The organism is Microbispora siamensis (genome assembly GCF_016863095.1).
GTDB classification, from domain to species: domain Bacteria; phylum Actinomycetota; class Actinomycetes; order Streptosporangiales; family Streptosporangiaceae; genus Microbispora; species Microbispora siamensis.
This window is the reverse complement of record NZ_BOOF01000018.1, coordinates 114527-172197: the sequence shown is the minus strand read 5'-3', so window position 1 is coordinate 172197 and position 57671 is coordinate 114527. Positions and strand designations below refer to the sequence as shown.

Genomic DNA, 57671 nt, shown 5'->3' with positions numbered 1-57671 from the left:
CGCCCTGCCCCAGGTCGCCGACGCCGTGGTGCTGCCGGTCGGGGAAGGGAAGGCGAGGCAGCTCGCCGCCTGGGTGACGCCGTCCACCGTGGAGGTCGCGGCGGTCAGGTCCGCGCTGCGCGAGCGGCTGCCCGACTACATGGTCCCGGCGCAGTTCGTGACGCTCGACCGGCTTCCGCTGAACCCGAACGGCAAGATCGACCGGGCGGCCCTGCCTGCGCCGCGGGCGGAGGCCGCCGGGTTCGTGCCGCCCGCCACGCCCGGCGAGGAGCTCGTCGCCCGGGCATGGGCGAAGGTGCTCGACGTGGAGCGCGTCGGGGCGGACGACGACTTCTTCGCCCTCGGCGGGGACTCCTTCGCGGCGGTGCGCGCGGTCAAGGAGATCGGCCGCGGCCTGCGGGTCATCGACCTGTTCACCCGGCCCACGGTCGCCGAGCTGGCCGCGTTCCTGGACCACCCGTCCCCGGGCCAAGAGGACTGCGGCGGGCTGCTGCACCGCCTGGGCGGCAGCCGCACCAGCGAGTTCACCCTGGTCTGCGTGCCGTACGGCGGCGGGTCGGCGGCGGTGTACCAGCCGCTCGCCCGGGCCCTCGGCGAGCGCGTGGAGGTGCTCGCCGTGGAACTGCCCGGCCACGACCCGGCGCGGCCGGAGGAGCCGCCGGCGCCGCTGGACGAGCTGGTGGAGGCCCTGGCCGCGGAGGTGAAGGCGACCGCGTCGGGACCGGTGGCGATCTACGGTCACTGCGTGGGCTCCGCGCCCGCGGTGGCCCTGGCCCGCAGGCTGGAGGCGGACGAGGTCCCCGTCCTCGGCGTGATCGCGGCCGCGAGCTTCCCGAGCGCGCGGCTGCCCGGCCTGGTCCGGCGGCTGTTCGGCGGCGACCGCCTGGTCTCCGACCGGCTGTTCCGCGACGCGCTGCGGGCCACCGGCGGGCTGCTCGACGACATGGACGAGGCCGCCAAACAGGCGGCGGTGCGGGCGATGCGCCACGACGCCGACCAGGCGCGGGAGTGGTTCGGCCGCGAACTCGCCGGCGGGGGACCGCTGCTGCGCGCCCCCGTCCTGTGCGTCGTCGGAGAGCGGGACCGGGCCACCGAGCTGTACGAGGAGCGGTACGCCGAGTGGGCGGCCTTCGCCCCCAGGGCCGAGTTCGCCGTGCTGCCCCGCGCCGGCCACTACTTCCTGCGGCACCAGGCCGAGCCGCTGGCCGCCCTGATCACCGAGCGCGTCGGGCGCTGGGCGTCCGGGCGGTTGCCCGACCCCGTGAGCACGCCCGTACGGACCGGCCTGCGCCCGTTCTACACCGTCGCGAGCGGGCAGCTGGTGTCGGCCGTGGGCACGGCGCTGAGCTCCTTCGCCCTCGGCGTCTGGGCCTACCAGAACAGCGGCCGGATCATCGACCTGGCGCTGATCGTGATGCTGTCCCAGATCCCGACCGTGCTGCTCACCCCGCTGGGCGGCGCGCTGGCCGACAGGGTGGACCGGCGCCGGATCATGCTGGCCTGCGACGCCGTCTCCGGGATCGCCATGGCGGCGCTGGTCCTGCTGCTGATCACCGGCAATCTGGCGATGTGGAACGTGTGCTTCATCGTCGGCGTCACCTCGGTGGTCATGGCCTTCCAGCAACCCGCCTACCTCGCCGCGGTCGCGCAACTGGTGCCCAAGCCGTACCTCACCCAGGCCAACGCCCTGGCCAACCTGGGCTTCGGGGTGGGCAACGTGGTCGCGCCGCTCGCCGGCGGCGCGCTGATCGGCGTGTTCGGGCTGTCCGCGGTGGTGGCACTCGACGTCGCCACGTTCGCCGTGGGGGTGGTCACCCTGCTGGTGGTCCGGTTCCCCGACCGGCTGTTCCACCGTCAGGAGGAGACGTTCCGCGCGGCGCTGACCGGCGGCTGGCGGTTCCTCCTGCGGCGCCGGCCGCTGCTCGTGATGGCGGTCTACTTCGCAGTGGTCAACTTCTGCACCGCGCTGATGTGGGTGCTGGTCACTCCGGTCGTGCTGGCCATCGGCTCCCCGGCCGAGCTGGGGACGGTGACCGCGCTCGGCGGCCTCGGCGCGGCCGTGGGCACCGGTGTGGTGCTGGTATGGGGAGGGACCCGGCGCCGGGCCACCGGAATGATCGCCTTCGTGGTCGGGTCCGGCATCGGCGTGGTGCTGATGGGCGTGTGGCCGGCGGTATGGCTGATCGCGGCCGGGCTGTTCCTGCGGCTGGCCTGCATGAGCATCGGCAACGCGCACTGGCTGTCCATCATCCAGGTGAAGGTGGGCCCGGAGCTGCAGGGCCGCGTCCTGGCCGTCAACGTCATGCTGGCCACGGCCATGCAGCCGCTGGGCTTCCTGTCCGCGGGCCCGCTGGCCGACTGGGCCCAGCCGTACGCGTCCGGCCCGGGCCGGGGCGCCGCGCTGGTGCTGCTGGCCAGCGGCGTGTTCCTGGCCGTCTGGGGCCTGCTGGGGCTGCGTTACCGGCCGCTGCGTCACCTGGAGGACCGTGTCCCCGACGCCGCGCCGCCGCCCGAGGCCGCGGCCGACCTGGACGCCGTCCAGGCGGAGCTGCTGAACGCGGTAAGCGAGCGTGCCGAGGGGCGAGTGCCGCTGCGGGCCGAGGGTGAGGAGGTGGCATGATCCTGGTGACGGCAGCCGACGTGACCGCGGCCGCGGCCAGGATCGCGCCGTTCGTCCGGCGCACCCCGCTGCTGCGCCTGCCCGGCGAACGACTCTGGGTCAAGCCGGAGAACCGGCAGCCCACCCGCTCCTTCAAGGTGCGCGGCGCGGCCAACGCCGTCGGCCGGCTGGCCGAGCGCGGCGTGCGGCACGTCATCGCCCAGTCCTCCGGCAACCACGCCCAGGCCATCGCGTACGCCGCCGCCGAGCACGGCCTGCGGGCGACGGTGGTGCTGCCGGACACCGCGCCGGCTCTGAAGGTGAACGCGGCGCGCGGGCTGGGCGCGGAGGTGGTGATCGCACCGCCCGCTCTGCGGGAGGTCACCTGCCTGGCCCTGGCCGACCGGCTCGGGGCTACCGTGGTCCGCTCCGACGACTTCGACGTCATCGCCGGGCACGGCAGCGTCGGCGCCGAGATCGCCGCCGACGTGCCCAGCGCCGGCACGATCCTGGTGCCGGTCTGCAACGGCGGCCTGCTGGCCGGGGTCGCCGTCGCGGCCAAGGCCGCCTATCCGGCGATCCGCGTGATCGGCGTCGAGCCCGAGCTGGCCGCCGACGGCGCGGCCAGCTTCCGCTCGGGCCGGCGTACGGCGTGGCCGGTGCGGCAGACCTACCGCACCTGCGCGGACGGCCTGCGTGCTCCGGTCCTGGGCGCCCTGGCATGGGAGCACATCCACCGCTACGTGGACGACATGGTGACGGTGAGCGAGGACGCCATCATGGCGGCCGCCCGCCTCCTGCGGCAGGAGCTGGGTGAGCACGTCGAGCCCAGCGGCGCCGCCGCCACCGCCGCCTACCTCACCCATCGGGCGGCGCTGCCGCCCGGGCCCGTGGTGGCCGTCCTCTCCGGCGGAAACGTGGCCGTCCACCCCGACGTAGGCGAGGTGGAGGAGCGCGTGCTCGTCGGAGGCCCGTGAGGGGGCGTCCGCCGGCGGCCGGTGAACCCGAGAGGGACACCGTCCGCCGGCGGACGATCGCGGAGGCGCGTGGGCAGGCCTCGGGTGGAAACGGCCGGCGGACCGGTCTGACGCGAACGCCGGCCGTCAGGTGCCCGCGGCCACCTGGGCGGGCGTCCACGGAGGCAGGCCGAGTTGCACCGAGATGCCGCGGAGCAGCGAGTCGTGCATCCGGGCTCTGGTCATGCCGGAAACCTGTGTGGCCACGGCGATTTCGAAGCCGTCGATCTGGGTGAGGATCAGATCGACGGTCTCCTCCACCGTCGAGTGGACCCGGAAGACCCCGTTGGCCAGGCCCTCCTCGATCGCGGCGTGCATGGGGGCCCGCCAGCCGTCGTACTGGAGCCCGAAGAGGCGTCTGAGCTCCTTGTCCCGCGCGGACGCGGCGGCGTATTCCATGAACGCGAGGCAGCGGTTCCGGAAGCCGCGCGGGTGGGTGATGTACTCCACCAGGCTGCGGATGCGGTCCCAGGGGTCGCGATGGCGGGCCGCGATCTCCTCCAGTCCCTGAATGATCTTCCCGGTGTGGTGCGCGAAGGCGGCCAGCATCAGTCCGTCGCGGGTCTCGTAGTAGTGCTGCAGCGTGCCGATCGACACCCCGGCGTGCTTGGCGACGTCCCGCAGCCGGACCCGCTCGTAGCCCATCTCGGCGACCAGCTCGATGACCGAGGCGAGGATGCGCCCTCGCTGACCGTCGGTCCGTACCTCCAGTGCGGCGTCCACCCGTTGCCCTTTCTCGGCCCGTCCTGTGCCTGTCGCCTCCGGAGCGCACTATAGCGATCGTCGACGCGTAAAAGGAACCCGAAAAGCCCTATTGACAAGGGCATGAAGCCACTCCTCTAATAATGCGGTACTAACGGAGCCGGAGCGCTGACGCAGGTCGGAGCGCTCCGCGGAGCCATGGACTGGAGGGGGCGGTGGGCAAGACGATCATCTGTCCGTGCCATGACGTGACCGTCGAGGACATCCGGGCGATGTACGCGGCGGGCTACACCCACCCCGAGACGCTGAAGCGGGCGACGGCCGTCTTCATGGGCCCCTGCCAGGGCAAGCACTGCGCGGGCCCGGTCATGGAACTGCTGCGGGAGCTGGCGGGCGGCGACGAGGGACGGGTCGACCGGCGCCCCACGGCCCGGCCACCGCTGCGTCCCGTCCCTCTCGGCGTGCTCGCCGGCGCCGCCGGGCCGTCCGCCGAGACGAGCTCTGAGACGAGCCCCGTGAACGGTACGACGGGGGGTGCCTGACCATGGCGATCCCCGGAGCCTGCCGCTCCCCGCTCCGCCGCGCGTACGACGTCGTGATCGTCGGCGCGGGCGTGCAGGGCCTCGCGCTGGCGTACGAGCTGGCCAAGCTCGGCGTCCGGGACGTGGCGGTGCTGGACCGGAGCTATCCCGGAGGCGGCGGCAGCGGCCGCAACGGCGAGATGATCCGCTCCGCGTTCGGCTCCCGCGAGTGGACGGGCCTGTTCGACGAGTCGCTGCGCCGCTGGCGCACGCTCTCCGCCGAACTGGACTTCAACGTGCTGTTCTCCGGCAGCGGCTACCTGGTGCTGGCCTCCACGCCCGAGCAGGTCGAGCGGTGCCGGGCCGACGCCGTACGTCAGGCCGCGCTGGGCGTGCGCTCCCAGTTCGTCACGGCCGAGGAGGCGCGCCGGATCGTGCCCGAGGTCAACCCCGATCTCGCGCTCGGCGGCGTCTACCAGGACCACGCCGGGTTCGCCCACCATGACGCCGTCGTATGGGGGTACGCCCGGGCCGCCGCGCGTCTCGGCGTGGAGATCCACACGGGTGTCACCGTGACCGGCGTCGAGGTCGCCGGCGGGGCCGTACGCGGCGTCCGCACCGACCGCGGGGACGTCTCGACGCCGGTCGTGGTGAACGCGGCGGGCGGCGCGGCCAGGGCGATCGCCGAGATGGCCGGGGTGCGGCTGCCGACCCGCACCTGCCGCCTGGAGATGATCGTCACCGAGTCGGTCGCGCCGTTCCTGCGTCCCGCGCTCGCCAGCCTGGAACTGCTCGGCTACTGCCACCAGACGGCCAGAGGCGAGTTCGTGGGCGGAACCGAGTTGCCGTACCCCGACGTCAGCGACAGCCTCAACGGCACCTACACGCTGCTCGCCGACATGGCCGCGAAGTTCGTCCGGCTGCTGCCCCGGCTGGCCGGGGTGCGGTTGCTCCGCCACTGGGCGGGCTTGGTCGACCAGGCGGACGACCTGTCCCCGGTGATCGGCCCGGCGCCCGAGGTCGGCGGGTTCTACCTGACCTGCGGCTGGGTCTACGGCTTCATGGGCGCCCCCGCGACCGGCGCGCTGCTCGCCCGGGGGATCCACGAGGGCGTCATGCCGGAGCTGCTCCGGCCCTTCTCGGTCACCCGCCTGCACGAAGGACGGCTCATCCAGGAGGGCGCCCTCGTGGTGGCCGCGGAGGAGGGGAACGCGGCGTGAACCTGCGCATCACCACCCATCCGTCGGCGTCGCCTGCCAGGTCCAGGCGGGTCGCGTTCACGTTCGAGGGCCGCACCCTGCACGGGTACGAGGGCGAGCCGGTCGCCACGGCGCTGCACGCCGCCGGAGTGCGGGTGCTCTCCCGCAGCTTCAAGTACCACCGCCCCCGCGGCATCGGGCTGACCTGCGGCACCCCCTCGTGCCCCGGTTGCCAGCTCACCATCGACGGTCACTACGGCGTGCCGGGATGCGCCACTCCGCTGCGCGGGGGCGAGTCGGTGCGCCGGGAGCGTGCCTGGCCCGGCGCCGACTGGGATCTGCTCGGGGCGATCGACCGGTTCTCCGCGCTCGTCCCCGCGGGTTTCCAGTTCCGGCTGCTGCGCGGCTCACCCCGGCTGGCCCATCTGGCGGAACGCCTCATGGGCGTGATCGCGGGCGGCGGGCGCACGGTGGCGGCCGAGGTCGCCGCGCGAGCGCTGCGGCCCGGCCTGGGGGAGCGGCGGACCCCGCTCGCCGTCGTCGGCGCGGGCGTGGCCGGGCTGGCCGCCGCCCTGGCCGCCGCCGGGAGCGGGCTGGAGGTGGTCCTGGTGGACCAGGGCGAGGAGCCGGGCGGCGCGCTCCGGGCGGAGACGCGTGACGTGCGCGGCCCCGACGGCGTGGAGGTCCCCGGATTCCGGCTGGTGGCCGACCTCGCGGCCCGGGCGCGTCAGCACGCCTCGATCACGGTGCTCACCGCGTCGACCGCGCTCGGCTGGTACGAGGGCGGGGCGCTGCCAGTGGACACCCCGGACGGCCTGCTGGTGCTGCGCCCCGACCGGTTGCTGGTCGCGACCGGCGACTACGACGTCCCGATGCCGTTCCCCGGCAACGACATCCCCGGCGTGATGATGGCCGGTCCGGTCCAGCGTCTGATCAACGTCGATCGCGTCCGCCCCGGTGAACGCGCCGTCGTGGTGGCCGCCGAGCCGTACGGCTACGGCCTCGCCGAGCAGCTCCACGCCGTCGGCGTCACGCTCGCGGCCGTCGTCGACCCCCGGCCGGAACGGGAGATCCCGGCCGGGGCGTTTCCGGCGGCGCTCGCCGCCGCGCGGGTGCCGTACCTGCCGGGCCACGCCGTACGGGAGGCCACCGGGCATCGTGGCGTGCGCCGCCTGGTGGTCGCCCCGCTTGCGGGTCGCTCGGTCGTGCGGCTCGCCTGCGACACGGTGGTGGTGGCCGCGGGACGGCGACCGGCCGAGGAACTGCTCCTGCAGCGGCTCTACCACGGCGACGTCACGCTCGACGTGACCCGCGACGAGGCGGACGGGCCCTACTCCCTGCCGGGCGGCGTGGCGGTCGCGGGCGGCGCGGCGGGGACGACCGACCCCGCCGCCGCCCTGGCCCACGGCGCCGAGGCGGGCCGCCGCCTGTCCCGATGGAAGCCCGGAAGCGACCTTCCCCTCACCCCTCTCTCGCCCGGCGCGGCCGGGCGGCCGTCTCCTTCAGGAGGAACCAGTGACTGACACCGGCGCGCACGGGATGCTGTCCCGCCGTACGCTGCTCATCCGCGGCGGCCAAGGGCTCGGCCTCCTCGCGGCCTCCGGCGTGCTCAGCGCCTGCGGCGGCGGCTTCTCCGCCTCGTCGTCGAGCGGCGGCGGCGGTGGCGGCACGACCCTGACCGTCGTGAGCTTCGGCGGCGACTACCAGAAGGCGCAGGCCAAGACCATGTGGGCGCCGTACGCCGCCAAGAACGGGATCACCGTGAAGGAGGACGGCCCCACGGACAACGCCAAGATCAAGGCGCAGGCCGAGTCGGGCAACCCGTCCTGGGACATCGTGGTCGTCGGCAACGACTTCGGGAGCGAGTCGGACTCCCGGTGGCTGGAGCCGATCGACTACTCGGTCGTCGACAAGTCGTCCATCGTGGACGGCTACGCGCAGACGTACCGCGTCGCCGCCGACATCGAGGGCACCGTCCTCGCCTACCGCTCCGACAAGACCGGTGGCGCCGCGCCCACCCCCTGGGCGGACTTCTTCGACCTGAAGAAGTACCCGGGCAAGCGCACCGCCTGGAAGTCGGTGGGCGGCGGCATCTTCGAGATCGCGCTGCTCGCCGACGGCGTCGCCCCGGCCGACCTCTATCCGATCGACGTGGACCGGGCACTGAAGAAGCTGTCCACGATCAAGGACCAGCTCATCTGGTGGGAGACCGGCGCCCAGGCCCAGCAGTACCTCGAGAGCGGGGAGGCGGTCATGGGCATGGTATGGATCGCCCGCGCCGTGCTTTCCGCCGCGAACGCCCCCATCACGATCGCCTGGGACTCCTGGCTGTCGCAGGAGGCGTACTGGGTCGTGGTCAAGGGCAGCAGGAACAAGGCCGAGGCGATGAAGCTCATCGCCTACATGACGTCGGCCGGCCCCACCGCCGAGTTCACGAAGTACCAGCCGTACGGACCGGTGAGCAAGGCGGCGCAGGACCAGGTCGACCCCTCGGCGAAGGAGAACCTCCCGACCACCCACCTCGACACCCAGGTCAAGGTGAACGACGAGTGGTGGGGCAAGAACCGCGACTCCGTCAACGACAGGTTCCAGCAGTGGCTGCTCTCCTGAGCCCGCTGTCGCCGAGCGGCCCGGCGCCGGCCGCCGCGCCCGCAGAGAAGGGCGCGGGCTCCCGGCGCGGGACGCGGAACTGGCCGTTCCTGCTGATCGTCCCTGCCCTGCTGGTCCTGCTCGCGGTCTTCGCGTACCCGGTCGCGCAGACGTTCGTCAGCGCGTTCACCACGCCCTCGCCGGGAACCGGCAACTTCGCCTGGTTCTTCGGCTCCTCCGCCAACGTCGCCGTGCTGACCAGGACGTTCTCGACGGCCCTGTGGGCGACCGTGATCTGCCTGTGCCTCGCCTATCCCTACGCGTACCTGATGACGGTGGCCTCCCCGCGGGCCAGGGCGGCGCTGCTGCTGATCGTCATGCTCCCGTTCTGGACCAGCCTCATGGTCCGCACCTTCGCCTGGCTCGTGCTGCTCCAGGACACCGGCGTCGTCAACGGGTTCCTCGGGCTGCTCGGCCTGGGACCGGTGAGCCTGGTTCGCACGCAGGCCGGAGTCCTCATCGGGATGGTCCAGATCCTGATGCCGTTCATGGTGCTGCCGCTGTACTCGGTGATGAGCGGCATCGACCGGCGGCTGCTGACCGCCGCCCAGAGCCTCGGCGCCCGTCCGCTGGTCGCGCTGCTGCGCGTCTTCGTGCCGCTGTCCCTGCCGGGGGTCGCCGCCGGGGCGACGATGGTCTTCATCACCTCGCTGGGCTTCTACGTGACGCCGGCCCTGCTCGGCTCGCCCAGTGAGGCGCTGATCTCGCAGTTCATGTACACGCAGGTCAGCGGAATGCTGATGTGGGGCAGGGGCGGCGCCATGGCGGTCGTGCTGTTCGCCGCCACCCTGCTGCTGATCGGGCTGCTCGGCCTGGCCACGCGGGCCGGCCGCCGGAGCAGGGCGGGCGCCCGATGAGCGCCCGGCTCGCCCGTGCCGCCCTGTGGACCGCGGGCGTCCTGGTCGCCGCCTGGCTGGTGGCGCCCACCCTGGTGGTGATCCCGCTCAGCTTCACCGACAAGGTGTCGCTGACGTTCCCGCCGACCGGCTGGTCGACCAGGTGGTACGCCAACTTCTTCGGCGATTCGGCGTGGACCGCCGCACTGGCCAACTCGCTGCTGGTCGGCGTGCTCGTCGCCGTCGTCGCGACCACCCTCGGCACGGCGGCGGCGTTCGGGCTCAGCCGCTGGACGAACGGAAGGGGAGCGGCCGCCGCGAGCGTGCTGCTGCTCGCCCCGATGATCGTCCCGGGCATCATCCTGGCCATCGGGATCTACGCCGTCTTCCTGAAGCTCGGCCTCGCCGGGACGCTCGTCGGCTTCGTCGCCGCCCACACCGTCCTGGCCATGCCCTTCGTCGTCGTCTCCGTGACGGCCTCCCTGCGTACGTTCGACGAACGGCTGGAGACCGCGGCCGCGAGCCTGGGCGCCGGGCGGTGGGCGACGTTCCGGCAGGTCACCCTGCCGCTGATCATGCCGGGTGTGGTCTCGGGCGCCCTGTTCGCGTTCGTGACCTCGTTCGACGAGGTCGTGGTCTCCCTGTTCATCCAGAGCCCCACCCTCGTCACCCTGCCCGTCCAGATGTATTCGAGTGTCACCCGCGAGACCGATCCCACGCTCGCCGCCGCTGCGACCATGATCCTGGTCCTCACCACGGTCCTGGTCGGCGGTGGGCTCACGCTGGCCGCTAGGGCCTGTATCGAAGTCGGTCAGAGCCATTCGTTGATCGCGGCGATGAGGATCGTTGCTTCGTAGCGGACGGCGAGTTTGTCGTACCTGGTGGCGACAGCGCGGTGGCGTTTGAGCCGGTTGATGCCGCACTCCACCGCGTGGCGCCGCTTGTACATCTCGGGGTCGAAGGCGGGTGGCCGGCCGCCCTTGGATCCCTTGGCGCGACGGTTGGCGTCCTGGTCGGCCTTGCTGGGGATGGTGGCCTTGATCCCACGCCGCCGCAGGTAGGCGCGGTTGGCGGCAGAGGTGTAGGCCTTATCGGCCAGGACGCGGTCCGGGCGGGTGCGGGGCCGCCCCACGCCCAGCCGCGGCACCCGGATGCCGCCGATGACCGCGGTGAACTGCGGGCTGTCACCGCGCTGCCCGGCGGTCAGCACGATCGCCAGCAGCTTCTGCCCCTGCTCGCACGCCAGATGCAGCTTGCTGGTCAGGCCGCCACGAGAACGCCCCAACCCGTGATCGGCGGGCTCGGTGCCGCACCTGCCGCCGGGCGGCTCGGCTTGAAGATCCCCCTTTTCCGTGCCCCGGCGGCGTGCTGATGCGCCCGGGCGATCGTGGAATCGACGCTGACATCCCAGGTGATGCGCCCGGCCGCGTCCGCCAGCGCCTGCAAGGCGGTCAGGATCTGCTGCCAGGTGCCGTCCCGCTGATAGCGCCGGAACAGGGCGTACACCGCTGACCAGGATCCGTAGCAGTCAGGCACATCCCGCCAGGGCGCGCCACTTCGTACCCGCCAGCGGATCCCGTCGATCAACTGCCGTTTGCTGAACAGCGACGGCCGCCCCGACCGTTTGGGTGCCGGCAGCAGCGGCTCCAGTACCGCCCACTGGGCATCGGTGAGGTCGAACCGCCTCGTCACCGCTAAGGTGGCCACGAGGTCTCCGGTTTCAGGTTTGTCTTGGTCGATCAACCCTCTTACCGGAGACCTCTTGCGTTGTCGATCTACAACCTCTCGGACTCCCCGACGCCCCGCCTCAGACCAACTCACGCACCACCGCGAACTTCGATACAGGCCCTAGGAGGAACCGTGCCCGTTGACCGGCCCGAGGGGGCGGCCCTGCCCGCAGGCAAGGGCGCCCGCATCGACCTGAGCGGCATGACCAAGCGCTACGGCGGCTCCGCCGCCGTCGACGACGTCACCCTCACCGTGGAGCCGGGGGAGTTCATGACGTTCCTGGGGCCGTCCGGCTCCGGGAAGACGACGACCCTCAACATGATCGCGGGCTTCACCGACATCACGTCCGGGACCCTGCGGATCGACGACCGGCCCGTGGGTGACGTGCCCGCGCACAAACGGGACATCGGCGTGGTGTTCCAGCACTACGCGCTCTTCCCGCACATGACGGTCGCCCAGAACGTCGCCTTCCCGCTGCGCCAGCGCAAGGTGCCCAGGGCCGAGCGCGACCGCCTCGTCGCCGCCGCCCTGGAGACCGTGCAACTGCCGGGCCACGCCTCCCGCTACCCCCGGGAGCTGTCCGGCGGGCAGCAGCAGCGGGTCGCGCTCGCCCGGGCCATCGTGTTCAGCCCCCGCGTCCTGCTCATGGACGAGCCGCTCGGCGCGCTCGACCGCAAGCTCCGCGAGTTCCTGCAACTGGAGATCAAGCGCATCCACCGGGAGGTCGGGTCCACCTTCGTGTTCGTGACCCACGACCAGGAGGAGGCGCTGATCCTCTCGGACCGCATCGCGGTGTTCAACAACGCCCGCATCGAGCAGGTCGGCACCGCCCGGGACCTGTACGAGCGGCCGGCCACGCTGTTCGTGGCCCGGTTCCTCGGCGAGTCCACGATCCTGCGCGGCACCGCGACGCCGGACGGGCACCGGTCGCGGCTCGACCTGGACGGCTTCGCCGTACGGGCCTCCGGCGGGGTGCGCAGCGGACCGGCCGCGCTGGTCGTGCGGCCGGAACGGCTCCGCCTGGAGCCCGATGGGTTCGACGCCGCCGGGACCGGTGCGAACGCGGTTCCGGTCACGGTGGTGGAGGAGATCTATCTCGGGTCGGCCCGCAAGCTGGAGGTGCTGCTGCCCGGCGGCGGGCGCGGCCTCGTACGCGAGCATGCGGGCACGTCGAGCGACCTGAGAGTGGGCGACCGCGCCCGCCTGTGCTGGCATCCCGACGACTGCGTCCTGCTGCCCGACGACCCCACCACCGAAAGGATCTTCACGTGACCGTCAACGGCGGAGTGTCGTTCTGGTACCGCGAGACGGGGTTGCCCGCGCGACGCCCGCCCCTGGACCGGCCGATCGAGGCGGACGTCTGCATCGTCGGGGCCGGCTACACCGGCCTGTGGACGGCCTACTACCTGAAGAAGGCGCAGCCGGGGCTGGACATCGTCGTCCTGGAGCGCAAGTTCGCGGGCTACGGCGCCTCCGGCCGCAACGGCGGCTGGCTGACCGGCGCGCTCGCGGGGTCGCCCCGCAGGTTCGCCCGCACCCACGGCGGCGAAGGCGTGCACGCCCTCCAGCGGGCGATGAACGAGACCGTCGACGAGGTCATCGCGGTGGCGCGCGCCGAGGGCATCGACGCCGACATCGTCAAGGGCGGCATCCTCAGGGTGGCGCACGCCCCGTCCCACCTGCCGCGCCTGACCGCCCAGGTGCGCGCGGCCCGCGCCTGGGGCGACACCGACGTGGAGCAACTCGACGCCGAGCAGACCACGGCCAGGATCCGGGTGGACGGCGCCCTCGGCGCGTCGTTCAGCCCCCACTGCGCCAGGGTCCAGCCGGCCAAGCTCGTGCAGGGACTCGCGAAGGTCGTCGAGGGGCTCGGGGTGCGCATCTACGAGTCCACCCCCGTGACGGAGATCGTGCCGCACGAGGCGCGCACGCCGTACGGCGCCGTGCGGGCGGACTTCGTGCTGCGTGCCACGGAGGGGTTCACCGCCGGGCTGGCCGGCGAGCGCAGGACCTGGCTGCCGATGAACTCCTCGCTCATCGTCACCGAGCGGCTGCCCGACCGGGTGTGGGAGCAGATCGGCTGGGAGGGCCGCGAACTGCTCGGCGACATGTCCCACGCCTACATCTACGCCCAGCGGACGGCCGACGACCGCATCGCCATCGGCGGGCGCGGGGTGCCCTACCTGTTCGGTTCCCGCACTGACGACGACGGGCGCACGCACGCCACGACGGTGCGCGCCCTGCGTGACGCACTGGTGCGGCTGTTCCCCGCCGTACGGGACGCCGCGGTCGAGCACGCCTGGTGCGGCGTCCTCGGCGTGCCGAGGGACTGGTGCTCGACCGCGACGCTGGACCGCCGGACCGGGCTCGGCTGGGCCGGCGGTTACGTCGGCCACGGCGTGGCCACGACCAACCTCGCCGGGAGGACCCTGCGCGACCTCGTCCTCGGCGCCGACACCGAACTGACCCGGCTGCCCTGGGTCGGCAGGAAGGTGCGCAGGTGGGAGCCGGAACCGCTGCGCTGGATCGGCGTGCGCGGGATGTATGCCGCCTACCGCGCGGCCGACCGGGCCGAGATCGTGGGCGGCCGCACGACGACCTCGCCCATCGCCAGGATCGCCGACGCCGTGGCCCGCCGGCACTGAGCGGCCCAACTCGTACGAACACACACCAGACCAGCAGGAGATCGAATTGACCAGCATCGTCGTACCCGACGCGAGCACTGCCGTCCTCGGACCGGCCGCGCCCAAGCCGACCTCGGTCGAGGGTGACCAGCGCGAGGCGACCCTCGCCGTGTGGACCTCCGAGGACGGCAGGACCAGCGCCGGTGTGTGGGAGTGCACGCCCGGCAGGTTCACCGCCGTACGGGACGGCTACCACGAGATCTGCCAGATCCTCTCCGGGCGGGTGACCGTGGTCTCCGCCGACGGCACGGAGCAGGAGGCCGGCCCCGGCAGCACCCTGGTCATGCCGGCCGGCTGGCGGGGTGAGTGGCACGTCCACGAGACCGTACGGAAGACGTACGTGACCACGCGCCTGTGACTCTTCAGTCCGGGTTTCCCTGGTCTCCCCGGCCGTATCGGCCGAACAAAGCGCAACTTCAGGAGATTTCCACCAGTGTCTGACTTGCCGGTATTGAAGAACTTCGTCAATGGTCGTCACACCGACACGGCCGACGGCGCCACCTCCGAGCTGATCGATCCGTGCGACGGCGAGCCCTACGCCCTCGCGCCCGTGTCCTCGCCGCAGGACGTCGACGTCGCGATGCGCGCGGCGGCCTCCGCGTTCGAGACCTGGCGGGACACGACCCCGAGGGAGCGCGCCCGCGCGCTGCTGCGGCTGGCCGACGCCATCGAGGCGAACGCCGACCGGCTCGTGGACGTGGAGTGCCGCAACACCGGCAAGCCGCGTGGAGCGACCGCGTCGGGCGAGGTGCCGCCGATGGCCGACCAGGTCCGCTTCTTCGCCGGCGCCGCCCGGCACCTGTCCGGACTGTCCGCCGGAGAGTACGCGCCGGGCCACACGTCGATGGTCCGGCGGGAGCCGATCGGCGTGTGCGCCCAGGTCACGCCGTGGAACTACCCGATGATGATGGCGGTGTGGAAGTTCGCTCCGGCGATCGCGGCCGGAAACACGGTCGTGCTCAAGCCGTCGGACACCACTCCCGCCTCGACCCTGCTGCTGGCCGAGATCGCGGCGGAGTTCCTGCCTCCGGGTGTCTTCAACGTCGTGTGCGGTGACCGCGGCACCGGCCGCGCCCTGGTGGAGCACGAGATCCCGCAGTTCGTCTCCATCACCGGTTCGGTCCGGGCCGGCATGCAGGTGGCCGGCAGCGCCGCGGCCGACCTCAAGCGCGTCCATCTGGAACTCGGCGGCAAGGCGCCCGTCGTCGTCTTCGCCGACGCCGACATCGAGGCCGCCGCCCGGAAGATCGCCGGGGCCGCGTACTACAACGCGGGGCAGGACTGCACGGCCGCCACCAGGGTCCTGGTCGCGGAGAGCGTGCACGACGCGCTCACGGCCGCCCTGGTGGAACAGGCGCGCGCCCACCGCACCGGTCCCGGCGTCGCCGAGCCCGACTTCGGGCCGTTGAACAACGCCACCCAGCTCGCGCACGTCTCCGGGTTCGTCGAGCGGCTCCCGGCACACGCCTCGGTCGAGACGGGCGGCGGCCGGGTCGGCGACCGCGGCTTCTACTACGCCCCGACAGTGGTGTCCGGCCTGCGGGAGGGGGACGAGATCGTCCGCAAGGAGATCTTCGGCCCGGTGATCACCGTGCAGCCGTTCACCGACGAGGCGGACGCCCTGAGGATCGCCAACTCCACGGAGTACGGACTGGCGTCCTCCGTCTGGACCAAGGACCACGGCCGCGCGATGCGCATGGCACGCAATCTCGACTTCGGGTGCGTGTGGGTGAACACGCACATCCCCCTGGTCGCCGAGATGCCGCACGGCGGGTTCAAGCACTCCGGATACGGCAAGGACCTGTCGATGTACGGATTCGAGGACTACACCCGGATCAAGCACGTCATGAGCAACATCGACGTGTGAGAATTTCGAATTCGCGATTGATGCGGAGAGCGATTCGGCGTTGAATCGCCGGCTATTCCGTGCCCCCGCCGGGTGCTTTCGTGCCGGGCCCGGAAATGACGGATGGGGACTTCCGTGGCCGGTGGGGACGCGGCGTCCGGCCCGGCGCGGGCCCGCCAGGAACCTTTTTGTCGTCTGTTCACTGTCGAAATAAGTCTCACTACCGTGTCCTCCCGGCAGGGCGCCCGCGCCCTGCGTGAGAAAAGGAGGACGCTACCGATGACTGGTTCCGATAACGGGCTGTACGTGGGCCGGAGGTCCGTGCTGGCCGGTGTGGCGGGCTTGCTGGGAGCGGCGGCGCTGCCCGCGGCCGCCGCGCACGCGGACCCGAAGGAGTTGCCGAACGGGGGTGCGCCGAAGGGGCGGTACCCGTCGAACTGGCCCGAGCTCCAGCCGTACGGCCTCGCGGACACGCGGGTGGACCTGTGGCCGCGTGACGACAACTCCTTCATCCTCCCGCTGGAGCTGCGCCCCCGCGACGAGGAGCTCGGCCGGGTCTGGATGCGGGACACCTACGTCAACTGCTTCGACGTGGGCGGTCGTCCGGTCTACGTCGCCACGGGCACCACCCGGGTGCCCGGGCTGGAGGCGGCCGCCCCGTGGAACGACGGCATCTTCGTGTGGACGGCCACATCCCTGCACGGGCCGTGGAAGCTGGCCGACACGACCGGCATCCGGCCGGACGCCGAGAAGGGCAAGGTGTGGTCGCCCGAGTTCGCCGGCGAGAACCGGCCCGGGCGCACGGTCGTCGCCCCGTGGCAGGAGTACTGGTACGACGACCAGTTCGGCAAGCGCGGCAACGCGTGGGCGCCCGAGGTGCACTACTTCCGCGGCAAGTGGTACATCGTCGCGTGCATGGGCGACCACTCCCAGAAGGTCGGCTCGTTCATGCTCGTGAGCGAGGGCGGGGTGGAGGGCCCGTACCGGCTCGTCCAGGGCAACTACGACAAGCCCTTCGGCGACTCCTTCATCGGCGGGCCCGCCTTCATCAAGCCCGGCGCCTACCACCACATCGACGGCGGCCTCTACAGCGAAGGCGACGAGGCGTGGCTCGTGCTGCACAACAACCTGTACGCGAAGTTCCGGGATGACATGGAGGACATCATCCCGACGACGAACCTGCCGAAGTTCCAGCAGACGCCCTACACGCCCGAGCCGTATCTCGAAGGCGCGTACGTGTTCAAGTACGGCGGCAAGTACTACCTCATCCACGCCGCGTGGGACCGCTCGTCGGTCAACGCCGACGGCAGCACGCGGTACGCCTACGACACGGCCGCCGCCGGCCGCGTGCAGTACCAGTACGACGCGATCATCGCCGTCGCGGACAGCTTCGAGGGGCCGTACTCCAAGCGGTGGACCCTCGGCGTCGGCGCCGGCCACAACAACATCTTCGTGGATCGCAGCGGCCAGCTGTGGGCGACGTTCTTCCGCAACCCCAACTTCGGCTACTGGGCCGACCCGTCGCGCATCGGCGACGCCGCCGTGCCCGGTGTCGTACGGCTGGAGTGGACCGGGCCCGAGGGCAACCGCCTGTACGTGGCGCGCCGGAACCCGGGGCACAGCAAGGACTGACCACCGCGTGCCCGCGGATGGGGGTCCCGGCCGTACGCCGGCGGCCTGAACGGGCTCGCCCGGCCCGTCGGGCGCCGGCGGTGCGGCATCCGGAGTCCGGCGCTACCGTGTGGGACGTCCTGCACGATCACGCCCGCACCGATGTGGCGTCCCCGATCTCGACGGTGAGACCCTCCTCGGCGGCCAGCACGTCACCGCCGAACGCCGGCCTGGCGGCCGCCACGGAGGCGGCCGGTTCGGGGAAGGCACCACAACTGCCGAGCACGGTGACCTGTCGCATCCGCACAGGATGTCAGATCGCGTTCGCGGCCGGGATCGTCGCGCTCATGGTCCGGTCCCGCCACGAAACCGTCCAGCGACATGGTGAAGTGCCAGAGGACCTTGCGGTTCGCAATCGGTCTGGTGGTGCGGTGGAAGCATGGTGGCGCTTCCTTCTGGGAAGATGACCACTTCACGCATAGGCACTTATGCCGTGAGACGTCGCAGCAGCCCGACACAAGGACGAACCCCCCATGAGACGATGCACTGCCCTGGCAGTCGCCGTACTGATCACGTCCGCGTCCGTCGCCGCGGGCCCCGCCGCGGTCGCGCAGGGAGGTCCCCCCGATCCGGTGGACGCGCTCAAGCGGCAGTTCCGCGAGGAGCACGGCGTCCGCACGTCGGAGACGGCACGCGTGTTCTTCGGCGCGAAGTCCAGGAGCGCGTTCCGGATCAGCGGCAGGGTGCAGTTCGGCCCCTCGGGCGTGGTGGCGGTCGACCTGACCTGGCGCGACGTACCCGAGCCTGGGAACGGCCCGGGCGGGAAGCCGTCAGAGAAGGCGCCCTCCTATCGGGTGATCCGGGTCGGCAAGGACGTGTACTACGACGTCGCGCAGTATCCGGGGCCGGTCCCCGACGGCAAGAAGTGGATCCGGAGGAACCACGCCGCGGGCATGACCCGTTACCTCGCCCCGGCCGCCGGCCTGCAGCCCGTCAACGTCTACGACCCGTCCGTCCTGAAGGCGGTGCTGAAGCGGTCGAGGAGCACGCCCGTCTCCGGCGGCCGCCTCTATCAGGGCACCATGAGTCACAAGGAGATGGGCAGGGTCACGAAGGGTCGCTACGTCGACCCGTTCTCGGGACTGTCCGCCAGGAAGAGCAAGGGGAAGATCTCCTGGCGGCTCTGGACCGGCCGCGACGGCCTGGTCGCGCGCCTGGTCACCACCGACACCCTGGGGGCGGCGAAGACGTCGGTGTTCGCGCGGACGGACACGCGCTACACCGGCTGGGGATGCCGTCTCGTCATCACCGCCCCGCCCGCCGACGAGGTCGTCGAGCAGGACGACCTGGCGGGGTACGTCCCCGAGCCCGACCCGGCCCACTAGCTTCGGCCCGGGATGGAGGGGCCGCCGTCGCGGTCAGGCGAGCGCGAGCTCGGCGGGTGCGGTGACGGCGTCGGGGTCGCCCGCGTAGGAGGCGGCTTCGATCACGGCCGTGAGGGAGGCGGGGACGAACCCGGTGGGCGTCCACCTCCGCAGGGGCCGGGTCGAGCCGCGTACGGTGACCCGGGCGGATGCTCCGGCCGCCAGATCGACGGTGGCGAAGCCGAGCAGGACCCGCGTGGGGAAGTCGTCGGCGACCGCGTCGATGCCCGTGGGCCGTCCGTAGAGCTGCACGACGTGGCGGCCCGCGCGTGGGCCGGTGTTGGTCACGGTCACGACGCCGGTGAAGGAGTCGTCGTCGGGAGCGCTGAGCGTGAGGTCGCCGAGGGCGAAGCTCGTGTAGGACAGCCCGAACCCGAGCGGGAAGGCCGGCGTGCGGCCGTCCCGGTCCAGCAGCCGCTGGCCGAACCACTTGTCGTAGGTGATGGCGGTGGCGTCGCGGTCGAAGTACGGCAGGTGCTCCTCGGCGGCCGGGATCGAGTACGGCAGTCGCCCGGCGGCGTCGGCGTCGCCGAGCAGCACGTCGGCCAGGGCCCGGCCTCCCTCGCAGCCGGAGTACCAGGAGACCAGCACGGCGGGGACGGCGTCGCGCCACTCCTCGGTGATGACGGCCCCGGCGGTGACGATCACCACGACGGTGCGGGGGTTGGCCGCCGCCACGGCCCGGATGATGTCGGCGTCGACGGGCCGCAGCCGCAGACTCGCGCGGTCGCCGCCGGCGCTTCCCCCGCTGATGGAGTCCACCGCGCCGGGCTCGGCCAGGAAGGACGCGAACGACTGCCCTGCGGGGTCGTCGCCGGGAGGCGGGAACAGCGCCAGCAGGCCGGGGTCGGCCAGCACGTCCCCGCCGACCCATTCGCCCTCGTCGGCGGCGGTGTAACCCGCGACGACGACGGCGACGTCGGCCTGCGCGGCCGCGGCGGCGGCCGCCGCCGGGTCGTCGTCGGCCACATGCGTGATCCGGGCCTGGGGGAGCGCCTCGGTCAGGCCCCGCAAGGCGGTGACCACCTCAGGGGCGCGTACGTCGGAGGAGCCGTTGTCGCCGGTGTTGGCCACGTCCGCCAGGCGCCCGATGACCGCCAGGGAGGTGAGGGCGTCCCGATGCAGGGGAAGCAGGGGCGCGTCGCCGACCGGGTCGTTCTTGAGCAGCACCATGCCACGGGCGGCGACCTCGCGCGCCAGCGCGCGGTGTTCGGGGCTGAAGACCACGTCGAGCGGGGGCTCGGGCTCGGTGAGCGCGGCGTAGTGGCGCAGCTGGGTGCGCAGGACGCGGCGGGCCGCCCGGTCGACGTCGTCCCAGCTCGCCCGGCCCTCTTCCAGGTCGGCCGGCAGGTGCTGGGCACGCTGCTGGCGGAAGGGCTCCTCCACGTCCAGCCCGGCGCGCAGCGAGGCGGCGGCGTCGCGCAGGCCCCAGATGAAGTCGGAGACGGTGACGCCTTCGAAGCCCCACATCCCGCGGAGCACGCCTTCCATCAGGTGCTCGTTCTGCCCGGCCCACTCGCCGTTGACGGAGTTGTAGGCGGTCATGACACCCGACACGCCCTCGTCCACGATTCGGCGGAAGTGCGCCAGGTAGACCTCGTGCAGGGCCGCGTCGTCGGCGGTGACGTCGACTTTGAAGCGGGCGTTCTCCATGCTGTTGAGCGCGAAGTGCTTGACGACGGCCATGGCGTTGCGCTGCACTCCCCGGGTCAGCGCCGCGCCGAACTCGCCGAGCAGGATCGGGTCCTCGCCGTACGTCTCCTGGACCCGGCCCCAGGCGGGGTGGCGGGGCAGGTTGACGCACACGCCGCCGAAGAAGTTGGCGCCCTGGGCGCGCAGCTCGCGCCCGATGGCGGTGCCGACGCGCTCCTCGAGGTCCACGTCCCAGGTGGCGCCGCGGGCCATGGAGACCGGGAACGCGGTCGACTTACCCATGACCACGCCGCGCGGGCCGTCGGAGAACAACAGGCCGGGGATGCCCAGCCGTTCGACCCGGCCCATCGGGATGGGGGTGAGGTTGTACCCGTTGGTCATCATGTCGGCCATGCCCGGCCAGAACTCCAGGTCCCCGTCGAGCAGCCACAGGCGCTCTTCCCGGGTCAGCTGCGCCAGCAGGTCGTCGGCCGCCTCGTCCACGGGCCGTCCGGCACGCACTGCGGCGACGGCGGCGGAGAAGGCGGTCGGAGAGGTGGTGGGAGAAGAGGGCGTCGACATGCGCACACAGCTCTCTGAACAGGCGCGGCAGGGCTGTCCACCACGCTATCTACCAAACGGTAGATAACCTAGGCTGGTACCGTGATCGAAATCAACCCCCGCCTCCGAGGAGCCAGGACGGCATGACCGCCTCACCGGGACGGCGGCGGCTGCCGCCCGCAGAACGCCGGGAGGAGATCCTCAAGGCGGCCACCGAGCTGATCGCCGCCTCCGGATTCAAGGGCGTCACGCTGGAGGCGTTCGCGGCGGCCTGCGGCATGACCAAGGCGGGGTTGCTGCATCACTTCCGCTCCCGGGAGGAACTGCTCATCGCGGTACTCGAACGCCGGGACACCCTCGACCTCACCAGCGTGGTCGACACGCTGGAACCGGCGCCCGACGCGGCCACCGCCCGCGCGGTCATGTCGGGATTCGTCCGCCGCAACCTCGCGCAGCGCTCGCTCGTGCAGCTGTACACGGTGTTGTCGGCCGAGGCGCTGGACCCCGCGCACCCCGCGCACGCCTACTTCCGGACGCGGCTCCACGAGGGCCGCGCCATGCTGGAGCGCTACCTGCTGGCCTGGCATCCCCATCCGGGTCCGGCCGCCGTGGACCTGCTCGCCTTCCTCGACGGCCTGCAGCTCAACTGGCTGCGTGACGACGGCATCGACTTCCTCGCCCAGTGGGAGGCCTTCGCCGACCGCTTCTTCGCCGCCTGACGTTCAGGGGGCCGCCGGCGCGTACGCGAGGGTGGCGGTTGTCGGCCGTATCGGCGTGTAACCGCAGGTGGAAGGCGTTCGGCGACCTTCCGGAGTGGCGTAATCCCGCCGTTATCCAGGTTTTCCTACCTGGAAGATAGTCTTTGGCCTCATGGAGTTGGCGGACGCGAGACGGCGCCGGGCGGACAGGGCCCGCCAGGTCGCCGACCTGCTGCGGCGGGAGGTCGTGCACGGCGGTTTCGGCGGTGGTCACCTGCCGCTCGAGTCCGCCCTCGCCCGGGAGTTCGGGACCTCCCGCAACACGATCAGGGACGCCCTGGATCTGCTGCGCGACGAGGGCCTCATTGAGCGGTGCCCGGGTGTCGGCACCACGGTGGCCGCGGAGAAGTACCCGCACGGCCTGCACCGGCTGCTCGGCCTCGCCGAGACCCTCCGGGAGCACGGCGAGGTCACCAACGAGGTCCGCGCGATGGGGCTGATCCCGCCTCCGGCCGCCGTCCGGGGACGGCTCGGCCTGCCGCCGGGCGAGTCCGTCGTCTACGTGGAGCGGCTGCGCAGGCTCAACGGGCTGCCGCTCTCGCTCGACCTGACCTACCTCGTACGCGAGGTGGGGGAGCCGCTCTTCGACGCCGACCTCGTGCACAACGACGTGTTCGTGCTGCTGGAACGGGTCGCCGGCCAGCCGCTCGGCGTGGCGGAGCTGACGATCGAGGCCGTGAACGCCGACGCCCACACCGCGGCCGTCCTCGACGCGCCGCGCGGCGCGGCGCTGCTGATGGTCGAGCGTCTCACCCATCTGTCCGACGGCCGCCCGGTCGACCTGGAGTTCGTCAGGTTCCGCGGCGACCGCCTCACCATGCGCGGCCATCTCTGGAGGAACACCGATGACCCTGGTCAATAGCCGTGTCGACGTGCCCGTCACGATCGACGAGTCGCTGTGCATCGAGGGCTGCACGCTGTGCGTGGACGTGTGCCCGCTCGACTCGCTGGCCATCCACGAGGTCAGCGGCAAGGCGTACATGCACGTGGACGAGTGCTGGTACTGCGGCCCCTGCGCCGACCGGTGCCCCGCGGACGCGGTCACGGTGAACATCCCCTACCTGCTCCGATAGAAGGACACCTCCCATGCGTAAGCTCTTCGCCGCCGTGGCGCTGCTGGCCGCGGCCGGGTGCTCCGTGTCCGCCGGCGCCGACGACGGCAGGCAGACGGTCGTCGTCGGATACCAGTCGAAGACCATCAACACGGTGACGGCCGGGACGCTGCTGCGCGGCCTCGGCTACCTCGAAAAGCGCCTCGGCGACCGATACCGGGTCGAGTGGCAGGACTACGACACCGGCGCGCCGATCACCGCCAAGATGGTGGCCGGGAAGATCGACATCGGGTCGATGGGCGACTACCCGCTTCTCATCAACGCCTCCCGCACCCAGGGCGTGCCCTCCGCGCGGACCGAGCTCGTCTCGGTGACCGGCTACAACCTGCGCGGCGGGCTGAACTCGGTCGTCGTGCCTCCGTCGTCGGACGTGCGGACGCTCGCCGATCTGAAGGGGAAGAAGGTCTCGGCCAGCTCGGGGTCGGCCGGGCACGGCACGCTGGTCCAGGCGCTGGAGCGGGCCGGGCTCGACCCCGCGACGGACGTGGAGGTCGTGAACCAGCAGCCGCCGGTCGGCGCGTCCGCGCTGCAGTCGGGCAACGTGCAGGGATACGCCCAGTTCGTGGCCTGGCCGGGACTGCTCGTCTTCAAGAACCAGGCCAGGCTCGTGTACGACGGGTCGGCACTCGGCGTGCCGACCTTCCACGGCGTCGTCGTACGGCAGGCGTACGCGAAGGAGCACCCCGACGTGCTCCAGGCGTTCCTCCAGGCGCAGATCGACGCGACGAACTACCTCCACGAGCATCCCGTGGAGGCCGCCGAGGCGGTCGCGAAGGCCACCGGCCTGCCGCCCGAGGTCGTCTACCTCTACAACGGCCGTGACGGCATCGCCTCGTTCGACGTCACCGTGAAGCCGCGACTGCTGGCCGCACTGCAGCACGACGAGAAGTACCTGAAGATCATCGGCACCGACTTCAAGGACGTCGACGTGACGAAGTTCGCGAACGACTCCTACATCAGGAAGGCGTACGGCGCCTCCTACGAGGCCGGCGTCGCGAGCACCGTCAACGCGGCGAGGATCACCGGGACCGACGAGGCCTGCGGGACCGCCGTGAGCGACCCGGCGAAGGCGGGCGAGCTCTGGCTCGCGGGGGAGGAGCGGCTCCGTCCCGCGGCCACCCCCACGTGTCTGCTGCGCCAGATCGCCGCCGCCACCTCGGGCGGCCGGCCCGTACGGGCCGCCTACGTGCCCGACGCGGCCACCGGGACGCACTGGTTCGCGGACAGGTCCGTCTGGGTGCGCGATCCCTCCGCGGACGAGAAGGAGCGGTTCAAGCCCTTCACCACCGAGGACGGCGCGCAGGCGTACGTGAAGGAGCACCCCCGGGCACGGATCGTCGGCTACGACGAGGCGTTGAAGGCCGCGGCGGGAGGTGCGTCGCGATGAGCACCCCGGCGTTGGACGCGACGCTCGGCCCCGGTGCCCCCGCCGTGGAAAGCGCGGACGCCGCCACGGCGACGGGCCGCACGAGAACGGCGGCCGGCCTGCGCAGGTGGGCGGTCAGGTTCGGCTCCCTGGCGGTCGTCGTCGCGCTGTGGCAGTGGCTGACGACCGCGGACGCCCGCGTCGGGCTGCGGTTCGACCGGCTGCCCTCGCCCGCCGAGGTCGCGGCGGAGTTCGGCCGGCAGCTCGGCACCCGGATCTACTACCTCGACCTGGCCCAGAGCCTGATCCGCATTCTCACCGGGTTCGCGCTGGCGGCCGTGGCCGGCATCGCCCTGGGCGTCCTGGTCGCCCGGTCCCGGTGGGCCGCCGATGTGCTGCTGCCGCCCGTCGAGGTCGTCCGGCCGATCCCGGCGATCGCCCTCGTCCCGATCGCGATCCTGGTGTTCCCCACCGACGAGCAGGGCATCGTGTTCATCACGTTCGCCGCGGCGTTCTTCCCGATCATGGTGAGCACGCGGCACGCCGTACGGGCGCTGCCGACGCTGTGGGAGGACGCGGTCCGCACGATGGGCGGCGGGCGCGCGCACGTGCTGTGGAACGTCGTCCTCCCGGGCACGCTGCCGGGCGTCTTCGGCGGGCTGTCCGTCGGCATGGGCGTCGCCTGGATCTGCGTGATCTCCGCCGAGATGATCTCCGGGGAGTTCGGCGTCGGCTACCGCACCTGGCACGCCTACACCGTGGTCGACTACCCGGCGGTGCTCGTCGGCATGGCGTCGATCGGCGTGCTCGGCTGGGTCGCCTCGGCGTCCGTCGAACTGCTCGGCCGGCGTCTCACCCGCTGGCTTCCTCGTGCCGGCGAGAGCGCGGAAGGAGACATCCGATGAGCGCCCCGGCCGCGCCCGCCCTGGAGACAGGGCTCGCCATCCGCCTGGAGGGCGTGTCCCTCGGCTACGGGCGGCACGCCGTGCTGGAGGACCTGCGCCTCGACGTCGCCCCCGGCGAGGTCCTGGTGATCGTCGGCCCGTCCGGATCGGGCAAGTCCACCGTCCTGCGGGCGATCGCCGGACTGCTGCCGCCACGCGCGGGCCGGGTCCTGGCCCAGGGCGTCCCGGTCACCGGGCCCTCGCCCGACCGCGCGATGGTCTTCCAGGACGACGCGCTGCTGCCCTGGCGCACGGTCCTGCGCAACGTCGAGCTGCCGCTGCGCATCCGCGGCGTGCCGAGGCGCGAGCGCAGGGCGGCCGCCGAGAGCTGGATCGCCCGCGTCGGCCTCGCCGGTTGCGAGGACCGGCTGCCCCGGGAGCTGTCCGGCGGCATGCGGCAGCGGGTGCAGCTCGCCAGGTCCCTGGCGGGCGCGCCGCGCGCCGTGCTCATGGACGAGCCCTTCGGCGCCCTGGACGCGCAGACCCGGGCCGGGATGCAGCGCCTGCTGCTGGACGTGCTCCGCGACACCCTCGCCACGGTCGTCTTCGTCACCCACGACGTGGACGAGGCGCTGCTGCTCGCCGACCGGGTCGTCGTGCTCGGGCATCGCGGCGGACACGGCGGCATCGGACGCGTCCTGCGCGTGCCGGACCCGCGCACCCCCGACATCGACCGCGCCGGGCTGCGCGCCCGCATCATCGAGGAGCTGTGAATGGACATCCCTGCCCCGGCGGACCGTACGCATCTTGAATGCCAGGTCCTGGTGGTCGGCGGCGGCACCGCCGGGACCATGGCCGCGATCACCGCCGCCGAACGCGGCGCCGACGTGATCCTGCTGGAGAAGGCGCACGTACGGCACAGCGGCGCGCTGGCGATGGGCATGGACGGCGTGAACAACGCGGTCATCCCCGGCAAGGCCACCCCCGAGGACTACGTCGCCGAGATCACCAGGGCCAACGACGGGGTGGTCAACCAGCGCACGGTCTACCAGACGGCCACTCGCGGCTACGACATGGTGCGGCGGCTGGAGCGCTACGGCGTGAAGTTCGAGAAGAACGAGCACGGTGAGTACGCGGTGCGCCGGGTCCACCGCTCGGGCAGCTACGTCCTGCCCATGCCGGAGGGCAAGGACGTCAAGAAGGTGCTCTACCGCGTGCTGCGCCGCCGCGACATCCGCGAGAAGGTGCGCATCGAGAACCGGGTGATGCCGGTCCGCGTGCTGACGAGCGGGGGCCGGGCCGTCGGCGTCGCCGGGTTCGACACCCGTTCTGGCGGGTTCGTCACGGTCGCCGCCGGTGCCGTGATCCTCGCGACCGGCGCCTGCGGGAGGCTCGGCCTGCCCGCGAGCGGCTACCTCTACGGCACGTACGAGAACCCGACCAACGCCGGGGACGGATACGCGATGGCCTACCACGCGGGCGCGGAGCTCAGCGGCATCGAGTGCTTCCAGATCAACCCGCTGATCAAGGACTACAACGGCCCGGCCTGCGCGTACGTCGCCAACCCGTTCGGCGGCTACCAGGTCAACGCCGAGGGGGAGCGGTTCGTCGACTGCGACTACTGGTCGGGCCAGATGATGGCCGAGGTGGCCGGGGAGATCGCGTCGGCCCGCGGCCCGATCTACCTCAAGGTCAGCCACCTGCCGGACGAGACGCTCACCGCGCTCGAGAACATCCTGCACACCACCGAGCGCCCCACCCGGGGCACCTTCCACGCGGGACGGGGGCACGACTACCGCACCCACGACGTCGAGATGCACATCTCCGAGATCGGCCTGTGCGGCGGCCACTCGGCCTCGGGCGTCTGGGTGGACGAGAACGGCGCCACCACGGTCCCCGGCCTGTACGCCGCGGGCGACCTGGCCTGCGTGCCGCACAACTACATGATCGGGGCGTTCGTGTTCGGCGACCTCGCCGGCGCCCACGCCGCCGAGCACCACCGCACGCCGAGCGGCCTGCCGGAGGACCAGATCGCCGACGCGCACGAGCTGATCTACCGCCCGCTGCGCAACCCAGACGGCCCGCCGCAGCAGCAGGTCGAGTACAAGCTGCGCCGGTTCGTCAACGACTACGTCGCCCCGCCGAAGACCGCCAGGAAGCTGGACATCGCGCTGGAGACGTTCGACCGGATGCGCGACGAGATCGCGGGCATGGGCGCGAGGACTCCGCACGAGCTGATGCGCTGCGCCGAGGTGACGTTCATCAGGGACTGCGCCGAGATGGCCGCCAGGTCCTCGCTGATCCGCACCGAGAGCAGGTGGGGTCTCTACCACGACCGCGCCGACCTGCCCCACCGGGACGACGACGAGTGGCTCTACCACCTCAACCTGCGCAAGAACGCCGCCGGGGCGATGGAGTTCGTCAAGCGCCCGGTCGAGCCCTACCTCGTGCCCGTCGAGGGCTTCGCCCCCCGCCCGGCCGAGCCCGTCCTGCTCGGCGCGTACGGCACGACGGGCCCGGCGCGGCGCAGGGCGGGCGGGCGGCTCGCGGTGGAGGCGATCGGGCGCTCGCCCCGCATCCTCGAACTCCTGCGGCTCGCCGACGGCGAGCCCGCGCTGGACCAGATCACCCCCTACCTGGCGGAGGCCGACCCCAAGGTCCGCAGGGCGGCCGTCGCGACGCTGACCGAGACCGCGCCCCGGGGTGTGGAGACCGCGCTGACCCGGGCCCTCGCCGACCCGCACGGCACGGTGCGGCGGGCGGCGGCCACCGGCCTGCGCGAACTCGTCGAGGTGCTGCCCGCGACCGCCGAGTTCGGCGCGTCGCTCCGCGCCGTCGCGGGCTACCCGGAGGCGGACCAGGCGAGAGCGGGCCAGGACGGAGGGAGCCACGGCGGAGCGGGGGACCCGGTCGTCCGTGCGGCCGTCCTGGACGTCCTGCGGGCGCTGCGCCTCGGTGACGCCGCGTTGTTCGAGGCGGCGCTGGCCGACGCCGACACCCGGGTGCGGATCGAGGCGGTCAGGGGCCTGGTCGCGCTCGACGACGCGGAGCGGGTGGCGCTGGCCGCCGGCGACCGGGACCGCGAGGTACGCGTCTGGGCGGCCAGAGGGCTCGGCGTCATCGGCCTGCCGGACGGCGCCCCCGCCGTCGCGCGCCTCGCCGTCGACCCCGACCCGCTCGTCCGGGCGGCGGCCCTGGAGGCGTTCGCCGGGCTCGGCCCGGCTGTCCGCCAGCAGCCGGGCTTCGCGGAGACGGCCGTACGGGCCCTGGCGGATCCGGCCTGGCAGGTGCGGGTGGGGGCGGCGCGCGGACTGGCCGCCGCCGACCCGGCCCTGGCGGTGGAACCGCTGGTGACGGCGCTGGCCGACCCGCACCTCGACGTGCGCAAGGCCGCAGTGCTCTCGCTGTCCGGATGGGCGACGCGGCCGGAGGTCGCCGCGGCCCTGCACGGCGCTCTCGGCGACTCCGACGCCGACGTCAGGGCCTACGCCCGCAGGGCGCTGGACGCCGCGCGGGCCGAGGCGGCCGAAGGCTTGAGCACGGTCCCGGCTGGGGCCCGGGCATGAGCGAGCGAATCAGTAGGCACAGTGGGTTGAGCGCGCCAGGCACGTCTCCGGACCCTTTCCCCGGGGACACGCACTGGTACGACCTGCCGGACGACGACGCGGCGCCGGAGGAGGACGAGGGCGGCGTGTTCACGTGGTTGGGCCGGCGGCTCAGGCGACGGTGAAACCGCTGAACAGGACCGTGGCGAGCCCCAGGGCCAGCAGCACGTTGGCCACGGTGGCGGCGGCGAAGACGGCGACCGGACGCCAGCCCGCCTCCCGGAGCGAGGCCACCCGGAACTCCAGGCCGATGCTGACGAAGGCCAGGATGAGGAACCAGGTGCGCAGGTCGTTGGCGACGCCGACGACCGCCTTGCCCTCGGCCGCGCCGACCGTGGTGAGATACCACGTGGTCACCACCGAGGCCGCCACGAAGCCGAGCACGAACTTCGGGAACCGCCGCCACAGCTCGCCCGCGCCCGGCCGCTCGGCGCCGGGGCGGCGCTCGATCCGGAAGGCGAACCAGGCGGTCAGCGCGACCACCACGACGCCGATCAGGGCGTTCTGCGTGACCTTGACGATGGTGGCGACGGCCAGCGCGTTCTCGCCCGCGAGCGTGCCGGCCGCGGTCACCGCCGCCGTGGTGTCGATGTTGCCGCCGATCCAGGCGCCCGCGACCTCCGGGCTCAGCCCCAGGGCGGAGGCCAGCGCCGGGAGGACGAAGATGGACGGCAGGGCGAACGCGATCACCAGGCTCGCGCTGTAGGCGAGTTGCTCACGCCTGGCCTGTACGGCTCCCGCCGCCGCGATGGCGGCGCTGACGCCGCAGATGGACACCGCGGCCGACAGCAGCGCCCGCAACCTGTCGTCCAGCCCGAGCCGGCCGCCGAGCCACCAGGTGAACAGGAACACCGCGCTGATCAGCACGATGCCCTGGACGATCGCGGGACCGGCCGCCGTGACGATCACCTTCAGATTGATCGACGCGCCGAGCAGCACGAGGCCGGTCTTGATGAAGAACTCGGTGCGGAAGCCGGCGGCCAGGCGGTCGCGCAGCCCGGTCGCGGTGAGCACCGCGTTGCCCAGCAGGCCGAGTGCGATCGCGTAGACGGGGTACTCGATCGCCTTGGCCAGGTCGGAGCCCGTGAACCACTCGGGCACGCCCTTCTCCAGGGCCCTGGTGCCGGCGGCGAGGACGAGGACGGTGAGGACGCCCAGGGCGGGCCACTGCCACGCCGTGGCCTTCGTCGCGGTGGGGACGGCCGCTTCGCCGCTCATCACGGCACCAGCCCCGTCGGGATCACGCCGGTGATTACCAGCGCGAGGAGGACGAGGCCGACGATGGTGGCGGCCCAGTCCTCGTTGATCGCGGCACGGGTGTGCTCGCCGACGGTCGGGGGGTGTTCGTTGCTCACGCCGGACGCCTTTCTCGGGAGTGCGAGTGTTCGGCTCGACTGTGGGACGGAAATACCCATCAAGTCAATAGGGAATAGAGGGAAAGCCTGGGTAGATACTTGCTATTACCTACCAGGTTTGTGGGATAGTAGCTCCATGGGCCCGGACCCGATCCGCTCATCAGGTGAGCGCGCAGAGACCCCGCTGACGGCCGCCATCATGGCGGGACGGTGGATCCGTACGGCCGCCGTCGACGACGAGAGCGGCAGGCGATGGCGGGCCAACCCCGATCCGCACGGCCGGCCGGCGATGCCCGGGGGACCCGCGTCCCTCCATTCGGGGGCGGCCGGGATCGTGCTGTTCTTCCTGGAGCTCGCCGCCGGGACCGGGCACGAGGCCTACCTCGAGGACGCCCACGCGGGGGCCCGCTACCTCGCGTCGACGTGGCAGGGGCAGTCCGACGTGTCGCTCCACCACGGCCTCGCGGGTGTCGTCCTCGCGCTGACCGAGGCCGGCTGGGCGCTCGGCGAGGAGCGTTTCGAGAGCGCCGCCGTCGCGGTCGCCGACAGGATCGTCAGGAGCGCCCGCGCGTTCGACGACGGCGGCATCGGCTGGTCGGGGGATCCCACGCTGCGTGGTGACGGCGGCGTGGTGCTGGGGCTGCTGCGCGCCGCGGCGGCGCTCGGCGTGCCGGCCTATGAGGAGATGGCCGTCGAGGCGGGACGTCGGATCGCGCGCCTGTCCGCGCCCCGGGAGCGGCCCGCGGCCTGCCCGGCCCTGTCCGCGGAGGCGGCCCCGCCCACCTTCCTGGCCGGGACGGCAGGGACGGCCTTCCTCCTCGCCCGCCTGTACGGCGCGACGGGCGAGGAAGCCTTCCTCGACGCGGCACGCCGGGGCGCCGGCCTCGTCCGGGCCGCGGGCGTCCTGGCCGGCCGGAGCGCGATGGTCACCGACCACCTGGGCTACTGCTCGGGCTCCGCCGGGATCGCGCGCATGTTCTACGAGCTGTATCGGGTGACCGGCGACGGCGACGACCTGGAGTGGGTGAAGCGGCTGGCCGGGGGCGTCAGGGAGTCCGGCGCGCCGTTCCGGCAGACCGCGGGGCTGTGGAACGTCGCCTGCCAGTGCTGCGGCACCGCCGGGCTGATCGAGCTGTACGTGGGGCTGTGGGCGGCGACGGGGGAGCAGGAGCACCTGGAGTTCGCCCGCAGGCTCGCCGACCACCTGATCGGCCGGGCGACCGGCTACGACGGCAGGGGATACCGCTGGTATCAGGCGTACCGGCGGCACCGGCCCGGAGAGGTGTCGGCCGACACCGGCTACCTGACCGGGGCGGCGGGGATAGGGGCGGCCCTGCTGCACCTGGACGCGGCGGGGCAGGCGGACCGGCCGCGCCGCGTGATCCTGCTGCCCGACAACCCCTTCCCGCCCATCCCCATGCCGGCCGTCGCCCTGCGGAGGCCGGCCGGCTGACAGCGGCAGGTGAGGAGGCCCATGACTTTCACAGAGGACGGTCTCGGAGCACGGCGTACGGTCCCGGAGGCGGAAACCCCGCCCGGCATCCGCAAGCCGCTGCCGCCCCGCCTGTTCGCCGTGCACGGCACGAACGCGGAGACCCGCTGGGAGGCGCTGCGCGGCGAGGACTACCTGACGCCGGACGACCTCTTCTTCGTCCGCAACCACACGGCGACACCGCTGATCGACGCGGCCACCTGGCGGCTCACGCTGTGGGGCGGCGGGCTCGACGGCGGGCCGGTCGCGTTCACCTACCGGGACCTCCTCGGCATGCCGGCCGAGACCGTGACCGCGTTCATCGAGTGCGCGGGCAACGGACGCCGCCTGTACGGCGAGCAGCAGAACCAGGAGGTGTCCGGCACCCCCTGGCGGCTGGGCGCGGTGGGGGTGGCGCGCTGGCGGGGCGTGCGCCTCGCGACGCTCCTGGAGAGGGCGGGGATGAGCGGCAGGGCCGTCGCGCTGATGCCGCGCGGGCTCGACGCCGACTACGTCGAGGCGGGGGAGAACCTGGGGAGGGTGCGGCGCCCGCTTCCCGTGGCCAAGGCGCTGGACGACGTGCTGGTGGCCTACGAGATGAACGGGCGGCCGCTGCCGCCCGACCACGGTCATCCGGCGCGCCTGGTGGTGCCGGGCTGGGTGGGCGCCGCCTCGATCAAGTGGCTGGGGGACATCGAGGTGTCGGCGGAGCCGCTGGAGTCGCCGTGGAGCACGCGGCTGTACCGGATGCACGGCCCCGGTCACCCGCCCGGTGGCGGCCCGCCGCTGACCCGGGTGGGGGTGAAGAGCGCCTTCGAACTGCCCTGGCCGGCTCGCCTGGAGGCGGGGCGCGAGCACCTGCTGCGCGGCCGGTCGTGGTCGGGCGGCGGGCGCGTGGTCCGGGTCGAGGTCAGCGACGACGAGGGCGTGTCGTGGCGGCCGGCCCGTCTGCGCGACGACCGGCACCCGCGCGGCTGGGTCCGCTGGACCTTTCCCTGGACCCCGCGCGAGGCGGGGAACGTCCGGCTGCTCGCCCGGGCCGCCGACGAGACGGGCGCCGTGCAGCCCGACCGTGCGGCGTACAACGCCCTCGGCTACGGCTTCGACGCGGTGGTGCGCCACCCCGTCGTCGTCACCTGACCCGGTCGCGGTGATGTGGTGGATCCTCTCAACGGCCGGCAGAGGTGAGGGCGTCCGATGTCAGGGGTGATGCGTCCTGCTGCGGATGCCTGCGGCGCCGCTGATAGCAGATCGTGGCGGTGGCGAGCGCGGCGCCCCAGATCGGCCAGAAGCACTCCGGCAGCCAGGCGCCCCATTCATCCAGCGTGAACCGGCCCGCGATCGACCATCGGATGTAGGTGAGCCCGGCCACGGTGATGATGATCGAGACGAACCCGGCCGGGATGACCGCCAGCGACGGTGGCACCCGCCTGCCCCGCAGACCGGGGATCCAGCGCGGGAAGACCTCGCCCCACCGCTGGGTCAGCCCGAGGGCGAGCACGCCTCCGAGCGCCCCGAAGGTCGCCAGATAGGCCCCCAGCAGCCACAGGCCGTCCTCGCCCTCGGCCAGGAACTCCTTGCTCACGCCGAGAGGGATGCCCAGCGCCCACGCCCCCCGGGTGGCGCAGTACACCAGGGGAACCGCGACCGCCACGTACACCGCGATGCGTCCGCGCTCCGGAGTGAACCAACTCCCGCGCTGCTGGCCGCGTGTGTAGGCCAGCGCCGCGGCGGCCAGCAGCAGGCCGCCCAGCACGCACACGAGCTGGTTGAGCACCGGCCAGGGCCAGGCGTCGGCGATGGTGGCGCCGCCCAGCCCCCAGCCGAATACGGGGGCGACCAGCAACAGCGGCGTGTAGGCGACGCCCATCATCAGCCGGGAGTCGGGGATCACCAGGACCAGGAACGCGGCGATCGTCCAGGCCGGCCACAACGGCGCACGGCGGGCGCTCCTTCGGGTCAGCGCCAGCGCCGTCACCGCGGTGAACAGCGAAAAGGCGGCGATCCACCAACCGAAGCGCGGCGTCGTGCCGGCCAGGATCGACAGCGCTCCGTCGGGGTCGGGATCGGAGGCGCCCCAGGGGAAGCCGGGCATGCCCAGCGCCCACGCGGCGCCGAGGACACCGTAGGCCAGCGCCCACAGCGCCGCCGCGTGCCCCTGCCGGCCAGAGAGGAATGTTTTCATGAGATCAACCTCCCGGCGCGGCCGGGCGGTGAGCCAGATGCCGTTCGGCACTCTTCCGGGCAGAACCGGTGCCGTTCGGCACTCCTCGGCGCGGCCCAGTCTGCGCGTATCGTCACTGGGTGACCGTGATGTGGGGTGTTGCCCTGGTGCCGATGGTGATTGCCGTCGCGGGGGCCGTGACGGGGGCGTTCCTGCCGCGGTTCCGTTCGCGTCTGTCCTCGTCGGCGTCGCTCGCGGCGATCGTGTCGGTGGCCGTCACGCTGGCTCAGTCGGCCGGCATGGCACGGCCGGCGCCCGGCTCCGGCGTGCTGGGCATGGTCGAGAGCGCGGCGCTGATGGTGCTGGTCGCCCTGGTCATCCGATATGCGCCAGTTCGGCGGGCCATGGTGTCGGCGCCGATCGCGGGCCTGGCCGCGTCCGTCTGGTTGCTGCGTGTGTTCGCGCCCGTCTCGCCTCTGGAGGGGGTCGGCGCGTGCGCGTTCTGGGGTCTGGGCGCGCTGCTGGCCGCCGCCGTCGGCGGCTACCTGCGCTTGCTCGATGCACGGCAGGAGCGCGCGGTGGCCGACGCTCGTCTGGCCCTGCGGCTGCGGCTCGCCGGGGATCTGCACGATTATCTGGCGCACGACATCAGCGAGATGGTGGCGCACGCTCAGGCCGGCCGCGTCGCGGGCGATCCGCGGCAGGCGCTCGAGCGCGTCGAGGGCGCGGGCCTGCGGGCCCTGTCCATGCTGGACCGGACGCTGGACATGCTGCACCACGACCGGCCTCTTGCCCCCGGCGGCGACCTGGGCGGGATCCGCGAGGCGGCGGAACGGTTCTCCGCCGCCGGGCCGGCGCGGGTCGACCTGCGCATGGATCCGGCCGCGGCGGCTTCGCCGGACATCGCGGCACTGGCCTACCGGATCGTGATCGAAGGAATGACCAACATCAGGCGGCACGCCCCGCAGGCCAGACGGGTGGACCTGAGCGTCAGCGCCTCGTCCGGCATTCTGGAGGTCACGATGACCAACGACGGCGTGGTCCGCGCCCCGGGCCCCCGGCGTGGTGGCACCGGCCTGCCCGCCCTCGCCGCGCTCGTTCAGGCCCGGGGCGGTGAGCTGATCGCGGAACGGTCAAGCCCGACGTGGTGCTCGCCGACATCCGCATGCCGGGAACCGACGGCATCGAGGTCACCCGCGCCCTGGCCGGCACCGGCATCCACGTCGTGGTCGTCACCACCTTCGGGCTGGACGAGTACGTCGATGCCGCGCTCCGGCACGGCGCCGCCGGGTTCATACTCAAACGCTCCGGCCCCACGCTGCTCATCGAGGCGATCCGGGCCGCGATGAACGGCGACGTGCTCATCAGCCCGCAGCTCACCGTCCGGCTGCTGCGTCAGCGCGAACAGTCTCGGGAGACCTCCACCGTGGTCCTCACGGAGAGAGAGGACGAGATCGTGGCCCGGGTCGCGCAGGGCAGGACCAATGCCGAGATCGCCGCTGAGCTCTTCCTGTCTCCGGGCACCGTCAAGAACCACGTCGCCTCCATCCAGCGCAAGGTCGGCGCCGGGAACCGCGTCGCGATCGCCGCGTGGGCATGGGCGACCGGCAGGGTGGAGCCCTGATCGCGCCGCGGACAGGGATTTTCCTGCAAAGCTAGTAGGAAATATTGACATTTCGCTCAGGTGATCGTACGTTCGGTGGTATGAGCCAGGGCGTTCGTCTGACCCGGCGTTCGAGCGTGGACTACGGCCACGTCGCCAGCGCGCAGTGTCGTTGATTGTGAATCTTCCGTCGTCATCGTGCCGATGAGGGCCGGCCGGGAGCATCGGCCGTCCTCCTCGCGAGCCGTGCGTGATCGTGTCACGCACGGTCCCGCCTCCATCCGAATCCCTGATCCCGCGTGTCGTGGTGCCCGCGGCGGGCGGAATCGACCTTGAGAGCAGCCGCGACCTTCCGGAGGTTTGCCATGACGGAGACTCTGCTCGGCCCCGGCCTCGACGCCGACGACTACAAGCGCGGGCTGGACGCCGACGGCTATAAGCGCGCCCTCGCGGTGCACGCGGCGGGAGTCGTCGTGATCACTGCGGAGAGCGGGGGAGTGCCGGTGGGGTTGACCGCCACCTCGTTCTCCTCCGTCAGCCTGGACCCGCCCCTCGTCTCCTTCTACGTGGACCAGGCGTCCACCACCTGGCCGTCGCTGCGCGCGGCGGACCACTTCGCCGTCAACGTCCTGGCCAGCGACCAGGCCGATCTCGCCGCCCGGTTCGCCCGCAAGGGCGTCGACCGGTTCGCCGAGCCCACCAGGTGGCGTCCGGGCCCGCTCGGGGCGCCGCTGCTCGAGGACGTCTCCGCGCACCTGATCTGCCTGCCGTACGAGCGGGTCGGCGTGGGCGACCACGTCCTCGTCGTGGGGCTGGTCACCCAGGCCGAGGTGCGCGGGCCGGGGCGTCCGCTGCTGTACCACCAGGGCCGCTTCGGCCGGTTCATCGCCCACCCGTGATCCCGCTCCGCACGAACATCCGTCCCGATCTGGAGGACCGTCTGTTGACCACTCGTAAGCTCTTCTACGCGGAGACCGGACGCTCCGAGCGGCACGAGGCGGTGGCCTCGTGAGCTCTCTCGTGGTGCTGGTCGGCAATCCGCGCGGCGGTTCCCGGACCCACCTCGCGGCCGTGGCGGCGGCCGAGGCGGTGGGGCGCCGGATCGGGCACGAGGCGCCGCCCGAGGTCGTGGACCTGTCCGCGATCGGGCCGCACCTGTTCACCCCCGGCCCTTCGCCGACCGTGGAGGTGGCGCTGGAACTGGTCGCCGGAGCGCAGGTGCTCGTGGTGGCCAGCCCCACCTACAAGGCCACCTACACCGGGCTGCTCAAGGCGTTCCTCGACCGTCTCCCCGGCGGCGCGCTGACCGGGACGGTGGCGCTGCCGCTGCTGGTCATGGGCTCCCCCCGGCACGCGCTGGCCGTCGAGCTGCACCTGCGTCCCGTGCTGGTCGAGCTGGGCGCGCTCGTGCCCAGCCCCGGCCTGGCGCTGCTCGAGGCCGAGATCCCCGACCTCGACCGGGTCCTCACCGACTGGACGGATCGCGTCGCCGCACAGGTCGCCGCGGCGCTGGAGAGGCGGGCGACCGCGTGACGACCACCCACGCTCCCGTTTACGCGAGCCCCGCCGACGTCGCCGCCTTCGGCCCTTACGGGCCGGGCAGGACCGACCGGCCGGGACCCCTCTACCCCTTCCAGGGCCGGATCACCGCCGACGGTTCCGGCGGCCACCCCGCCGAGCCCGGCCGCTACCACCTGTACGCCGCGTACGTGTGCCCGTGGGCGCAGCGGGCGGCCATCGTGCGCGACCTGGCCGGCCTGAAGGACGTCGTCTCGCTGTCGTACGTCGACGACGAGCGTGACGCGCGCGGCTGGGCGTTCCGGGAGCGGCGCGGTCCCGACCCGGTGAACGGCTTCGCGCTCCTCGCCGAGGCGTACGACGCCACCGAGCCCGGCTATCCCGGCCACATCTCGGTGCCGGTGCTGTGGGACCGGCGGACGAACCGGATCGTGAGCAACAACTACCCCGACATCCCGGTCGACCTCGGCACCCGGTTCGCCGAGTGGGCCGACTCGGGCGTGGACCTCTATCCGGAGGACCTGCGCGAGGAGATCGAGGCCCTGGACGAGGAGATCGCCCGCGACCTCGCCCACGGCGTGCACGGGGTGGCCAGGGCCGCCACGCAGGAGGAGTACGAGCGGCGGCGCGGCGAGGTGCTCGCCGCGCTCGACCGCCTCGACGCCCGCCTGGCCGACCGGCGTTACCTGTTCGGGGACCGCCTCACCGAGTCCGACGTGCAGCTCTGGGTGGTCCTGGTCAGGTATGACCTGCTGCACAACCCGCTCGCCGGGATCGGCGAACGGCCGCTGACGGACTATCCCAACCTGTGGCCGTACGCGCGCGATCTCTACCGGCTCCCGGCGTTCCGGGAGACGACCGACTTCGCCGCCCTACGGCTCACCACCCGGCCCGCCTACCGGGGCGACGGGCCGGTGCGGATCGCGGTCGAGCCCCGGGAGGCCGACTGGGACGAGCCGCACGGGCGCGCGGCGCCCACCGGGCAGGGCAGGTGACCGTCCGCCGCGACGCGGCCGCCGGCGGGTCTTGATGAGGTGCGGCGGATAAGCGGGTTTTGCGAGTCTGGGGCGCATGCAGGCGACCCTGACCGTGACTCCCGCGCAGCTTCCGGACGTGCTGCTGCACGTCGCCGTCGTGCGCCCGGTGTTCCTGTGGGGTGCGCCGGGCATCGGCAAGAGCTCCCTCGTCCGCGCGTTCGCCGACTCCCTCGGCCTCGACTGCGTGACGCTCCTCGGCACGCAGCTCGCTCCGGAGGACCTCATCGGCGTGCCGCAGATCGTCGGGGACCGCAGCCGGTTCGCCCCGCCGGAGACGATCGCGAGGCAGGAGCCCTACTGCCTGTTCCTGGACGAGCTCAACGCCTCCTCCCCGGAGGTCCAGAAGGCGTTCTATTCGCTGATCCTCGACCGGCGCATCGGCACGTACGAGCTGCCTGCGGGGTCGGTGGTGATCAGCGCGGGAAACCGGGCGACCGACAACGCGCTCGCGAGGCCCATGCCGTCCGCGCTGGTCAACCGCATGATCCACATCCATCTGCGGGCCTCGGCCGACGACTGGCTGAGCTGGGCGGCCACGAGCGGCATCCATCCCTGGATCGTCGACTACCTCGTCCAGCGCCCCGACCACCTGCGGAGCGCGCCGCCCAAGACGGAGGAACCGTTCTCCACGCCGCGCGGCTGGCACATGCTGTCCGACGCCATGCACTCCTACGGTGAGGGGCTGGACGACGAGACGCTGGGCATGCTGGCCTACGGCACGCTGACCGCCGCGCACGCCTCGGCCTTCCGCGCGTACGTGAAGACGGTGCGGCACGCGTACGACCTCGACGCCGTGATCAAGGGGGACGCGACCTGCCGCGCCTTGCCGCGGCCCGCGACCTGCTGTACTTCCTGTCCGAGACCTTCCGGGCCCGGCTGGTCAAGGAGCTGCCGCAGTCGAAGGAGCACGCCTCGCCCGCCGGCCGGCAGCTCGCCTTCCGGGCCAAGAACCTGCTCGTCGAGCTGGCGGGGATCTCGCTCGAATGCGCGCAGCTCGTCATCGCGGCGGGCGACGACGGCGCGCCGGTGCTGCCGTCGTGGTTCCTGGTCGAGGTCGGCCGCGACCTGCCGCGCCTGGCCGCGGCCCGGACCTGAGGCGGCGGGGGAGCCGACAAGATCGGCATGGCGCCGGAGCCACGGCCGCAGGTCTTCCCGCCGGAGGACGAACGGACGCTGGCCGGTCTGTGGCGCACGTCCGGGGTGCCCGCCGAGTTCGACGTGCCGGCCTTCCCGGACTTCTTCGCAGGCACGGTCGAGACGGCCAAGGCCCACGACTACGAGGAGGCGTTCGCGCTCGGGGTCGCCGCCGCGGCGGCGACGGCGATCGAGGTGGCCGGAGGCGCGCGCGACTCCGTCCGGAGCGCGGTGAAGAAGCCGTGGGACCACGCGCTCGGCTGGTTCGTGTCGTCCTATCCGCTGCTGGGGGCGCTGGCGGCGGGCATGACGGTCGTGGCGGACGCCGATCTCGCCCGGGGCTGGGACACCATCTCTGCGCAAGCTCGCGACGCTGCGCGGGCGCGGTCGGGGCGACGTGCTCGGGCAGCCGCTGCCGCATTCCGGCGCGCCCGGACGCTACGTGGACCTGGACGAGTACTACCGCAACGCCCTCGTCACCGGCCTCGCCTACCACCACAGTGGGGGCAGGGGCACCCTGCCGGCCGGCCTCGAGCAGGAGATCCGGGCCCTGGACCACCCGCCGCTGCCCTGGGACGCCGCGCTCGCGCGCTGGTTCGAGGAGCACGTCCCAGCCGTCGAACGGCGCAGGTCCTACGCCCGGGCCTCCCGCCGCCAGTCCGCGACGCCGGACATCCCCCGTCCGGGGTGGCTGCGGCCGGAGGAGATGGTGCGCCGGGCCACGTTCGGGGTCGTGCTCGACACGTCGGGATCCATGAACACCCGGCTCCTGGGCAAGGCGCTCGGCGCCATCGCGTCGTACGCGACCGCGCGCGACGTGCCGCGCGCCCGGGTCGTGTTCTGCGACGCCGTCGCCTAAGACGCGGGATACCTGCCGGTGGAGGACGTCGCGAGCAGGGTCCGCGTGCGGGGACACGGCGGGACGATCCTCCAGCCGGGCGTGGACCTGCTGGAGCGGGCCGAGGACTTCCCACGGGACGGGCCGATCCTGGTCATCACCGACGGGCAGTGCGACGTGGTGCGGATCCGCCGCGAGCACGCGTTCCTGATCCCCGAAGGCGCCTTCCTGCCGTTCGCCCCGCGCGGCCCGGTCTTCCGCATGAGGTGACGGGAGCCTCCCGCGCCCGCGCCCGGTCCCGCCGGGGGCGGGCGCAGGTCACGGACGGCAGCGGTCCGGGTCGGCGTGCAGGAAGGCGTTCCGGTCCGTCTTCACGGTCTCGTCGCCTCCCGCCCAGGCCAGCACCTGCCCGCCGCCGAGGCCCGCCAGGTCCGCCGCCGTGAACGGCACCCTGCCCCGCAGGTTCCGGCCGTCCACGAAGCCGTTGACGGTCGCGACATAGGGCACGCCCTCCCGCAGCGCGGTGAGGCTGTCGTCGGTGGACCGCCAGCCCTCGGGCGGCGCCCGGAACGCCCGGACGTCCCGCACCGCCGCGCCGGTGCCGCCGTTGTGCACGCTCCAGGTGACCGTGTCGCCGCCCTCGGTGTCCTCCAGGACCGAGAAGTCCCGGGCGGCGTAGCCGGGGCAGTCGGCGAGCAGCAACCTGACGCCGCCGTCCTCGGCGCGTTCGACACCGAGGAGGCCCTTGGGCGCGGGCGTGCCGTCGCACGCCGCGGCGAAGAAGGCCAGGGCGGTCAGCGCGACCGCCGCATGCCCGAGCCCCGGCCTTCTTCCGCGCATCATCGTGGTCCTCTCTATCTGATTTCTAGTTCACCGGGCCCCAGTGGAGGGGTTGCCATTCGACGTAGCCGCCCCACCAGAGGTTGGCCCCGACCTCGAACTCGTTGGCGGCCACCTTGCTGCCGGTGGTCCGCTGCGAGTACATGGTGGCACCGGCGTAGGCCGCGATGAACTGGGTGGCGTCCCTGAAGCGCGCCCACTGCTCGGAGTGCACGGCCTCGTGCTTTTCGAGATTGGGGCCGTACTTGTCCGCCGTCTCCCGCCCGGCGACCCGCGCGATGTCGTCCCTGGTCTGCTTCTCGTCCCGCAGCCGGCTCTCGAACTCCTTCTTGGAGTGCGGGTAGAAGTGGACGTCGCCGACCGTCATCGGCTGGTCGCCGCCCGGAGAGCCGCCGTAGCAGACGTACTGCAGGGCCCGCTTTTCACACCCCTCGCTGGCGAAGATCTCGTACGTCAGCGCCAGCGCGTTCGCTCCGTTGAAATTGTTGTTCCAGTGGAAGGGGTGGATGAGCAGCGCCTTGAACAGGTTGACGCCGTTGTCGCGGTGGACCGGCTTGCAGTAGCAGCCGCCCGCCGGAGGCTTGGGCGACGGGCCGGGGGACGGCCTCGGCGTCGGGGAGCTCTTCTTCTTCCTCCGATTCTCGGCGCCCTTGGCGGGGTCGACCTTGCCCGTCTTGGGGTCGTACCCGACCTTCCCCTGCTCCTCCTTCGAGCAGTACTTCAGGTCGTACTGGCAGGAGTTGGGCCGCGAGCCGATCTCCTCGCCCGTCGGGTCGCTGAACGTGACGGGGTTGTTGTTGCCGTAGGAGTACCCGTTGAGCGACTGGGCCTGGTCGGTGGACAGCACCGGGTCCACGCTCAGGAACCTGCCGGCGACCGGGTCGTACATGCGGGCTCCGACGTAGGTGAGCCCTGTCGCGGCGTCGGCGGGCTTGCCGAGGAACCCCTTGTCGTCGGGCCAGGCGCCGCCGACCGTGTCCCCGCGCGGCGCGCCGAACGGGGTCGTGAAGCGCTTGCTGATCGCCTGACCGGCCGCGTCGACCGACAGCGAGGAGGTGCCGTGCTGGTCGCCTGCGAGGAAGGAGACCGCGTTCTTCCCGGCCTGCGTCGTGCGCACCGCGATCACCTGCGTGTCCGCGGCGTAGAAGCGGCTGGCCCAGGTCGTGACGGTGCTCCCGGTCTTCTTCGAGTGGATCTCGGTGGCGCCGAGGTAGAGCACGCTCTCCCCGTCGCCGACCGCCCGGCGGATCAGCAGCGCACCGTCGGCGTCGTACAGGTAGGCGGTCTTCTGCGCGCCCTGGGTGAGGGTCGCGATGCGGCCCTGCGCGTCCCAGGTCAGCACCTGGCCGTTGCGCCCGGTCGTGTTGCCGGACTTGTCGTAGGAGTAGGTGGCGGTCGCGCCCGTGCAGGAACCCGTGACGACCGCGGTCAGGGCGTGCCGCTTTGCGGTGTCGCCGTAGCAGTACGCCGAGGTGGTGGCGGTGGAGCCGGTGTACTTCGTCTCCGTCGCCCGCAGCCCCGAGGTGTTGTAGGTGTAGGCCGTCCGGTACGGCGCCGCGCCGCCCAGCGTCTTGCCGGTGCAGTCGTCGGTCGCCGGCGTCCACGCCTCGGTCAGCCGCCGCTGCCCGTCGTAGGCGAAGCACTGGATGTCGCTCTGTCCCGCGCCGTCCTGGGTGGGGGTGTCGGCGATCTCGGTGACGTTGCCCGCGTCGTCGTAGCGGTAGGTCAGGTCCTGCGGCTTGACCGGCGTGGACTGGGTGGTGACGAAGGACCGCTTCAGCCGGTCGGTCCCCTCCTCGTAGCTGTTGTTGAGGAAGGTCTTCTTGGCCTCCGTGGCCCCCGACAGGCCGAGGGTGAACTGCAGGGGCTGGCCGAGCGCGTTGTAGTCGGCCTTCTGCAGGTAGTCGGTGGTGCCGGTCACCCCGGCCACCTGCCCGGTCGGCGTGTAGGTCAGACTGATCTTCTCCTCGGCCAGGCCGCCGGCCGCAGGCTCGGTGGAGCTCTTCAGCGTGCCGTCGAGGTTGTAGTCGCTGCCGTAGATGTAGCTGGTCTTCGCCGCCCCGGAAAGGACCATCGGGTCGTTCGGGTCGATGTCGATCTCGGTGCTGGTGGCGCGGTACTGGCCGTCGTACGCGAGGACCTTCTTCGTGTACGCCTTGCCGGAGACGCCGCCGTCGTAGCTGGTGGACGAGGAGAGCCGGCCCTTGGCCACGGTGTCGTAGGTCCAGGCGGCCAGCTTGTTCGCGTCGGTCCGCGACCCCGACCACAGCCCGGTCTTTCGGCCGAGCTCGTCGTAGCCGTACAGCAGGACCGTGCCGTTCGCGCCGGTGACCGTGTCGGTCTGGTCGAGCGCGGTGTAGCGGACGGTGCTCGCGCCCTTGTCCGGGTCGCTGATGCCGGTCTGCCGCGCGAACAGGTCGTAGGTGTAGGACCACTTCGCGCCGTCGGGACCGGTGACGGTGAGCTCCTTGCCGTCGGGCCGGTAGGCGAAGGACGTGGAGGTGTACCCGCTGGAGGACAGCGCGCCGTACTGGGTGTCGGCGGGGGAGGGCGAGTTGTACTCGCGCCGCTCGACGGTGCGGTCGAGCGCGTCGGTGATGGTCCGGACGGCCGTGCCGCCGGTCAGCGCGCTGACGGCGGTGGAGTCACCGGTGTAGGTCGTGGTGGTCGTCCACTTCTCCACGCCGTACGACAGGAACGTGCTGCGGATCTGCCGTCCGGCACCGTCGAAGACGATGTTCGTCTGCTTGGGCGCCTCGCCGTACTCCTCCCGGGTGTAGGTGGCGTTCGGCGTCTGCTTGGAGTCGAAGATATCGGCGTAGGTCTCGTAGGCCAGGCCGCGCGAGTCGTAGCGGGTGTCGGTCAGGAGCCGCCCGCCGTTCGGGGTGGGCTTCTGCGTCTGCATCGGCCGCAGCAGCGAGTCGAAGATCTCGTACGACCAGCTGGCCGTGGTGGACGACTTGACGGTCGAGGTGCCGATGGCGGGCGCCTTGCCCCGCTCGTACACGTAGGAGTAGGCGTAGGTGGGGGTCTGCCCGCCGTCCTTGCTCCGGTCCGGCAGCCACACGCCGGTCAGCCTGCCGAGCGCGTCGTAGGTCTGCTCGGTCTTTCCGTTGTTGGGGTCGTAGGTGCGCACCGGAAGGCCGCGCGTCCCGTCGAGGAACGTCGTCACCTTCTGCTGCTTGGCGTTGGTCTCCACCTTCTTGGTGAGCACCCCGGCGCCGGTCGGCGTGTAGGCCGTGGTGGCGGGGTTGCCGCCCGCGTCGGTCACGGTCAGCGGCCTGCCCAGCGTGTCGTAGGTGGTCGACTCGGTGCGCTGCCAGCCGGTCGGCGGGCGGTCGTCGCCGGTGACGGCCGAGGGGTAGCCGGTGGCCCGTCCCGTCCAGGTGGCGTCGCCCTTCACCGGCTTCTGGCTCGCCGACCAGCCGGTCGCGGCGGTGTTGTCGTACACGGTGGCCGTGTCGGACAGCACGTCGCCCGAGGTGTCGGAGTTCGCGGGCAGCGACAGGTCGGCCTCCTTCACCGAGCAGGCGCGGCCGACCACGCGGGTGCGGGAGACGAGCGAGTTCAGGCCCTTGGCGTCGTCACGGGCATACCAGGTGCGGGTGCAGGTCTCGTCGCCGCTCTTGGCGGTGTCGCCCGTGCTGTCCTGCCTGACCGCCATGCCGTACGAGTCGTACGTCGTGGAGGTGGTGACGGTGCGCCAGGTCTTGGGGACGGTCAGATAGGTGTGCTCCGAGGTCTTGCCCATGCGCACGTAGTAGGCCTCGGTGTCGGCGTACGACTTGTGCTGGGTGGCGGTCTTCGCCGACCACGGCTCGTTGACCGTCACGTCGACCGGGTCGGCCCCGTCGTAGGTGACCTCCTCGCGGGTGAAACCGGCGTACTGCTCGGAGTCGGTGAGGTCGGGCACGTCGAGACCGGCGACGTCGAGGCCCGGCACGGTGGCGGCGCGCTGCCTGTCGGGATCGACGGTCCTCGGGTCGGCCGACTTGAGCAGCCGGTCGCCGTTCATGCCCTGCAGGTACACCTCGACCGACGTGGTGCGGGTGCCGTCGGCGTCGCCGACGTACGTCGTGACCTTCTGGTAGCCGCGCCACAGCGACCAGGTGCGCTCGTCGGCCGGGGTGAACGGGCTGTCGTTGTAGCGCCAGCCGGGCGTGGCGTACTCGTAGGCGTACTCGACGAGCGGATTGTGCCCGGCGGGGTCGGCGATGTTCACCGCGAGCACGCGGTATTTGTTGAACCAGTCGATGGAGGCGTCGGTGGCGCCGTTGATGTGCCAGAACTGCGGATAGCAGGACAGCGCGTTGTCGTCCTCGGCCTTCGGCATCTTCGAGCCGCGCACGCACTCGGGCTCGTTGTAGCTGACCGTGGTGATCGCGCCGGTCTCCGAGGTGACCGTCTCGACGCGCGGCCTGGTCAGCGGCAGGATGTTGCCGCCTCCCGGCTGGGTGCCGCCGGCCACGCGGTTGGGCCGCATGGCGTAGGTGAACGAGACGGGGTCGAGCGTCAGCGGCGTGTCGCCGGCCGAGCCCGTCCGCACGATCGACATCAGCGACAGCGTCTGGTCGGCGGAGCTGCCGATGTCGCCGCCGTCCAGGTACTTCTGCGTGAACGCCCACGAGTCGACCGGCTTGTACGCGGTGCCGGACAGGACACTCGTCTCGATCTTCACCAGCCGCTTGCGGCTGAAGAAGGCCGGGCTCTCGGCGTGGCAGTCGTCCTTGTCGGCGTCCTTCTTGCAGATGGCGTCGAAGGGGACGTCGGGCCAGTTCTCCGCGGTGTCCTTGGTGAGGCTGCCGCAGTCGGAGGCCGTGCAGCGCTCGGCGTAGGAGAAGGCGACCTGGTAGGGCGCGTCCACGGTGAACAGCGTGTCGGACCGCTGCCCGTAGAGGATCTTGTCGAGGTAGCCGCCGCGGACGTAGGAGGTGGTCGCGGTCGCCGACTTGTTCTTCCGGTAGTAGTTGGTCTCCGCCGTGTACCAGTACGTCATGGCGTTGCCGTGGGTGTCCTCGGCGTAGTCGAGGTTCCACCGCCACGCCTGGGTGACGGAGCGGTCGGCGAAGGCGTCGCCCTTGTCGTAGCCGGGCTCGCCGGAGTCGTCGCCGTACACCGGGACCGTGAACACCGAGTTGGTCCGCTGGCTGCCCGCGCCGCTCAGCTTGTTCAGGCCGAAGACGTACCTGGTGCCGTCGCCGGTGATGACGGTCCAGTACTCGCCGTCGTCGTCGCCGTTGTCGGCGCCGGTGGAGTGGACGACGGTGGAGGCGTCGTCGTTCTTCAGCCGCCACTTGCCGCTGGTGTCGTCCTTGACGAGCTCGGTGGCCTTGCCGTTGAGGACGAGCGAGGCGTTGTCGTACTTCCAGCACAGGTCGTACTGCTTGTCGTGGCCGTCCTCGCGGCAGGTGCCGAACTGGCGGTCGATGTAGGAGGTGGCGGCGGTGTCGAAGCCCTCGCCGATCGAGGTGCCCTGGTTGTTGGTGGTGGAGGTGCGCCCGTCCACGCTGCCCGAGTCGTACGACAGGTCGAGCGCGGGCGCCGGCCCCGCCGCCGGCTCCACCGGGGCGATCGGGTAGGACCAGGTGAAGGAGCCGGAGTTGCCGCCCGCCTCCCAGGTAGACGACGAGGAGAGCGGGGTGGCCGCGTAGTTGCCGCTGCCGTCCGCCGCCTCGCCGCCCTCACCGGGGGTGTCGGCGGTCACGGCCAGCACGGCCGGGGCGGCGTCGAACGCGACCTGCGCCGAGAGGGTCTGGGCCACGGCCTCGTTGTCGGTGTCCAGCGGGGTCCGCGTGCGGCACTCCTCCCGCTCCGGGGTGGTCGCGGCGCAGGCGGGCAGCCGCACGAGGCGCAGCCGGCCGCTCCACCCGCCTCCGTACGCCGAGGCGAAGGCGGCGTAGCCGACGCTCAGCGTCGCGGTGCCCGGGGCCTGCGCCGACGCGGTCAGCAGCACCCCGTCCACCCCGGCCGCCTCGGCGGCGGCGCGGTCGAGCACCCGCACGCGGGCCGTCCGCGAACCGGCGGCCTGCGTGTCCGGTGTTCGTGAATTCGACGCTTGCGCGTCCGACGCTTGCGCGTCCGACGCTTGCGCGTCCGGGGCTTGTGTGTCCGGGGCCTGCGGGGAGGCGGACGTGCCGGGTGCCGGGGCGGCGGCCTTCAGGCTCACCGGGAGCCCGCCCACGCTGACGCTCCGGTCGCCGCCGATCGGCACGTCGGCCTCGCCGGCCTCCGGCCACCGCGCGGCCTCGCGCTCCTTCGCGGCCCGGTCGGCGGCGGCGTCGTTGCGCGCCCTGGACGCCGCGACCCGCTCCCTGGCCTCCTTCGCCCCACTCGCGTCCATGGCCCTGACCTTGCTGGACCGTTGTTTCTGCACGGGAGGGGCGCCGGGTGGGCCCTGTGCTGTAGAGACAGTGGCGGCCGAGGCCGCCGTCACCCCGACGGGTAACGAGACCACCACCGCCAACGCGGCCACCAGGGCAGCACGAATTCCGGGCCGACGCATGACCCAACCTCCTCGAGAGGACAAGAGAGAACCCGCGGATCAACCGGGGGAGATGCGGGAGGTGCGGGGACCGGCGAGCCGGTCCCCGCACCGCCGTCAGTCGCCGATGACGGCGTCCATCTGGTCGGAATCGGCCATGGCGCCCGCCCACAGCCGCAGATCGGTGATCCTCGCGGGGAGGAAGTGACCCCAGGACGTCGCGCTGAAGCCCTTGCCGGCCGCGAAGTCGCCCGACCCGGGCACGGCGGTGTAGGCCATGTCGAGGTCGTTCTGCTCGTGGCCGACGTAGAGCCGCACCACCCGCCCGTTCGCCGCCAGGGCGTCGTACACGCCGGTCAGGCGGACCGGGCTGTCCAGACTGGCCGAGGTGTCGGAGCTCACCCAAGTCTTCGTGCCGTCCTTGTTGACCCGGCCGAAGCGCCAGAAGCCGACCGGGACGCTGATCTCGTTCCCGTCGTCGTCGAGCTGCGTCTCCTTGCCGGTCAGCTCAAACCACAGGCCCCACGACGAGCCGTCGGCCGTACGCTGCCCGGCCACCTGGCCGACGGTCCCGATCGGCTTCGCGAGGACCTTGTCGCGGTCGAGCTCGACCTTCACGGTCACCGTGAACGAGCCGGTGTCGTCCACGACCGGGCCCGCGGTGGTGGCCGCGTCGTCCACGCCGTCCAGCACCAGGCCCTCGCCGTCCAGCGACGCCCCGCCGGCCAGCGCCAGCGCCCGGCCGTAGCCCGACAGCGAGTCGGGCAGCTGCGCCCCGGCGGCGCCCGCCGGGTCCCAGTCGGCCACCAGCTCCACATCGTTGCGCCCGGACGCCGGGGACTCCGACCGCGCCTCCGTCGCGACCTCCTCCGGGGTCAGGACCCGCTGCCAGGCGGCGACCTCGTCGATCGAGCCGGGGAAGTAGAACTGGAAGACGTTGGCCCACTTGTAGCGGCCGATCTCGAACGGTCCCGTGGCCGACCACATGCCGGGCACGGTGGCGGTGCCCTGCGGCACGCCGTTGACGTAGAAGCTCAGCTTCTGCGTCGCCGGGTCGTAGGTGCCGGCCAGGTGGGTCCAGACGTTCGCCCTGGACGTGCCGTTCTTGCCGCAGACGCCGTAGTAGGCCTTGCCCGTCGCCTCGTCCTTCTCCTTGACCCCGAAGCAGAAGGCGCCGTAGTCCTTCTCGTGCCAGAGCAGGAAGGGGCTGTAGCCGCCAGAGCCGTCCTGCGACAGCACGATGCCGTCGTCGCTCACCTTGTCGAGCCGCACCCAGGTCGCGACCGTGTAGGCCGACCGGGTCTCCAGCACGGGCCCGGACGTCGCCGCGTACGCCGTCGTGCCGTTCAGGCCCAGCCCCTTGTCGACCTTCGGGGTGGTCAGCGCCGTGCCCGCGTCGTCGTACCAGACCTCGCCGCGGCGTCCCCGGGCGTCCCGTACGGCGCCGCCGGACAGCGTGGCGTCGTGGTGTCCGGTGCCCCGGTCGACGGCGACGCCGGAGTCCTCGTCGAAGTGCCACCTGCCGACCGGGCCCGCGCCCGCGGCGACGAGGAAGTCGACGACCGTGGTCGCGCCGTACCTGCCGACGTTGTCCTTGGCCCGGACGTACAGGCTGTACGTCCCGGCGGCCGGTGGGGTGATCACGGCCTTGGCCGTGGCGCCCGCGACGTCGGACGACCAGGTCGAGCTGGTGGACGCGCGGTACTGGTAGGCGACGTTGTTGGTGTCACCGGAGGCCGGGCCGAAGGTGACGGTGGTGCTCTGCCCCGGCCCGCCGGCCGGCGTGCAGCTCGTGGTGGTGCAGGCGGTGTACGGCGCGCCGAGCGTGACCACCGGCGCCTTCGGCGCGGTCGGGTCGACCTTGAAGTAGCACCAGCCCGCGCTCAGGTAGCTGCTGGTCCCGGCCAGCCACTTGGTGTAGTTGCTGTAGTACGAGCGCGTCCACGAGTCGTAGCGGTAGAGCACCCCTTCCGACAGCGTCGGCGCGTCGGCGGTCACCTTCACGTTGTCGCCCACGTGCCCGGTCGTCGGCCGCTCGATGGTGGAGAAGGCCTGCGTCCAGGTCCCGTCGGCGTTCTTCTTCTGCACGTAGAACGCCCCGCGCAGCATCGCGCCGGACTCGCCGCCCGCGAGGGTCTGCGGGATGGTCGCCATGGTGGGCGTGGGGTCGGAGACGACCGCGGGCGCCGACTCCTTGGTCTCGCAGACCGTGCCCGAGCCGGTGACCAGGCCGACGCCGGTCGGCACCCCCGGCATTCCGACGTAGTCGACGACGAGCACCGCGTCGTTCCTGAACCGCTTCCAGGCGGAGGTGTCGCCCTCGTCGTGCGCCCGCAGCTCCAGTGTGAGCTTGGAGAACTTGCCCGCCGCGAAGTCCTTCACGGTCGGGGTCAGGTTCTCGTTCGTCTCCTCGGGGTTGTCCTTGAACTCGATCGGCGCGGTCGGCTCGTCGGGATCGCACGCCGAGCCGCGGCCCGCCGACACGTTGCGGTCCACCATCCAGTCGAGCTCCTTCGGCCGGCCCGACCAGGTGGTGGACGACGTGAAGTTGTTCGTACGGACGAGGTCGACCCACCGGGGGTCGCACTGGAACGCCCAGGGCTCGGTGATGCGGAACGCCGCGCTCAGCACCTGCTTGCCCTTGAGGCTGGCGGGGGAGAACTGGAAGTACAGCCGCTGGGTGTATCCGGGCCCGCAGTAGTAGCCGTTCCAGGTGCCGCAGTGGCCGACGCCCTCACCCTGGTTGTTGCTGCCGTTGCCCCAGTTGTACGACTTGTAGCCGTCCGAGCGCAGCAGTGTCCTGTCGGTCTCGCCCCAGGTGACGGTCGGGTCGATGTAGACGGGGTAGGCCGACTCGTCCTTCTGCTTCAGCAGGCCGGCGTCGGGGACGAGTGTGAGCGTGTCCTTGCCGACCTCGATCGGCAGTTCGGCGTGCCCCGCCCCGGGGGCGGGACCGTCCGCGGCCTGCCCCTCGTCCGAAGGGGCGTTCGTCTCCGGCGCCGCCTGCGGGGTCGTCTGCGGTGTTGTCTGCGGTGTCGCCGGTTCCCCGGCGGTGGGAGCGCCCTGGGGAGTGCCGCCCTTGGCCGCCGGGGCCGAGGCGGACGGGGTCGCGGAGGCGTCCTCCGCCGTGGCCTGCCCGGCGGCGGGGTTCCCGGTGGAGTCCCACATCGCGGCCGGAGGCGAGGTGAAGACCTCGGTGGCGTTGCCGTCAGTGGCGGACATGCCGCCGTCCGCGGTCTCCTCCACCTTGAGCCCGGACGACTTGACGGCGTACCGGATCCGGGCGAGCGCGGGGTTCTCCGCGGCCTGCGGAGTCTTGACGATCAGGACCTGACGGAAGCCCTCGGTCGTCGCCGTCATCCTGAGGTCCACGTCCGGCAGGACGTTCGGGTACGTGGCGTTCCGACCGTCGAGCACCGGCGCGGGCAGGGTTCCCGGCCAGCCCAGCCCGAGGGTCCGGCCGTCCCTGGTCATCGTGACGAGGTTCCCGCCGTCACCGCCTCCGGAGAAGGAGATGCCCACGGCGGCGGCGGCCGGCCCCACGCTTCCGTCGGCGCGCCGCTGCAGCGTCGCGTCGGGTGACACCCACGCCCCGTCCGCTCCCTTGACCCGGACGGGGGTGGTCGACTGCTCCAGCCGGAACGACTCGCCGTCCGGATTGGCATAGGTGGTGGTGAACTCGGTCCGGGCCTCGGTCACCTCGACCGGTTCCCGGATCTCGGCAGCGCGCTTGAGCGCCTGCTGCCAGCCGCTGAGCCGGCCCGCGTCGGACCCCGTCCGACTTTCCTGTGCCGCCATCGCGGCCGGGGGTGCCCCGGTTCCCACCAGTACACCCGCCACGACCACGGCAGTGAGCGAACGCCAACTCCGCAGTCCGGGAAACCTAAACATGGGTTATCTCCCGTACGAAATCCGCAAGATCGCACACATTAAACGTTTACCGTCACCCCCTGTCAATGAATTCTTTTCGCCCACGAAGGCATGCGAGTCATGTTGCTGACATAAAGCGAAAATAAGTGATATTAGGGCGGTAAGTCAGACAAATTGACATTGTGGTGCACAGGGCGTACGTCGGCGTGCCAGACCTCCGCCGTCGATGTCATTGCACGAAGACCGCGCTCTCACGCTGAGTGACCGATGGCGTTCCTTCTCGGATCGCGGTGAAGCCGCCGTCCGCCGCGCCCACGGCTGCCGGACCGGGTTGTCCTGTCACCCGAATCCCGTGGTACGTTCCTGATCGTAAGGTGCGGCGCTCGTTCACGAGCGTGTCGGGACATCCGGCCGGCACGACAGCCTCGGCAAAGGCTGTCTGGATCTCTCAGCGGAGAGTTCGCCCTGCCATGTCCTCATCCTTGTCTCCACGTGCTTGTCTCCCCGCGCGTGGGCAGTCTTCCTGCTCGTGGTCGCCGCCACCGTCGTGCGAGACCTCGGCGCCTCCTGGTCGCCGGCTCCCCGGCTCGTCGCGAGCGACAACCGCGGCGTGCGCGATGAGCATCCCGTTGCCCGCTCGCCGGGGAACGCTCACGCACTGAGCCTTCCACGCCTCCGCCGCAAGGCACTCGCATCCACAGCCGTACCGATCACCGGAGTATTTCCATGATTCTCGTCACCGGAGGCCGCGGCGCGGTCGCCACCCACCTGCTGACCCTGCTGCTTCAGGCCGGTCGCCCCGTACGCGTGGCCTCCAGCGACCCCGCACAGCTGCGGGTCCCCGACGGCGTCACGGCCGTCACCTGCGACCTCCGCGATCCCGCCACCTTCCCGGCCGCTCTCGCCGGCGTCACCGAGGTCTTCCTGTACGCCGAGGCCTCGCACATCGCCGACTTCGTCGACGCCGCCGTCACGGCCGGGGTCGAGCACGTCGTCCTGCTGTCCTCCGCGAGCGTGCTGGATCCCGGCGCGGCCGGCAACCCGCTGGCCAAGTCCCATCTCGACGTCGAGACCGCACTGCTCGCCGCACCGCTCACCACCACGATCCTGCGCCCCGGCTCCTTCGCCGGCAACGCGGGCGCCTGGGCCTGGCCCATCAAGGCCGGGCGCCCGGTGAGCCTGCCCTACCCGGGCTCCCACACCGACCCCATCCACGAACGGGACCTCGCCGAAGTGGCCTTCACCGTGCTCACCGACCCACGCCACCAGGGCCGGCGCCTCCACCTGACCGGCCCGGAGAGCCTCACGTTCAGCGAACAGATCGAGCAGCTCGCCGAGATCATCGACCGGCCGGTCACCGTCGACCACGTCACTCCCGAGGAATGGAAACAGGAGATGGCCGATTACCTCCCCGGTCCTTATGCGGACGCCCTGCTCGACTACTGGGAGGCCAACGACGGCCGCCCCGTGCCCTTGACCGGCACCGTCGAACAGGTCACCGGCCACGCTCCCCGCACCTTCGCCACGTGGGCCCGCGACCACGTCGCGGACTTCGCCGACTAGCACCTCCGTAGCGGCCCGCCGGGGCGGGGCGGTCGCCGGCGCGCCGCACCTCCCCGGTACGGGGGAGCACGTGAAGAGCCGCCGCGGGGCGTGTGAGACGATGATCGGCCCCGGGCGGTGGCACCGGGGAGCACGGTGACGGGACGCCGACGGAGGGGCTTCACGGTATGGCTGTCATCCATCGCACCACGCTGACGCCCAGCAAGCTGGAGCTGCTCACCACGTGGCTGCCCGCTCAGCCCTGGTACGAAGGCGGGGGACGCCCGGAGCTGACGAAGGCCGGGGGCTTCCGGCTCGACGACCCGCGAGGCGAGGTCGGCATCGAGTTCATGGTGGTCACCGACGTCTCCGGCGAAGCTCCGGTCTTCTACCAGGTGCCGTTCACCTACCGGAGCGCGCCGCTGGAGGGGGCTGATCACGCCCTCATCGGGACGGCGGAGCACGGCGTCCTGGGACAGCGGTGGATCTACGACGGCACCCACGACCCGGTCCTCGTCGCACAACTCCACGCCCTGTTCCAGGGCGACGCCGAGGCGCAGGATCAGAACGTGAGCCACACCCCCGACCCTTCGGTCACCAGGAGCTTCGCGGGAGCCGCCGGGTCGGGCCCGATCCGGCTGACGGCCGTGACCGACGCGCCGCACGCCACCGACATCGTCGTGGACCGCGACGGGGGCGGACGGCTGACCATGCGGGTGACCCGTGTTCTGCGGCCCGGCGAAGCCGGCGTCGCCGACGCCCTGGGTCACGTGACGGCCGGTTGGCGGCTGCCGGACGGGGCCGAGGTCCGCGGCGTGTTCGCCGTCGTCACGGACACGTCCCGCTGACAGTTCCCGGCCGGCGACCTCCGATGAGCCGTCCCTAGGAGGAGGCGGTCAGGAGTCCGGCGTCCTGACACAGGTCGTGGCGGCGAGGGCCGTGGCCGCCGCGGACCGTAGCGCCACGTCGTCGTCCTCCTCGGAGGCCCAGGCGACGTGCCCGTCCGGGCGGACGAGCGCGGCGCGGACCCGTCGCCATCCGGCCCGGGACTCGACCGGCTCGTCCGCACGCACGGTCAATCCCGGCGGGGTGGGCAGCGCCCGGGACGTAGTCACCCCACCAGGGAGGGCGCGGCCCGCTCCCGTGAGGTCGAGCAGCACGTAGCGCCCGGGGACGAGCAGCGCGAACAGCCCCGATCCGTCGGACAGCCGCAGGTCCGGCGCGCGTGTCCCCACGAGCGGGTGATCAGCCGCGTTCCGTCCGTACGACACACCGATGCCGGAGACCTGCTCCGCCAGGAAGCGGGAGAACTCCGGCACCCGCGCGATGGCGTCGTCCAGGACCGACCGCAGGGCGAGGTTCTCGGGCGTGAACGTCGTCATGAGCGCGGTCTGCCCCCGGGTCAGGCGCAGCGTGGCCGCGCCTACCGGGTGCCTTTCCGCGTGGTAGCTGTCCAGCAGCCCGTCGGGAGCCCATCCCCGCACGGTGGCGGCGAGCTTCCAGCCGAGGTTCCACGCGTCCTGCACGCCGAGGTTCAGGCCCATGCCCCCGGCGGGGAACAAACGGTGCGCGGCGTCCCCGGCCAGGAGGATGCGACCGCTGCGGTATCGGTCGGCGAGGCACGAGGCGGATCCCGTGCCGGACACCCAGACGGGGTCGCGCAGGCCGAAGTCGGTGCCGGCGACGGCCACGAGCCAGGCGCGCAGTTCCTTCTCCGCGGGCCTGCCCCCCCACCCGAGGGCGCCGGTGCCGTCGACGCCCGCCACCCGGTGGAGGCCGGGTCCGATGGGCACGACCAGCACCTGGCCGGCCGCGTCGGTCTTCTGGAAGTACGGCACCGCCGGAGGATCGTCGAGCGTCGCGTCGGCGACCCAGGCGTACGCGGTGGAGCCGCTTCCCGGGAAACCGATCCCGGCGGCCGAGCGGACGGCGCTGCCCACTCCGTCACAGCCGACCAGGAAGCCCGTCTCCATCGTGTAGGGCCCTCCCGGGCCCTCGGCCCGCACCAGGATCCGGTCCACCTCCTGGGTCAGCGCGGTGAAGGCGTGCCCGCGCCGGACGTCCGCCCCCAGGTCGCGGGCGTAGCCCTCGGTCAGCTCCTCGACCTTCGGCTGCGCGAGCAGGAGGACGTACGGGAAAGGGGTGTCGAGCGTCGTGTAGTCCATCCGATGGTCGAGGAGACCGAAGTGCGAGTCGGGCACCCGGATGCCCTGCGCGACGAACGACTCGCCGACGCCGCGCGACGCCCACAGTTCCATCGTGCGGGGGTGGACCGTGAAGCCCTTGGAGTGCGGGTCGCGTTCCGCCCGCCTCTCCAGGACCGTGACCTCGACCCCCGCGAGACGTAACTCCGCCGCGAGCCACAGCCCGGTAGGGCCGCCTCCGACGATGACGACTTCTCCCATGTGCCTCTCCCGAGAACGATCCGCTGACCGTGATCTTCGGTGCGAGGACGGTGGACCGTGCGGCGCCGGCCCCTCGTCGCCCCGTCATCCTCTCCCGGCGGAGGGAACGGCGCCAGACGTCGAGGACCCCGCTGTCGGCCAGCTATCCGCGGGGCCGCCGCAGGACGCGGACCTGCCGGGGGGCCAGGGTCGTGTCCGGCGCCAGGGAGGGGCCGTGGAGGGGGTCGCCGGGGACCGCGGACAGGTCGACGTGCCGGTCGGTACGGTTGATCAGGAACCAGTAGTCGTCCGTTCCGTCGGTGCGGACGGCGACGTCCACGAGCCCGCGGGCTTCGGAGGGCAGCTCCGAGGAGACCCCGGCGACGTCCAGCAGGTGGGGGAGGACGACCCCGAGACCCTCCGGGCCGAGGCGGGTGGAGACGTACGACGCCGAACCCGCTCCCGTACGGCGCGTCGTGACGGCGGGGCGGCCCGCGTGGTCGCCGGACTTGTACGTCGCCAGCACCTCGGTCGCCGGGTCGGCGAGGTCGATCCGGTCGGTCCACAGGGTGCCGGTGACGCCGAGGTCGAGGTCGACGGCGTCGCCGTCCAGCAGGGGGCCGAACTCCTCGATGCGGATGCCGAGCAGGTCGCGCAGCGCCCCGGGATAGCCGCCGAGCCACACGTGGTCGTCCTCGTCCACGATCCCGGAGAAGTAGGTGGTGACGAGGTGCCTGCCGGAGGCGACGTAGTCCTCCAGCCTGCGGGCGAGCGCGCCGGGCACGACGTGCAGGATCGGCGCAACGAGCAGCCGGTAGCCGCTGAGGTCGTCGTCCACGTCGACGACGTCCACCCGGACGCCCGCGTCGAGGAGCGCGGTGTACCAGTCGAGGGCCTCCTGCCGGTAGCGCAGCAGCGAGGTGGGGTGGGAGTCGAGCTCGCTGGCCCACCAGGAGTCCCAGTCGAAGACGATGGCCACAGGGGCGCGCAGCCGCCGGGTGCCCGCGACCGGCGCGAGGGCGGCCAGCGTGGCGCCCAGGTCGGCGACCGACCGGAACACGTCGCTGTCGGTGCCCGCGTGGGGGACCATCGCCGAGTGGTACTTCTCGGCGCCGCCCGCCGACTGCCGCCACTGGAAGAAGCAGACCGCGTCGGCGCCGTACGCGACGTGGGTGAGTGAGTCGTGAGCCAGGCCGCCGGGCCGCTTCGCCAGGTTGACCGGCTGCCAGTTGACCGCGCTGGTGGAGTGCTCCATCAGATACCAGGGCCGGCCGCCGGCGAGTGAGCCGGTGAGGTTCGCCGAGAAGGACAGCTCGTCCTGGGCCTGGGGACCGGTCAGCAGGTAGTGGTCGTTGGAGACGAAGTCGACCTCGGCGGCCCAGTCGGCGTAGTCCATGCCCTTGGTCTCGCCCATGACCATGAAGTTCGTGGTCACGGGGATGTCCGGGGTCAGCTCGCGCAGGACGTCCCGTTCGGCGCGCAGGTAGTCCTTCAGGGCGTCGGAGGAGAACCGCTTGAAGTCCAGTTGCTGGGTGGGGTTGGGGTAGGAGGCGGCCAGGCGCGGCGGCAGGATCTGCGACCAGTCGCTGTAGCGCTGGGACCAGAACGAGGTCGCCCAGGCGCGGTTCAGCTCGTCCAGCGTGCCGTACCGTCCTCGCAGCCAGTCGCGGAAGGCGGTCGCGGCGTCGTCGGAGAAGTCGTAGACGTTGTGGCAGCCGAGTTCGTTGGAGATGTGCCAGGCGGCGAGGGCGGGATGGCCGCCGTACCGCTCGGCGAGGGCCCGGGTCAGGCGCAGCGCGTGCTCGCGGAAGACCGGCGAGGTCGGCCGCCAGTGCTGCCGCGCGCCCGGCCACAGCGTGTGGCCGTGCTGGTCCACGGGGAGGATCTCCGGGTGCTTGGCGGTCAGCCACGGCGGCGGCGAGGCCGTCGCCGTGGCCAGGTCGACCGCGATGCCGTTGGCGTGCAGCAGGTCCATCGCCTCGTCGAGCCAGCCGAAGTCCCAGACGTCCTCGTCCGGCTGGATCCGCGCCCACGAGAAGATCGCCAAGGAGACGATGTTCACCCCGGCCGCCCGCATCGCGCGCATGTCCTCGTCCCAGATCTCCCGGGGCCACTGCTCGGGGTTGTAGTCGGCCCCGAACCCCAGGCGGGCCCGTCCGGGGTCGGACGGCCAGCGCACCCAACGGTGTCGGTCAGCGTTCACAACGACTCCTTCAAGTGATGGTTACGTGGTCTTCCACTGCTGGTTGGCGCCGCCGTTGCAGGTCCACAGGATGACCGGGGTGCCGTTGGCGGTGCGGGCCTGGTTGACGTCGAGGCACCGGTTGGAGGGCACGCCGCGCAGCACGGAGGTGCCCCCGGAGCCGGAGCCCCAGGCGTACCTGATTCGGTCGACGCCGCTGCTGTTGGGCGTGCTCAGCGTGAGGTTGACGCCGCTGCCCTGCAGCGTCTGCAGGGTGTAGGGGTCGCCGCCCCGCAGCCCGGGCCAGTAGATCGCGCCCATGCCGAGGGAGCGGATCGTGTCGGTGTCCGCGCGCAGGTAGCGCACGAAGTTGTCGGTGCTGTTCGCGTCGTTGTAGTTCAGGCCCGTCGTCATCGGCGCGCCCATCTCGTCGACGACCGTACGGGACGCGCACGAGCCGATCCGGTTCCTGAAGTCGGTGACCCAGTCGTTGTAGGTGTGGGTGCCCCAGAAGCCGTA

43 protein-coding genes and 3 pseudogenes (2 of these 46 running past the window's edge) are annotated in these 57671 nt (G+C 72.1%); 33 read left to right on the top strand and 13 right to left on the bottom strand.

The genetic code is table 11. From position 1 onward, the window contains the following. A protein-coding gene (locus tag Msi02_RS17940; protein ID WP_204049409.1) for a non-ribosomal peptide synthetase/MFS transporter crosses the window boundary here: on the top strand, nt 1–2620 show its 3' end. It extends 5660 nt beyond the left edge of the window; only the last 2620 of its 8280 coding nucleotides appear in the window; the start codon falls outside the window, past its left edge; it ends in the stop codon at nt 2618–2620. Beyond that, the gene (locus Msi02_RS17935; RefSeq protein WP_204049408.1) at nt 2617–3576 is read left to right on the top strand and encodes a threonine ammonia-lyase; all 960 of its coding nucleotides are present in this window, start codon (nt 2617–2619) and stop codon (nt 3574–3576) included. Before Msi02_RS17940 ends, Msi02_RS17935 begins: the two co-directional genes overlap by 4 nt. A 126-nt stretch (nt 3577–3702) precedes the next feature. Here Msi02_RS17935 and Msi02_RS17930 read toward each other — a convergent pair whose 3' ends face one another. Further along, the gene (locus tag Msi02_RS17930) at nt 3703–4338 is read right to left on the bottom strand and encodes a TetR/AcrR family transcriptional regulator (protein ID WP_204049407.1); all 636 of its coding nucleotides are present in this window, start codon (nt 4336–4338) and stop codon (nt 3703–3705) included. A 194-nt stretch (nt 4339–4532) separates the two neighbouring features. Here Msi02_RS17930 and Msi02_RS17925 point away from each other — a divergent pair, with 194 nt between their 5' ends. The 6 genes from Msi02_RS17925 to Msi02_RS17900 are packed head-to-tail and all read left to right on the top strand — an operon-like array spanning nt 4533 to nt 10379. Next, complete coding sequence (locus Msi02_RS17925; RefSeq protein WP_204049406.1) at nt 4533–4859, top strand: (2Fe-2S)-binding protein; 327 nt, start codon at nt 4533–4535, stop codon at nt 4857–4859. A gap of 2 nt (nt 4860–4861) precedes the next feature. Beyond that, on the top strand, nt 4862–6058 hold the full coding sequence (locus Msi02_RS17920; RefSeq protein WP_204049405.1) for an FAD-dependent oxidoreductase: 1197 nt from the start codon (nt 4862–4864) through the stop codon (nt 6056–6058). Then, the gene (locus tag Msi02_RS17915; RefSeq protein ID WP_204049404.1) at nt 6055–7560 is read left to right on the top strand and encodes an FAD-dependent oxidoreductase; all 1506 of its coding nucleotides are present in this window, start codon (nt 6055–6057) and stop codon (nt 7558–7560) included. Before Msi02_RS17920 ends, Msi02_RS17915 begins: the two co-directional genes overlap by 4 nt. Beyond that, a complete protein-coding gene (locus Msi02_RS17910) occupies nt 7553–8647 on the top strand; it encodes an ABC transporter substrate-binding protein (RefSeq protein ID WP_204049403.1) in 1095 nt (364 codons plus the stop codon). The genes Msi02_RS17915 and Msi02_RS17910 overlap by 8 nt, the downstream gene beginning before the upstream one ends. Continuing rightward, nucleotides 8632–9543 (top strand): ABC transporter permease, encoded by a 912-nt coding sequence (locus Msi02_RS17905; RefSeq protein ID WP_204049402.1) that lies wholly within the window; start codon nt 8632–8634, stop codon nt 9541–9543. Before Msi02_RS17910 ends, Msi02_RS17905 begins: the two co-directional genes overlap by 16 nt. Continuing rightward, nucleotides 9540–10379: an ABC transporter permease gene (locus tag Msi02_RS17900; RefSeq protein WP_204049401.1), complete on the top strand. Its 840-nt coding sequence runs from the start codon at nt 9540–9542 to the stop codon at nt 10377–10379. The genes Msi02_RS17905 and Msi02_RS17900 overlap by 4 nt, the downstream gene beginning before the upstream one ends. Here the strand turns inward: Msi02_RS17900 and Msi02_RS17895 are convergent. Further along, nucleotides 10334–11214 (bottom strand): IS5 family transposase gene (locus Msi02_RS17895; RefSeq protein WP_373308278.1). Its coding sequence is split into 2 segments (ribosomal slippage): nt 10334–10816 and nt 10819–11214, totalling 879 coding nucleotides; the frame shifts between segments, so codons are not numbered across the junction. The two genes, Msi02_RS17900 and Msi02_RS17895, sit on opposite strands and share 46 nt — an antisense overlap. A 168-nt stretch (nt 11215–11382) precedes the next feature. Here Msi02_RS17895 and Msi02_RS17890 point away from each other — a divergent pair. From Msi02_RS17890 to Msi02_RS17870, 5 genes are all read left to right on the top strand, one after another. Then, complete coding sequence (locus Msi02_RS17890; RefSeq protein WP_204049400.1) at nt 11383–12522, top strand: ABC transporter ATP-binding protein; 1140 nt, start codon at nt 11383–11385, stop codon at nt 12520–12522. Further along, nucleotides 12519–13895 carry an NAD(P)/FAD-dependent oxidoreductase gene (locus Msi02_RS17885; protein WP_204049399.1) on the top strand — a complete coding sequence of 459 codons (1377 nt, stop codon included), beginning with the start codon at nt 12519–12521 and terminating at the stop codon, nt 13893–13895. The genes Msi02_RS17890 and Msi02_RS17885 overlap by 4 nt, the downstream gene beginning before the upstream one ends. Nucleotides 13896–13941: 46 nt before the next feature. Next, nucleotides 13942–14292 carry a cupin domain-containing protein gene (locus Msi02_RS17880; RefSeq protein ID WP_204049398.1) on the top strand — a complete coding sequence of 117 codons (351 nt, stop codon included), beginning with the start codon at nt 13942–13944 and terminating at the stop codon, nt 14290–14292. Between the two features lie 75 nt (nt 14293–14367). Continuing rightward, a complete protein-coding gene (locus Msi02_RS17875) occupies nt 14368–15801 on the top strand; it encodes a gamma-aminobutyraldehyde dehydrogenase (protein WP_204049397.1) in 1434 nt (477 codons plus the stop codon). Between the two features lie 258 nt (nt 15802–16059). Further along, nucleotides 16060–17412: a family 43 glycosylhydrolase gene (locus Msi02_RS17870; protein WP_204049396.1), complete on the top strand. Its 1353-nt coding sequence runs from the start codon at nt 16060–16062 to the stop codon at nt 17410–17412. Nucleotides 17413–17539: 127 nt separating this feature from the next. Here the strand turns inward: Msi02_RS17870 and Msi02_RS17865 are convergent, their stop codons facing one another. Further along, entirely contained in the window at nt 17540–17692 is a 153-nt protein-coding gene (locus Msi02_RS17865; RefSeq protein WP_204049395.1) for a hypothetical protein, read from the bottom strand. A gap of 232 nt (nt 17693–17924) precedes the next feature. Between Msi02_RS17865 and Msi02_RS17860 the strand changes: the two genes are divergently transcribed. Next, entirely contained in the window at nt 17925–18776 is an 852-nt protein-coding gene (locus Msi02_RS17860) for a hypothetical protein (protein WP_204049394.1), read from the top strand. Between the two features lie 33 nt (nt 18777–18809). Here Msi02_RS17860 and Msi02_RS17855 read toward each other — a convergent pair whose 3' ends face one another. Further along, nucleotides 18810–21029 carry a glycoside hydrolase family 3 protein gene (locus Msi02_RS17855; RefSeq protein ID WP_204049393.1) on the bottom strand — a complete coding sequence of 740 codons (2220 nt, stop codon included), beginning with the start codon at nt 21027–21029 and terminating at the stop codon, nt 18810–18812. A gap of 122 nt (nt 21030–21151) precedes the next feature. Between Msi02_RS17855 and Msi02_RS17850 the strand changes: the two genes are divergently transcribed. The 7 genes from Msi02_RS17850 to Msi02_RS17820 all read left to right on the top strand — a co-directional run bounded on the left by Msi02_RS17850 (nt 21152) and on the right by Msi02_RS17820 (nt 28694). Next, entirely contained in the window at nt 21152–21727 is a 576-nt protein-coding gene (locus tag Msi02_RS17850) for a TetR/AcrR family transcriptional regulator (RefSeq protein WP_204049392.1), read from the top strand. 151 nt (nt 21728–21878) lie between these two features. Then, nucleotides 21879–22628, top strand: coding sequence for a GntR family transcriptional regulator (locus Msi02_RS17845; protein ID WP_079312944.1), 750 nt, complete (start codon nt 21879–21881; stop codon nt 22626–22628). Then, nucleotides 22612–22839 (top strand): ferredoxin family protein, encoded by a 228-nt coding sequence (locus Msi02_RS17840; RefSeq protein WP_079312946.1) that lies wholly within the window; start codon nt 22612–22614, stop codon nt 22837–22839. Before Msi02_RS17845 ends, Msi02_RS17840 begins: the two co-directional genes overlap by 17 nt. A gap of 13 nt (nt 22840–22852) precedes the next feature. After that, complete coding sequence (locus tag Msi02_RS17835; protein WP_204049391.1) at nt 22853–24265, top strand: ABC transporter substrate-binding protein; 1413 nt, start codon at nt 22853–22855, stop codon at nt 24263–24265. Then, nucleotides 24262–25149: an ABC transporter permease gene (locus Msi02_RS17830; RefSeq protein ID WP_204049390.1), complete on the top strand. Its 888-nt coding sequence runs from the start codon at nt 24262–24264 to the stop codon at nt 25147–25149. The genes Msi02_RS17835 and Msi02_RS17830 overlap by 4 nt, the downstream gene beginning before the upstream one ends. Beyond that, entirely contained in the window at nt 25146–25901 is a 756-nt protein-coding gene (locus tag Msi02_RS17825; protein WP_204049389.1) for an ABC transporter ATP-binding protein, read from the top strand. Before Msi02_RS17830 ends, Msi02_RS17825 begins: the two co-directional genes overlap by 4 nt. Continuing rightward, entirely contained in the window at nt 25902–28694 is a 2793-nt protein-coding gene (locus Msi02_RS17820; RefSeq protein WP_204049388.1) for a fumarate reductase/succinate dehydrogenase flavoprotein subunit, read from the top strand. Nucleotides 28695–28844: 150 nt separating this feature from the next. Here Msi02_RS17820 and Msi02_RS17815 read toward each other — a convergent pair whose 3' ends face one another. Together Msi02_RS17815 and Msi02_RS17810 are read right to left on the bottom strand one after the other, a co-directional pair. After that, a complete protein-coding gene (locus tag Msi02_RS17815) occupies nt 28845–29951 on the bottom strand; it encodes a YeiH family protein (RefSeq protein WP_204049387.1) in 1107 nt (368 codons plus the stop codon). Further along, on the bottom strand, nt 29951–30088 hold the full coding sequence (locus Msi02_RS17810) for a hypothetical protein (RefSeq protein ID WP_179154948.1): 138 nt from the start codon (nt 30086–30088) through the stop codon (nt 29951–29953). Before Msi02_RS17810 ends, Msi02_RS17815 begins: the two co-directional genes overlap by 1 nt. 136 nt (nt 30089–30224) lie before the next feature. On the opposite strand from Msi02_RS17810, the gene Msi02_RS17805 reads away from it, so the two are divergent. Both Msi02_RS17805 and Msi02_RS17800 read left to right on the top strand, forming a co-directional pair. Next, a complete protein-coding gene (locus tag Msi02_RS17805; protein ID WP_204049386.1) occupies nt 30225–31541 on the top strand; it encodes a lanthionine synthetase LanC family protein in 1317 nt (438 codons plus the stop codon). 21 nt (nt 31542–31562) lie between these two features. Further along, entirely contained in the window at nt 31563–32699 is a 1137-nt protein-coding gene (locus tag Msi02_RS17800) for a sulfite oxidase (RefSeq protein ID WP_204049385.1), read from the top strand. A 28-nt stretch (nt 32700–32727) separates the two neighbouring features. Here Msi02_RS17800 and Msi02_RS17795 read toward each other — a convergent pair whose 3' ends face one another. Next, on the bottom strand, nt 32728–33744 hold the full coding sequence (locus Msi02_RS17795; RefSeq protein ID WP_204049384.1) for a hypothetical protein: 1017 nt from the start codon (nt 33742–33744) through the stop codon (nt 32728–32730). A 1144-nt stretch (nt 33745–34888) separates the two neighbouring features. Here Msi02_RS17795 and Msi02_RS43325 point away from each other — a divergent pair. From Msi02_RS43325 to Msi02_RS17760, 8 genes and pseudogenes are all read left to right on the top strand, one after another. Next, a pseudogene (locus Msi02_RS43325) lies at nt 34889–35002 on the top strand (DNA-binding response regulator); the annotation flags it as partial. A gap of 66 nt (nt 35003–35068) precedes the next feature. Next, complete coding sequence (locus tag Msi02_RS43320) at nt 35069–35347, top strand: response regulator transcription factor (RefSeq protein WP_239108487.1); 279 nt, start codon at nt 35069–35071, stop codon at nt 35345–35347. 344 nt (nt 35348–35691) lie between these two features. After that, nucleotides 35692–36225, top strand: coding sequence for a flavin reductase family protein (locus Msi02_RS17785; RefSeq protein WP_204049382.1), 534 nt, complete (start codon nt 35692–35694; stop codon nt 36223–36225). Nucleotides 36226–36334: 109 nt separating this feature from the next. Beyond that, a complete protein-coding gene (locus tag Msi02_RS17780; RefSeq protein ID WP_079312966.1) occupies nt 36335–36859 on the top strand; it encodes an NADPH-dependent FMN reductase in 525 nt (174 codons plus the stop codon). Next, nucleotides 36856–37839, top strand: coding sequence for a glutathione S-transferase C-terminal domain-containing protein (locus tag Msi02_RS17775; protein ID WP_204049381.1), 984 nt, complete (start codon nt 36856–36858; stop codon nt 37837–37839). The genes Msi02_RS17780 and Msi02_RS17775 overlap by 4 nt, the downstream gene beginning before the upstream one ends. Before the next feature lie 76 nt (nt 37840–37915). After that, nucleotides 37916–38976: pseudogene (locus Msi02_RS17770) on the top strand (AAA family ATPase). A gap of 436 nt (nt 38977–39412) precedes the next feature. Next, nucleotides 39413–39874 carry a hypothetical protein gene (locus tag Msi02_RS17765; protein WP_204049380.1) on the top strand — a complete coding sequence of 154 codons (462 nt, stop codon included), beginning with the start codon at nt 39413–39415 and terminating at the stop codon, nt 39872–39874. Between the two features lie 18 nt (nt 39875–39892). Continuing rightward, a complete protein-coding gene (locus Msi02_RS17760) occupies nt 39893–40123 on the top strand; it encodes a hypothetical protein (RefSeq protein ID WP_204049379.1) in 231 nt (76 codons plus the stop codon). A 48-nt stretch (nt 40124–40171) separates the two neighbouring features. On the opposite strand, the gene Msi02_RS17755 is transcribed toward Msi02_RS17760, so the two are convergent. From Msi02_RS17755 to Msi02_RS17745, 3 genes are all read right to left on the bottom strand, one after another. Then, entirely contained in the window at nt 40172–40696 is a 525-nt protein-coding gene (locus Msi02_RS17755; protein WP_204049378.1) for a hypothetical protein, read from the bottom strand. Between the two features lie 22 nt (nt 40697–40718). Next, nucleotides 40719–47033 (bottom strand): RHS repeat-associated core domain-containing protein, encoded by a 6315-nt coding sequence (locus Msi02_RS17750; protein WP_204049377.1) that lies wholly within the window; start codon nt 47031–47033, stop codon nt 40719–40721. Between the two features lie 258 nt (nt 47034–47291). Beyond that, a complete protein-coding gene (locus tag Msi02_RS17745; protein ID WP_204049376.1) occupies nt 47292–50999 on the bottom strand; it encodes a laminin G domain-containing protein in 3708 nt (1235 codons plus the stop codon). A 771-nt stretch (nt 51000–51770) separates the two neighbouring features. Here Msi02_RS17745 and Msi02_RS17740 point away from each other — a divergent pair. Both Msi02_RS17740 and Msi02_RS17735 read left to right on the top strand, forming a co-directional pair. Then, nucleotides 51771–52607 (top strand): SDR family oxidoreductase, encoded by an 837-nt coding sequence (locus Msi02_RS17740; protein ID WP_204049375.1) that lies wholly within the window; start codon nt 51771–51773, stop codon nt 52605–52607. A gap of 167 nt (nt 52608–52774) precedes the next feature. Next, nucleotides 52775–53434 carry a maltokinase N-terminal cap-like domain-containing protein gene (locus tag Msi02_RS17735; protein WP_204049374.1) on the top strand — a complete coding sequence of 220 codons (660 nt, stop codon included), beginning with the start codon at nt 52775–52777 and terminating at the stop codon, nt 53432–53434. 48 nt (nt 53435–53482) lie between these two features. Here Msi02_RS17735 and Msi02_RS17730 read toward each other — a convergent pair. From Msi02_RS17730 to Msi02_RS43315, 3 genes and pseudogenes are all read right to left on the bottom strand, one after another. Next, a pseudogene (locus Msi02_RS17730) lies at nt 53483–55018 on the bottom strand (FAD-dependent monooxygenase); the annotation flags it as partial. Nucleotides 55019–55133: 115 nt separating this feature from the next. Then, complete coding sequence (locus Msi02_RS17725) at nt 55134–57173, bottom strand: beta-galactosidase (RefSeq protein WP_204049372.1); 2040 nt, start codon at nt 57171–57173, stop codon at nt 55134–55136. A gap of 21 nt (nt 57174–57194) precedes the next feature. Next, on the bottom strand, nt 57195–57671 hold the end of the coding sequence (locus tag Msi02_RS43315; protein ID WP_239108484.1) for a cellulase family glycosylhydrolase. The gene runs 690 nt beyond the window's last position; 477 of the gene's 1167 nt are visible here — the last part of the coding sequence; its start codon lies off the right edge, out of view; it ends in the stop codon at nt 57195–57197.

What these genes read in the sequence shown, in the direction of transcription:
- Msi02_RS17865 (WP_204049395.1), bottom strand. Translation starts at nt 17,692, where the DNA reads ATGCGACAGGTCACCGTGCTCGGCAGTTGTGGTGCCTTCCCCGAACCG.
- Msi02_RS17935 (WP_204049408.1), top strand. Translation starts at nt 2,617, where the DNA reads ATGATCCTGGTGACGGCAGCCGACGTGACCGCGGCCGCGGCCAGGATC.
- Msi02_RS17795 (WP_204049384.1), bottom strand. Translation starts at nt 33,744, where the DNA reads ATGAAAACATTCCTCTCTGGCCGGCAGGGGCACGCGGCGGCGCTGTGG.
- Msi02_RS17785 (WP_204049382.1), top strand. Translation starts at nt 35,692, where the DNA reads ATGACGGAGACTCTGCTCGGCCCCGGCCTCGACGCCGACGACTACAAG.
- Msi02_RS43320 (WP_239108487.1), top strand. Translation starts at nt 35,069, where the DNA reads ATGAACGGCGACGTGCTCATCAGCCCGCAGCTCACCGTCCGGCTGCTG.
- Msi02_RS17845 (WP_079312944.1), top strand. Translation starts at nt 21,879, where the DNA reads ATGGAGTTGGCGGACGCGAGACGGCGCCGGGCGGACAGGGCCCGCCAG.
- Msi02_RS17855 (WP_204049393.1), bottom strand. Translation starts at nt 21,029, where the DNA reads ATGTCGACGCCCTCTTCTCCCACCACCTCTCCGACCGCCTTCTCCGCC.
- Msi02_RS17815 (WP_204049387.1), bottom strand. Translation starts at nt 29,951, where the DNA reads ATGAGCGGCGAAGCGGCCGTCCCCACCGCGACGAAGGCCACGGCGTGG.
- Msi02_RS17830 (WP_204049390.1), top strand. Translation starts at nt 24,262, where the DNA reads ATGAGCACCCCGGCGTTGGACGCGACGCTCGGCCCCGGTGCCCCCGCC.
- Msi02_RS17825 (WP_204049389.1), top strand. Translation starts at nt 25,146, where the DNA reads ATGAGCGCCCCGGCCGCGCCCGCCCTGGAGACAGGGCTCGCCATCCGC.
- Msi02_RS17835 (WP_204049391.1), top strand. Translation starts at nt 22,853, where the DNA reads ATGCGTAAGCTCTTCGCCGCCGTGGCGCTGCTGGCCGCGGCCGGGTGC.
- Msi02_RS17850 (WP_204049392.1), top strand. Translation starts at nt 21,152, where the DNA reads ATGACCGCCTCACCGGGACGGCGGCGGCTGCCGCCCGCAGAACGCCGG.
- Msi02_RS17755 (WP_204049378.1), bottom strand. Translation starts at nt 40,696, where the DNA reads ATGATGCGCGGAAGAAGGCCGGGGCTCGGGCATGCGGCGGTCGCGCTG.
- Msi02_RS17750 (WP_204049377.1), bottom strand. Translation starts at nt 47,033, where the DNA reads ATGGACGCGAGTGGGGCGAAGGAGGCCAGGGAGCGGGTCGCGGCGTCC.
- Msi02_RS17870 (WP_204049396.1), top strand. Translation starts at nt 16,060, where the DNA reads ATGACTGGTTCCGATAACGGGCTGTACGTGGGCCGGAGGTCCGTGCTG.
- Msi02_RS17805 (WP_204049386.1), top strand. Translation starts at nt 30,225, where the DNA reads ATGGGCCCGGACCCGATCCGCTCATCAGGTGAGCGCGCAGAGACCCCG.
- Msi02_RS17900 (WP_204049401.1), top strand. Translation starts at nt 9,540, where the DNA reads ATGAGCGCCCGGCTCGCCCGTGCCGCCCTGTGGACCGCGGGCGTCCTG.
- Msi02_RS17740 (WP_204049375.1), top strand. Translation starts at nt 51,771, where the DNA reads ATGATTCTCGTCACCGGAGGCCGCGGCGCGGTCGCCACCCACCTGCTG.
- Msi02_RS17800 (WP_204049385.1), top strand. Translation starts at nt 31,563, where the DNA reads ATGACTTTCACAGAGGACGGTCTCGGAGCACGGCGTACGGTCCCGGAG.
- Msi02_RS17735 (WP_204049374.1), top strand. Translation starts at nt 52,775, where the DNA reads ATGGCTGTCATCCATCGCACCACGCTGACGCCCAGCAAGCTGGAGCTG.
- Msi02_RS17920 (WP_204049405.1), top strand. Translation starts at nt 4,862, where the DNA reads ATGGCGATCCCCGGAGCCTGCCGCTCCCCGCTCCGCCGCGCGTACGAC.
- Msi02_RS17840 (WP_079312946.1), top strand. Translation starts at nt 22,612, where the DNA reads ATGACCCTGGTCAATAGCCGTGTCGACGTGCCCGTCACGATCGACGAG.
- Msi02_RS17820 (WP_204049388.1), top strand. Translation starts at nt 25,902, where the DNA reads ATGGACATCCCTGCCCCGGCGGACCGTACGCATCTTGAATGCCAGGTC.
- Msi02_RS17860 (WP_204049394.1), top strand. Translation starts at nt 17,925, where the DNA reads ATGAGACGATGCACTGCCCTGGCAGTCGCCGTACTGATCACGTCCGCG.